This is a genomic window from Hydrotalea sp. GW822-HT8A01 (genome assembly GCF_058798575.1).
Map to the genome: position 1 here is coordinate 3,559,969 of NZ_CM179506.1, position 57,671 is coordinate 3,617,639.

41 protein-coding genes (2 of these 41 only partly in view) are annotated in these 57,671 nt (G+C 41.3%); 16 read left to right on the forward strand and 25 right to left on the reverse strand.

The features are described 5' to 3' along the window. The 5 genes from AC3QLY_RS15760 to AC3QLY_RS15780 form a co-directional block, all read right to left on the reverse strand. On the reverse strand, positions 1-1,802 hold the 5' portion of the coding sequence (locus AC3QLY_RS15760) for a protein-disulfide reductase DsbD family protein (RefSeq protein ID WP_081301333.1). 166 nt of this gene lie to the left of the window's left edge; 1,802 of the gene's 1,968 nt are visible here — the first part of the coding sequence; the start codon lies at positions 1,800-1,802; its stop codon lies beyond the left edge, outside the window. Between the two features lie 143 nt (positions 1,803-1,945). Next, entirely contained in the window at positions 1,946-2,395 is a 450-nt protein-coding gene (locus AC3QLY_RS15765) for a protein-disulfide reductase DsbD domain-containing protein (RefSeq protein ID WP_081300477.1), read from the reverse strand. Between the two features lie 71 nt (positions 2,396-2,466). Continuing rightward, on the reverse strand, positions 2,467-3,126 hold the full coding sequence (purQ, locus tag AC3QLY_RS15770) for a phosphoribosylformylglycinamidine synthase subunit PurQ (RefSeq protein WP_218330662.1): 660 nt from the start codon (positions 3,124-3,126) through the stop codon (positions 2,467-2,469). A gap of 122 nt (positions 3,127-3,248) precedes the next feature. Then, a complete protein-coding gene (locus AC3QLY_RS15775; RefSeq protein WP_288073307.1) occupies positions 3,249-4,232 on the reverse strand; it encodes a hypothetical protein in 984 nt (327 codons plus the stop codon). Positions 4,233-4,247: 15 nt separating this feature from the next. Then, positions 4,248-5,789, reverse strand: coding sequence for a hypothetical protein (locus AC3QLY_RS15780; protein ID WP_492990071.1), 1,542 nt, complete (start codon positions 5,787-5,789; stop codon positions 4,248-4,250). Positions 5,790-6,001: 212 nt separating this feature from the next. Between AC3QLY_RS15780 and AC3QLY_RS15785 the strand changes: the two genes are divergently transcribed. After that, entirely contained in the window at positions 6,002-7,972 is a 1,971-nt protein-coding gene (locus AC3QLY_RS15785; RefSeq protein ID WP_492990072.1) for a KUP/HAK/KT family potassium transporter, read from the forward strand. A 52-nt stretch (positions 7,973-8,024) separates the two neighbouring features. Here the strand turns inward: AC3QLY_RS15785 and AC3QLY_RS15790 are convergent, their stop codons facing one another. Together AC3QLY_RS15790 and AC3QLY_RS15795 are read right to left on the reverse strand one after the other, a co-directional pair. Beyond that, entirely contained in the window at positions 8,025-8,744 is a 720-nt protein-coding gene (locus tag AC3QLY_RS15790) for a TylF/MycF/NovP-related O-methyltransferase (RefSeq protein ID WP_492990074.1), read from the reverse strand. A gap of 119 nt (positions 8,745-8,863) precedes the next feature. Then, positions 8,864-9,799 (reverse strand): hydrogen peroxide-inducible genes activator, encoded by a 936-nt coding sequence (locus tag AC3QLY_RS15795; protein ID WP_074418489.1) that lies wholly within the window; start codon positions 9,797-9,799, stop codon positions 8,864-8,866. A 231-nt stretch (positions 9,800-10,030) separates the two neighbouring features. Here AC3QLY_RS15795 and AC3QLY_RS15800 point away from each other — a divergent pair, with 231 nt between their 5' ends. The 3 genes from AC3QLY_RS15800 to AC3QLY_RS15810 are packed head-to-tail and all read left to right on the forward strand — an operon-like array spanning position 10,031 to position 12,721. Then, positions 10,031-10,492 carry a RidA family protein gene (locus tag AC3QLY_RS15800; RefSeq protein ID WP_074420353.1) on the forward strand — a complete coding sequence of 154 codons (462 nt, stop codon included), beginning with the start codon at positions 10,031-10,033 and terminating at the stop codon, positions 10,490-10,492. A 28-nt stretch (positions 10,493-10,520) separates the two neighbouring features. Then, positions 10,521-11,624: a D-TA family PLP-dependent enzyme gene (locus AC3QLY_RS15805; protein ID WP_492990077.1), complete on the forward strand. Its 1,104-nt coding sequence runs from the start codon at positions 10,521-10,523 to the stop codon at positions 11,622-11,624. 20 nt (positions 11,625-11,644) lie between these two features. Further along, the gene (locus AC3QLY_RS15810; protein WP_492990078.1) at positions 11,645-12,721 is read left to right on the forward strand and encodes a dipeptidase; all 1,077 of its coding nucleotides are present in this window, start codon (positions 11,645-11,647) and stop codon (positions 12,719-12,721) included. Positions 12,722-12,791: 70 nt separating this feature from the next. Here AC3QLY_RS15810 and AC3QLY_RS15815 read toward each other — a convergent pair whose 3' ends face one another. The 6 genes from AC3QLY_RS15815 to AC3QLY_RS15840 all read right to left on the reverse strand — a co-directional run bounded on the left by AC3QLY_RS15815 (position 12,792) and on the right by AC3QLY_RS15840 (position 30,695). Beyond that, positions 12,792-13,472, reverse strand: a complete 681-nt coding sequence (locus tag AC3QLY_RS15815) for an ABC transporter ATP-binding protein (protein WP_492990080.1) — start codon at positions 13,470-13,472, stop codon at positions 12,792-12,794. Between the two features lies 1 nt (position 13,473). Continuing rightward, a complete protein-coding gene (locus AC3QLY_RS15820; RefSeq protein ID WP_492990082.1) occupies positions 13,474-14,691 on the reverse strand; it encodes an ABC transporter permease in 1,218 nt (405 codons plus the stop codon). Positions 14,692-14,802: 111 nt separating this feature from the next. Beyond that, positions 14,803-15,876: an efflux RND transporter periplasmic adaptor subunit gene (locus AC3QLY_RS15825; RefSeq protein ID WP_492990084.1), complete on the reverse strand. Its 1,074-nt coding sequence runs from the start codon at positions 15,874-15,876 to the stop codon at positions 14,803-14,805. A gap of 559 nt (positions 15,877-16,435) precedes the next feature. Further along, the gene (locus AC3QLY_RS15830) at positions 16,436-17,341 is read right to left on the reverse strand and encodes a S66 peptidase family protein (protein WP_218330669.1); all 906 of its coding nucleotides are present in this window, start codon (positions 17,339-17,341) and stop codon (positions 16,436-16,438) included. Positions 17,342-17,417: 76 nt separating this feature from the next. Next, on the reverse strand, positions 17,418-30,026 hold the full coding sequence (locus tag AC3QLY_RS15835; RefSeq protein ID WP_492990086.1) for a hypothetical protein: 12,609 nt from the start codon (positions 30,024-30,026) through the stop codon (positions 17,418-17,420). 150 nt (positions 30,027-30,176) lie between these two features. Further along, positions 30,177-30,695: a T9SS type A sorting domain-containing protein gene (locus AC3QLY_RS15840; RefSeq protein ID WP_074419689.1), complete on the reverse strand. Its 519-nt coding sequence runs from the start codon at positions 30,693-30,695 to the stop codon at positions 30,177-30,179. A 253-nt stretch (positions 30,696-30,948) separates the two neighbouring features. Here AC3QLY_RS15840 and AC3QLY_RS15845 point away from each other — a divergent pair, with 253 nt between their 5' ends. The 5 genes from AC3QLY_RS15845 to AC3QLY_RS15865 all read left to right on the forward strand — a co-directional run bounded on the left by AC3QLY_RS15845 (position 30,949) and on the right by AC3QLY_RS15865 (position 37,888). Continuing rightward, complete coding sequence (locus AC3QLY_RS15845; RefSeq protein ID WP_288072216.1) at positions 30,949-33,006, forward strand: tetratricopeptide repeat protein; 2,058 nt, start codon at positions 30,949-30,951, stop codon at positions 33,004-33,006. A 65-nt stretch (positions 33,007-33,071) separates the two neighbouring features. Then, positions 33,072-33,857 carry a tetratricopeptide repeat protein gene (locus tag AC3QLY_RS15850; RefSeq protein ID WP_492990089.1) on the forward strand — a complete coding sequence of 262 codons (786 nt, stop codon included), beginning with the start codon at positions 33,072-33,074 and terminating at the stop codon, positions 33,855-33,857. 77 nt (positions 33,858-33,934) lie between these two features. Beyond that, a complete protein-coding gene (locus AC3QLY_RS15855; RefSeq protein ID WP_074419683.1) occupies positions 33,935-35,653 on the forward strand; it encodes a hypothetical protein in 1,719 nt (572 codons plus the stop codon). A 412-nt stretch (positions 35,654-36,065) separates the two neighbouring features. Further along, on the forward strand, positions 36,066-37,559 hold the full coding sequence (locus AC3QLY_RS15860; protein WP_074419367.1) for an IS1634 family transposase: 1,494 nt from the start codon (positions 36,066-36,068) through the stop codon (positions 37,557-37,559). A gap of 83 nt (positions 37,560-37,642) precedes the next feature. Then, on the forward strand, positions 37,643-37,888 hold the full coding sequence (locus AC3QLY_RS15865; protein WP_492990091.1) for a hypothetical protein: 246 nt from the start codon (positions 37,643-37,645) through the stop codon (positions 37,886-37,888). A 102-nt stretch (positions 37,889-37,990) separates the two neighbouring features. On the opposite strand, the gene AC3QLY_RS15870 is transcribed toward AC3QLY_RS15865, so the two are convergent. From AC3QLY_RS15870 to AC3QLY_RS15895, 6 genes are all read right to left on the reverse strand, one after another. Further along, entirely contained in the window at positions 37,991-39,358 is a 1,368-nt protein-coding gene (locus tag AC3QLY_RS15870) for a hypothetical protein (protein ID WP_288072221.1), read from the reverse strand. Between the two features lie 87 nt (positions 39,359-39,445). Further along, entirely contained in the window at positions 39,446-40,447 is a 1,002-nt protein-coding gene (locus AC3QLY_RS15875; RefSeq protein WP_074419006.1) for an STELLO glycosyltransferase family protein, read from the reverse strand. A 3-nt stretch (positions 40,448-40,450) separates the two neighbouring features. After that, positions 40,451-41,188 carry a glycosyltransferase gene (locus AC3QLY_RS15880; protein WP_218836721.1) on the reverse strand — a complete coding sequence of 246 codons (738 nt, stop codon included), beginning with the start codon at positions 41,186-41,188 and terminating at the stop codon, positions 40,451-40,453. 31 nt (positions 41,189-41,219) lie between these two features. After that, positions 41,220-41,570, reverse strand: coding sequence for a DUF2304 domain-containing protein (locus AC3QLY_RS15885; protein WP_179853185.1), 351 nt, complete (start codon positions 41,568-41,570; stop codon positions 41,220-41,222). Positions 41,571-41,572: 2 nt separating this feature from the next. Further along, positions 41,573-42,292, reverse strand: coding sequence for a glycosyltransferase family 2 protein (locus tag AC3QLY_RS15890; protein WP_074419004.1), 720 nt, complete (start codon positions 42,290-42,292; stop codon positions 41,573-41,575). Between the two features lie 104 nt (positions 42,293-42,396). Beyond that, the gene (locus tag AC3QLY_RS15895) at positions 42,397-44,151 is read right to left on the reverse strand and encodes a glycoside hydrolase family 9 protein (protein ID WP_074419003.1); all 1,755 of its coding nucleotides are present in this window, start codon (positions 44,149-44,151) and stop codon (positions 42,397-42,399) included. A gap of 200 nt (positions 44,152-44,351) precedes the next feature. On the opposite strand from AC3QLY_RS15895, the gene metG reads away from it, so the two are divergent. Next, positions 44,352-46,439 carry a methionine--tRNA ligase gene (gene metG, locus AC3QLY_RS15900; protein ID WP_218330677.1) on the forward strand — a complete coding sequence of 696 codons (2,088 nt, stop codon included), beginning with the start codon at positions 44,352-44,354 and terminating at the stop codon, positions 46,437-46,439. 76 nt (positions 46,440-46,515) lie between these two features. On the opposite strand, the gene AC3QLY_RS15905 is transcribed toward metG, so the two are convergent. From AC3QLY_RS15905 to AC3QLY_RS15915, 3 genes are read right to left on the reverse strand one after another with little or no spacing between them, the layout of a single operon-like run. Then, positions 46,516-47,187 (reverse strand): gluconate 2-dehydrogenase subunit 3 family protein, encoded by a 672-nt coding sequence (locus tag AC3QLY_RS15905; protein ID WP_074419001.1) that lies wholly within the window; start codon positions 47,185-47,187, stop codon positions 46,516-46,518. Between the two features lie 6 nt (positions 47,188-47,193). Beyond that, positions 47,194-47,331, reverse strand: coding sequence for a hypothetical protein (locus AC3QLY_RS15910; protein WP_179853184.1), 138 nt, complete (start codon positions 47,329-47,331; stop codon positions 47,194-47,196). Next, positions 47,331-49,070 (reverse strand): GMC family oxidoreductase, encoded by a 1,740-nt coding sequence (locus AC3QLY_RS15915; protein WP_074419000.1) that lies wholly within the window; start codon positions 49,068-49,070, stop codon positions 47,331-47,333. The genes AC3QLY_RS15910 and AC3QLY_RS15915 overlap by 1 nt, the downstream gene beginning before the upstream one ends. A gap of 275 nt (positions 49,071-49,345) precedes the next feature. Between AC3QLY_RS15915 and AC3QLY_RS15920 the strand changes: the two genes are divergently transcribed. The 4 genes from AC3QLY_RS15920 to AC3QLY_RS15935 all read left to right on the forward strand — a co-directional run bounded on the left by AC3QLY_RS15920 (position 49,346) and on the right by AC3QLY_RS15935 (position 53,960). Then, positions 49,346-50,380 (forward strand): polysaccharide deacetylase family protein, encoded by a 1,035-nt coding sequence (locus tag AC3QLY_RS15920; protein ID WP_081298620.1) that lies wholly within the window; start codon positions 49,346-49,348, stop codon positions 50,378-50,380. A gap of 318 nt (positions 50,381-50,698) precedes the next feature. Beyond that, a complete protein-coding gene (locus tag AC3QLY_RS15925; RefSeq protein ID WP_074418999.1) occupies positions 50,699-53,074 on the forward strand; it encodes a 3-hydroxyacyl-CoA dehydrogenase/enoyl-CoA hydratase family protein in 2,376 nt (791 codons plus the stop codon). Positions 53,075-53,140: 66 nt separating this feature from the next. Next, positions 53,141-53,539, forward strand: a complete 399-nt coding sequence (locus AC3QLY_RS15930) for a VOC family protein (protein WP_074418998.1) — start codon at positions 53,141-53,143, stop codon at positions 53,537-53,539. Between the two features lie 10 nt (positions 53,540-53,549). Continuing rightward, entirely contained in the window at positions 53,550-53,960 is a 411-nt protein-coding gene (locus AC3QLY_RS15935; protein ID WP_228733119.1) for an acyl-CoA thioesterase, read from the forward strand. 14 nt (positions 53,961-53,974) lie between these two features. On the opposite strand, the gene AC3QLY_RS15940 is transcribed toward AC3QLY_RS15935, so the two are convergent. From AC3QLY_RS15940 to AC3QLY_RS15950, 3 genes are all read right to left on the reverse strand, one after another. Further along, on the reverse strand, positions 53,975-54,382 hold the full coding sequence (locus tag AC3QLY_RS15940; RefSeq protein WP_068242467.1) for an ExbD/TolR family protein: 408 nt from the start codon (positions 54,380-54,382) through the stop codon (positions 53,975-53,977). A gap of 105 nt (positions 54,383-54,487) precedes the next feature. Continuing rightward, positions 54,488-55,189 carry a MotA/TolQ/ExbB proton channel family protein gene (locus AC3QLY_RS15945; protein ID WP_068242464.1) on the reverse strand — a complete coding sequence of 234 codons (702 nt, stop codon included), beginning with the start codon at positions 55,187-55,189 and terminating at the stop codon, positions 54,488-54,490. A gap of 160 nt (positions 55,190-55,349) precedes the next feature. Further along, positions 55,350-56,279, reverse strand: coding sequence for an SPFH domain-containing protein (locus AC3QLY_RS15950; protein ID WP_075051488.1), 930 nt, complete (start codon positions 56,277-56,279; stop codon positions 55,350-55,352). Positions 56,280-56,590: 311 nt separating this feature from the next. On the opposite strand from AC3QLY_RS15950, the gene AC3QLY_RS15955 reads away from it, so the two are divergent. Both AC3QLY_RS15955 and AC3QLY_RS15960 read left to right on the forward strand, forming a co-directional pair. Further along, entirely contained in the window at positions 56,591-57,025 is a 435-nt protein-coding gene (locus AC3QLY_RS15955; protein WP_288072236.1) for a c-type cytochrome, read from the forward strand. 39 nt (positions 57,026-57,064) lie between these two features. Beyond that, on the forward strand, positions 57,065-57,671 hold the beginning of the coding sequence (locus tag AC3QLY_RS15960; RefSeq protein WP_288072238.1) for a porin family protein. The gene runs 614 nt beyond the window's last position; the window shows 607 of its 1,221 coding nt (coding positions 1-607); its start codon is at positions 57,065-57,067; its stop codon lies beyond the right edge, outside the window.

Here is a 57,671-nt window from a genome sequence, read left to right on the forward strand (position 1 = left end):
TTCAAATTCTTTTCTCCAACTGTTGTTAATTTATCGCCATTAGGCAACGTTATTTGTTCAGCAGCAGGGAGTTCGGTACTCTCATCCACATACAAACTCACCAGCACAAAATTGTTTTTAATCCTACGCAATACATCCGGATTTTTCCATACCTGTTCTTCCATTTTACGGCAATTGGGGCAGGAATGGCCGGTAAAATCAAGCATTATCGGTTTCTTTACAATTTTGGCAGCAGCCATGCCTTCTTCCAAATCAAAATAAGCGGTTAACCCAAATGGCACTTCTAACCTATCGGTATATTTTTTTGGAGGAAGTGGTTGTACACCATTATTTGTGGCAGAAGAAAAATGCCCATTCTTCAAGTCGTCAATTTTATAATTTAAATTTTCTAAGTTAAAATCCTGAGTGGTTGCGGGAGGTATAAATCCACTAAGTGGTTGCAGCGGTGCACCCCACAAACCCGGTATCAGATATAAGGCAAATGAAAAAGTAATAATGGCAAAAAACAAACGGGGTACCGTTAAGTAAGGCAAATCACTATCGTGAGAAAATTTTAACTTACCTAGCAAATACATGCCCATTAAGCCAAATACCACAATCCATAATACCAGAAACACATCACGATTTAATAAATGCCAGTGATAAATTAAATCAACATTCGACAGAAACTTCAAAGCCAAAGCCAATTCTATAAAGCCAAAAGTAACTTTTACCGAATTTAACCAACCGCCACTTTTGGGTAAGGCAGAAAGCATGGAAGGGAAAAAAGCAAATAATGAGAATGGTAATGCAAGGCCTACCCCAAAACCCAGCATTCCAATTACGGGTGCAATGCTAACACCTTTTGCACTGGTTTGTCCCAATAATGTTCCAACAATGGGTCCAGTGCAAGAAAAAGAAACAATAACAAGTGTTAATGCCATGAAGAAAATGCCGGATAACCCGCCTTTTCCTGCTTTTTGGTCGGCTTTATTGGCCCAACTACTTGGCAGATTTAGTTCAAAAGCACCGAAAAAAGAAATGGCAAAAACAATAAATATGGCAAAAAATAAAATATTGGTAATTGCTGAAGTAGAAATGGTGTATAATACTGTATCACCAAAAATTAAAGTAAGCAATAAAGTGGGTATGGTATAAATGGCAATAATTGAAATGGAATACCACACCGCATTGCGAATCCCTTCCGTTCTGGTTTTACTTCGTTTTAAGAAGAAACTAACGGTAACAGGAATTAATGGAAAAACGCAGGGTGTAATGATGGCCAATAATCCGGCACCAAAAGTGAGCAAAAAAACAGACCATAAAGATTGACCAGCTACTGCTGTATTGCCGGTACTATTTGCTGTATTTAAAACAGATGGCAACTGTACCAAAAACTTTTCCTCATTGCTGGGGTAATTCTCTCCCTTTTTGCCCAGCCACACAAATGTTCCTTTAATAGTTGTGCTGTCTTTGGTTAAATGTAGCGGATATTCAAAAGTTACACTATCGGGATAAAGGGTCAATGTATTTCCGCCATTATCTTTTTCAGTAATGGCCCTGCCTGTTGCTTTTACCCTATGTAATTCAACTATTGTACTACTGTCGGCATGTAATTGCGCCGTAAATGGATTATCGGCAGCCGACTGTTCAGCAGCAAAAAAAGCAGTACTATCTGAACTTTTTAATTGTATTTTTAAAACACCCGAAGTATCTGTTAACCTTTCTGCCTGGTAAGAAAATTTTACCGGATGTTGTGGCTGTGCTTGAAGTAGTATGGCAAAACTAAACAGCAACAGTAAGAATGAAAACAAATACTTCATGAATGGTTGATTTAGGTGTAGCCTATAGACTAAAATTTATAATAATCCTTACAATTCGAGTACAGTAATTTGGCAAATGATGCCCTTATTCAACACTTTAATGTATAAATGTATGTTTTCTAAAAAGTAAATGATTTTTAAAATTATAATTTAATATCAAATGATTTTTTAGTAGGAGGCAAACATTGCTGATCATCACAAACCATATATTCAACAGTGCCGGAAATATTGGTTTTAACATTGCCTCTCAATTTCACCATTTGTTTAAAAAATACCTGGCCGGAATAATACAGCACTTCGGTTTTAAAATTATTATCATATACTTTTTGCAATTTGCCTACTTCTATTGTTTTACCTCCAACAGTAACCAATGGATTTTTTTTAAATGTAATACTGGTAGGCACCGGCCCCCCTGCTCCTGTATTTTGCGAATAGATGTGCCAAGGTTTTTCAACTGTAGCAGTAATTACAATTTCATAAGTATCTGCACTTTTTTTAACTGCTTCATATTTCCATCTCACCGGATCTTTAATTTGTGCCTGTGATGCAGAAAAAAACATTCCCAATATTAAAATACCCAATAATTTTTTCATGTTGATTTTATTTTTGATTATTTATTACAATTTACAAGATGTAAAAGTTCTGTTAACCGTTGCCCCCCATTTTAAGAAGCCAACCCTAATAATGCAAATATTTTTTTGCCATCGGTATTGCCCAATAATGGTGAACTGGCCCGTTCCGGATGTGGCATCATACCATATACGTTTCCATTGGCATTTCTGATGCCGGCAATATTATACAGCGCACCATTCGGATTGGCATTGGCCACAATATTTCCTTCCGCATCGCAATAACGAAACAAAATTTGATTGTTCGTTTGAAGATTTTCTATCACTTCTTCTGATGCATAATACCTTCCATCGCCATGTGCAATCGGAATGGTAAAAACTTCTGCACCATTGGTAATAGTAACATTTTTGCATATATATTGCTGATGAATATTTTGCAATAATACCCCTGGCAAAAGGCCACTTTCACATAAAATTTGGAACCCATTACATACGCCCAATACTTTTCCTCCTTTATTGGCAAATTGTATCACACTTTCCATCATCGGACTAAAACGGGCAATGGCACCGCAACGCAGGTAATCACCATATGAAAAACCTCCAGGTAAAACAATACAATCATCGGTAGTAAACATACTCAGGTCTTTATCTTTGTGCCAGAGCATCACCACTTCCTTATTCAAATCTTGTTGCAATGCATCTTGCATGTCTCTATCGCAATTAGACCCGGGAAAAACAACAACGCCAAATTTCATACAATGGTTTTAATGAATTTCAATAGAAAAGCTTATTTAGGTTCAATGCAAAAAATTATTAAGCACCCTATCCATTACTTTTCAGTCAGTGCAAATTTACAATTGCCTGCGCTAAGATGCCGCTAAATTTTAGCTAATAACCAATTATTATGAAAAATCAACAGTAAAGCCAGCCAAAAAAAAATGTTTGGCAACAATGTTTTTTTGGAATATAAAAAATAATTGGCAAAAAATGCAGATAAAGGTATTATCCATACAAAAGCAGCCGTTCGACCTGCATAGGCAAAAATAAATGGTCCAAAAAGGCTAACCAATAGCAATACCAACACAATCAGCCAGTTTTTTCGGATTTGAATCACCATTCTGTTTACATGCAGTTGCCAGAAATAAAAAGAAAGAATGAATAACAGCAACACATAACCAATGGTAATACTTAACCAGTGTGCAGGCAATGCCAATGGCCAGGCTAATTGAAAATGGGGTAAAATGCCATAGATATTATTGTTTTGATTGGTAATAAACAGAAAAGCAGCCACCACATAATAGGGGAATATGGCTCCAATTAACAGAACCAACCATTCAGCTGCCCGGAAAGGCCTTACAACTGCCAACGCAAAAAATATCACCAATAATAAAGTAATGGTGGGATGATAAGATAAGATGGTGCAACCCGAAATAAGCCCGATATTAAACAATAGGGTTTTAGGCGCAGGGTTATTGTATAATCGTATTAATTTAATGAATACCCACACAATCAGCGTATTGGCCAGTAATGCCGCATTAATTTGGCTCCAACCGGGTAAAAAACCCGAAAGCAGTATATAGGCCATGCCGCTGGTATAACCCGGCTGCTGAAACATGTGTGCATTGTTCAAAGCAAAGTTGAAGTGAATGGCCTGCACTAATACCAATGCAGCATAAATCAGGAACAGCAAATACCCGGGTAAAGGTTGTATGTATTGCTGAATGAATACTTCAAAAAAACCGCTATGGGTGGGTGTGGTAATGATGGGAGCCTGCACAAAAAAATGTGAATGCACTACTAAAAACAGCAGCGCCAGAAAAATGATGCCACTATATGATTTGTTCCTGAATAAATTTACCACGCTGCCATTTTTATATTACAAAACAACTTTGGCAAAAGTAATATAACCGCGGTATTGACAAGGAATTATCATTTGCCTCAACCCGGTTTGTTTACCCTGCCTTGGCATAAACTGGTAACCTCTGTCTAAATTTTTGAATAACGGGTTTCTTATAATTTGCCCATCGGGTGTAATACTTTGGTCGGTTAGCAGCGATTGGCGCCTTTCAACAGTATTAAATAAAAAGTGTAATTGATCGCCGGAGTTTAATAATCCATATCCTATAAAAGCATCAGAGTTATCATCGTATTGTGATTTGTGAATTACATTACTCCATTCTAAAGAATCACCAGGGTTGAAAGAAAGAATCATGATATTATCGGCGTAAAACCGGTTCACACTGTTCATTGGGCCACCAAAAGACCAGGGATAAAAATAAGAACCCATCATACCTATACCGTAGCCATAACCATAACCATAATAATAATCATAAGGATTAAAGAAAGGTGATCCATACATATAATCCCAACGGTTGTAGGCATTACCTCTTGAGGTGGAATAAGCTGATTCTGCAGTAAGCAGGTATCCGCCATCTTTTCGCATAATAATGTTATGAATATAGTAGTTATTGAAGGCATTGCGCATACTGCTTTCACCCCTTGCATCATTTCTTAAATCATCATTAAATGTGAGAATCCCTGCATGCAATGGGGCTAGTTTGGTTTCATTCCAAATATAATTGTACAACCCTTCAACACTTCCCCTTCTTTGTTTGGCAAAAAAACCGGTAACCAAACAATGCTGATTTTCATTATCGAATTTTATATGTAAATCATCTAAAAACAAACCTTTTACGTTTAATGGAGTGGCTACTACGGTATTCTCCATAGCAGGCTTAAAGTAAAAATCCATTCCAATAATATTGTCATTTTGCGAGGTTCCCCAGGCACGCAAAAAAGCCAGATTGCCATGATTATCTACTTCAAATGCAGTGAGGTAATCATTTTTTTCGGGCATAGCAATATTTATTGTACTTCTGTGCAGTAAACTTAAATCAGCATTGAACAACAGTGTGGTAACTATATACTGTTTATCGCTTTTGGTGTTAATTTTAAAAAAGGTAATGCGTTGTTTATTCTCACTATAGGCAGATGAATAAATTTTATTACTGGCATTGAATGCCAATACGGTAGTGTCTAATTCCAGGGGATTGCCAATTTGTTTACCCATTGCATCTATTTTTTGTGCCATGCAATACACAATGTTTTTCTTTTGATATTGGTAAAACATGTAACAGTAATCAGGATAAGCAATAAAATCGGCATTGAATAATTTATCCGGCAGACCTTCAATTTTATTTTTGGTAACCAGCTTCATATCATCTCCATATACGCTAATGGTGTGAATATTTCTATAATTTTTGTATATCAGAAAATTACCCTTCAGTTTTCCCAAAATTTCATAGTTCATATTTCGTACATCTTCTCTGTCGGGTGCAGAATAAGTAATATCCTGTGCCATCACATACAGGGAAAATACAAGCAACAGACATAAAAAAGCCATTTTTTTCGTATACATATATTATTTTTTTGGGTATCAATCACTTCATTCAGTAACCATTGCAGGGCATTACAAATATTCCCTTCAAATTTATACGAACATTGCAAACAAAATTAAGTGAACCTTGCAAAGAAATCATTAAAAAAGATTTGCGTTTCCTGCTACAGATGCCGGCCGTCTAAATTTTTTTACTATACATTTGTTAATATTTTTTTACGCAATTGTTTACTGTGAACAAAACCATTAGTAAAGTTACACCGGCCAGTTTGTTAATTGCTTTGGGGATTATTTACGGAGATATTGGAACCTCACCGCTTTATGTGTTGAATTCTGTTATCAGAGACCGGCCTGTCAATGATCTTTTAATTATTGGAAGTTTATCCTGCATTATCTGGACACTCACGCTTCAAACCACCATTAAATATGTTATTTTAACCTTACAGGCCGATAACAAGGGCGAGGGTGGCATTTTCAGCCTATATGCATTGGTACGCAGAAGAAAAAAATGGCTGGTTTACCCTGCCATGCTTGGTGGTGCCGCTTTATTGGCCGATGGCATTATTACTCCTCCTATCTCTATTACCTCTGCCATTGAGGGATTACGACAATTACCGGGTTTAAACATTGTAGAAGGCGATCCCATTATTGTATACATTGTTATTGGTATTTTAACGCTTTTATTTTTTGTGCAGCAATTCGGCACCAATTTTATTGGCCGCTTTTTTGGCCCTATCATGTTTATCTGGTTTAGTATGCTTGCCGTTTTAGGTGCTACGCATTTGTTAGATGATATTGCCATTTTCAGAGCTTTTAGCCCACATTATGCCATTGAACTGTTAACGCAATATCCCAAAGGTTTTTGGATACTGGGTGCTATTTTTCTCTGCACCACAGGGGCTGAAGCATTGTACAGTGATCTTGGACATTGCGGCAAACAGAACATTCATATTTCCTGGATTTTTGTAAAATCCTGCCTCATCGTAAATTATTTGGGGCAGGGTGCCTGGTTATTGGCACAACACAACCATGGCATTATTACATCTGAAATGATTGATGGCGGATTTAATCCATTTTATGGTGTAATGCCGCAATGGTTTAAGTTGGTTGGAATTATCATTGCCACAGTTGCCGCTATTATTGCCAGCCAAGCTTTAATTTCAGGCTCTTTTACCTTAATTAGTGAGGCACTGCGTTTGAACTTATGGCCTAAAATGAAAATCAATTATCCCTCAGAAGAAAAAGGGCAATTGTATATTCCCGGCGTTAACCTGCTTTTATTTATTGGTTGTACGGGCATTGTGCTTATTTTTCAAAAATCATCTAATATGGAGGCGGCCTATGGGTTGGCTATTACCATGTGCATGATCAGTACTTCCATTTTATTTGCCAATTATTTGGTAAGCCACAGGGTTTTCTCGCTTTGGATATATTTATACTTGGCAGTGTACCTTACCATTGAAGTTTCTTTTCTAATTGCCAACTTAGAAAAATTCCCGCATGGTGGTTATGTTACTTTACTAGTAGGTGGTGGCTTATTCTCAGTAATGTATATTTGGTTTAGAAGCCGTAAAATTAAAAACCGCTATGTTGAATTTGTACGACTGCAACATTATATACCGCTATTGAAAGAATTAAGCCAGGATGACTCTATTCCTAAATATGCATCACATCTGGTATATATGACCAGCGCCAATAATCCCAAAGAAATAGAACATAAAATTATCTATTCCATCCTCAACAAAAAACCAAAAAGGGCCGATACTTACTGGTTAATACATGTGGATGTTTTGGATGATCCGTATACTTCTGAATACAGTGTAGATCACATTATGGCGGATGATATTATCAGGGTTGAGTTTCGCCTCGGCTTCAGGGTAGAGCAACGTATACACGTAATGTTTAAAAAAGTGGTACAGGATCTGGTTGCCAATAAAGAAGTAAATATTACCAGCCGATATGCCAGTTTAGAGAAGAATAATATTGCTGGTGATTTTCAGTTTATTGTATTGGAAAAATACCTGAGTTCAGATAATGAATTACCCTTTATGGAACGCATTATTATGAAACTATATTTTTGGCTGAAAGAAATTTCCCTGAGCGAAGAACGTGGATTTGGTTTAGATCCCGGCTTTGTTACAGTTGAAAAATTTCCGCTGATCGTTGCACCATATACCAGCCTGAATTTAAAACGAGTACAATAAAATTAAGCAGTTTTTTACTAAACTAAATGGATGCTTATTCTTTATTCTTGTTTTATTGCACTTTAAATGCCACAAAATAATAATTATTGGCAGCAGCGATTAATTGCAGGTTGCAGTAATAAGATTGAATAAAATCCTGATAGGCTTTAAATTCATGGGTAGGTACTACAAATTCATCAAAGAAAATAATATCTCCTTTTTTTAAATAAGGCGCCAGCGAAGTGAGCGCATATAAGGTGGCCGAAAACAAATCAGCATCCATCATCAACACATTTCTTCGGGTATTATCTAACTGCTGCACAAACACAGGTATGGTTTGTTGAAATAATCCTTTTAGAAACAGGCCTCTTGCATCCCCACTAATATCCGGCAATACCTGGTTACTGCTAAAAGCTCCTTTTTTAAATGGGCCCCAGTCTTCAGGTAATCCATCAAATGTATCAAAACCATAAAATGTACTTTGTGGATGCTTATTTTTCTGCAACCACCAGTTGAAGGATTCGCCCCAAGCCACACCAAATTCCAGATAATTGATGGCTTCCTGTTCAAGCCTTTCCTGCTCAATTACCCATTCATACATTTTTTTCCTGCGCTGATAATCCCACTTGCAGGGAAAATCATTATAAGCTACTTTTCTGTTCTGATAGGCCCATTTTGAAAACAACGTGAGATAGTACATATTGGCAAAAAAATTACCCATCCAACCAAAAATTCGGTGCAATTGCAACCAGATAAATAATAGTTTGGTATATCGTATAAAAAATAATTTCATGAGTGTTTTAATTTTATGGGTATTGCATTCATAATAAAACGTCAAGATTTATATACAAACGCAAAGCATGTTGCTGTTAAAATACGGCGCAATAATACGTTAAGTTAATGGCTGTTTACTTAAATGGGTACGACTTTTGTTTTTTTATTTTGCTTTATTTTGTCGGGAATAGCCATTTCTATTTGTTGCTTCAAAACTTCTACCAAACGGCGCTTTACATAATTGCGGTGGGTAACCATACTTACTTCGCGAACAGGTGCAGGACTTTTAAAATAACGGAGACAAGCTTGTTGTTTGCTGCTCATATCTAAAGTAGCCAGTTCAGGCAAAATGGTTACCCCATCGTATAAATCAACCATGCGGCGCAGGGTTTCTAAACTACCCGCTTCATATTCAAAATGGCCACCTTCTGCAGCGGGCTTTCTCAGTTCACACAAATTTAATATTTGAGAACGGAAGCAATGGCCTTCTTCCAAAAGCCAAAGTTTGCCGGGATCAATATCTTTAGGTAACACATACGTTTTTTTAAAAACTTCATTGTTTTTAGAAACATAAGCTAACATTTCTTCATAAAACAGCGGTTCTTCTTTTATCCCTTTCTCATGCAAAGGAGTAACTAAAATACCCACATCAATATTACCTTCTTTCAGTTTTTGAATAATTTGGTCGGTGGTATATTCACTTACCTGCAATTTTACTGCAGCAAATTTTTTGGTAAACGCATGAATGAATAAGGGCAATAAATAAGGCGCCAGTGTGGGTATAATACCAATTTTCAATTCCCCATGAATAATGCCTTTTTTGGCATCCACCATTTCCAGCAACACATCCCGATCTGCAAGAATTTTGCGGGCCTGCTGAATAATATCCATACCATATTCCGTAGGTAATACTGGTTGCTTACTCCTGTCAAAAATTTTTACGCCCAGTTCTTCCTCTAATTTCTGTATCTGCATACTGAGTGTAGGTTGCGTTACAAAACAGGCTGCTGCTGCTGTTGAAAAGTGCCGGTGTGTATCTAAAGCCACAATATATTCTAACTGAACCAATGTCATTTTTCAATCAATTTTGTTGATGAAAATATACAATTAATTGTTTCATCCTATTAAAAAAGACAGACTTTTATACATTCGAATACTTATAGCCCATTAAAATCCCGTTCACACCGGTATTTCGGCTGCCCAATACCGAATGAACAATACACACTACAAGTCTGATTTTCATTGCCGTATATTTTCAATCCACAATCATCCCAATCTGTTTAACTTTATTGCAAAAACAATACAATGACTCCGGAAGAAAATTTACAAAGATTGAACCTTGTTTTACCTCCGCCACCCGATCCTATTGGTGTATACAAGCCCTTCTTAATTGACAACAATTATGTATATGTATCAGGCCATGGCCCTTTAATTAGCAAAGGCAAATTTATGATTGGAAGAATTGGTGAAGCCATTTCGGCGGATGAAGGAAAAGCTGCTGCCCGACAGGTTGGGCTGGCCATTCTGGCAACATTGCGTGCCAATTTGGGAACACTCAACAAAATTGAAAGAGTGATTAAAGTATTGGGAATGGTGAATGCCACCACCGATTTTCACCAACACCCTTTCATTATTAACGGGTGCAGTGAATTGTTTGCTGAAATATGGGGTAACGATGCAGGCATTGGCGTAAGAAGTGCAGTAGGCATGGCAACGCTTCCGGATAATATACCTGTTGAAATTGAAGCGATGTTTAAACTGGCATAAGTTGCTTTCACAATAAAATTATTTTAGAATGGAATGGTATAGTATTCAAAATATTGATACGGTTGATTCGCCGGCTTTATTGGTGTATAAAGAAAAAATGCTGGCGAATATTCAGTCAGCATTAACAAGGATGCACCACCAAACTGAACGAATCAGACCGCATGTAAAAACCAATAAAACACCCGAAGTATGTAAAGCAATGATGGAGGCCGGCATCACTCAATTTAAATGTGCTACCATTGCTGAAGCCGAAATGCTGGCACAATTAAATGCACCGGATATTTTGCTGGCATACCAACCCGTTGGCCCTAAAATACAGAGATGGGTGGCATTGCAACAACAACACTCCCAATGTATTTTTGCCTGCTTAACCGACAATATTGTTACCGCAAAGGAAATTGCAGCAGCACATGCAAAAGCCAATATTTCTGCCCAATTATATATTGATGTAAACAATGGCATGAACAGAACTGGTGCACCCGTTGCTACAGTTCCGGAATTATTGCTGCAATTATTGCAAGTGAATAACCTAACGGTAATGGGTTTACATGTGTATGATGGCCATATCAGAAAACAAAGTTTTGAAGAAAGAAAGCAGGAAAGTGATGCAGCGTTTGCGCCTGTTGCAGCCATGCAGCGGGCATTGCAGGAACAATATCAAATACCATTACCCATTGTTGCAGGCGGGTCTACAACTTTTGCGGCACATGCACAAAGGAAGAATGTGGTATGCAGTCCGGGTACCTTTATATTTTGGGATGCCGGTTACCAACAACTGATGCCTGAAGAGCCTTTTCAATGGGCTGCCGTTTTAATAACAAGAGTCATCTCCATCATTGATGCACAAACCATTACCACCGATTTGGGTCATAAATCAGTAGCTGCTGAAAACCCTTTTCCAAGAGTGGTTTTTTTAAATGCCCCCGCTGCCAGGCCTGTTGCACAAAGTGAAGAACATTTGGTTTTAAAAGTGGCAGATGCAACTGCCTACACACCCGGACAGGTACTGTATGCCATACCCATACATATATGCCCTACCGTTGCTTTATACAATAGCTTGCAGGTAGTAGAAAATAGTGCAGTAACCACTTCGTGGAAAGTAATAGCAAGAGACAGATCCATTACCATTTAATATACTTTATAACAATTGCCATGTTTTTAATAGATGCCCATCTCGATTTAAGTATGAATGCCATGGAATGGAATCGCGATCTGCGTATGCCAGTGCATCATATTCGAGCAACTGAAACAGGATTAACCGATAAACCCGACCGTGGTAAAGGTACTGTTTCATTACCGGCATTAAGGTCAGGTAATATTGGTTTGGTAGTGGCTACTTTAATTGGCCGGGTTCAATTACCGGGCCAACCATTACCCGGATGGGCTTCTGCCGAACAGGCATGGGCACAAATACAAGGCCAGTTAGCCTGGTATCAAGCAATGGAAGCCGCCGGTGAATTAACCATTATTCGTAATCAACAACAACTTCAGGAACACCTAACTGTATGGGCAACTGATACAATCCCTAACCAACAGAAAGTCATTGGCGTTATCATCAGTTTAGAAGGTGCCGACGCATTAATTACTCCTGAACATGCGCTCCTGTTGCAACAACAGGGATTGATATCTATTGGGCCCGCCCATTATGGCCCGGGCAGATATGCCAATGGAACAGATGCCACCGGGCATCTCACGGAAAACGGTAAAGCTCTGCTGCAAATAATGCAGGATCATCACATTGTTTTAGATATTACACATTTGTGTGATGATGCTTTAAGTGATGCACTGACTTTATACAACGGAACATTGTGGGCATCGCATCACAACTGTCGTGTATTGGTGCCACATAACCGACAGATGAGTGATGCGGTGATACATGAAATGATAACCCGCAACTCCGTAATTGGCATGGCTTTCGATGCCTGGATGATGGTATCCGGCTGGCAACGCGGTATTAGCACATCACAACAAATGCATTGTAATATAGCAGCCATTATTCCACACATTGATCATATCTGCCAAATAGCAGGCAATAGCTTACATGTAGGCATTGGCAGCGATTTAGATGGTGCCTTCGGTACAGAACAATCGCCTTATGATCTGGATACCATTGCTGATTTGCAGCAATTAAGTTATTTGTTAGAACAGAAAGGGTACACCGCTAGTGATATCGAAAATATATTCCACAAAAACTGGTTAAGGATGTTTCAATTAGCATTGCCGAAATAGTTTCAATTATTGTCAACATTGGGAATAGCGATACAACTATTCTATGCATGAACAAGTACCTATCACCCAACTACCCATCCACAATTCTACCATCTTCCATACAGATAATACGATTGGTTTTAGCGGCAAAATCAGGGTCGTGGGTAACAATCAGCATAGTTTGATGCAATTCATACGACAATTGTTTAAATATATCGAACACTAATTCACTGTTTTTTTTATCTAAATTACCTGTAGGTTCATCGCCCATAATAATATCCGGATCATTGATCAATGCACGGGCAATGGCTACCCGTTGTTTTTCGCCGCCCGATAAACGGGCAGCATTCTTCAAAGCCAGCCCTGCAATACCCAATGTTTGCAATTTTTCATAGGCCCTTGCCTCTACCTCTTTTTCAGTATATTTCCGCAATTTTAAACCGGGCAACATCACATTCTTCAACACGGTAAATTCATTCAGCAAATAATGAAACTGAAAAACAAAACCAATTTTTTCATTTCGCACTTTGGCTAAATAAGCTTCTTTTTTTTGTTGCATGGAAATGCCATCTATTAACACATCGCCCTCATAATTGGTATCCATGGTAGAGAGTACATACAACAAAGAAGATTTGCCACAACCTGATTTTCCAACAATTGAAACAAAATCGCCACGATTAATGGCAAAGTTTACGCCATTCAACACCTTCACCTTTACGGGATCGTAAAAGTACTTCACAATATTCACGGCTTCCAGAATGGTGTTTTGCATGTTATTTTCCTCTGATAATGATGACCGGATCTATTTTACTGGCTTTGCGGGCCGGTAACCATCCGGCTAAATAAGTGGTAATCAACGAAAAACTTATCCCTATCAAATAAAACAATGGATTATAATTAATGGGATATGTTTTTACCGTAGGCAATGCGGCTGTATGAAAAGGAACATGATGAATGAGTACCGACAACCCAAACCCGGAAAGCAAACCGGTGAAGCCGCCAAACAAACCAATACCAATGGCAATGACTAAAAATATTGCTTTTACATCGCGCCCTGCAAAGCCGGTGGCTTTTAAAATGGCAATGGTATCCATCTTTTCATAAATCATCATGTTCAAAATATTGTAAATACCAAAGCCGGCTACAATTAACAAAGTAATGCCAACAGCATAGGATATTAGACTTCGCACAAAACTACCTGTTTCAAACTGCGAATTGGCTGTTTGAATATCTTCGCCATCAACCCCATAAATACGGGCAAAGGTTTTGGCCAAAGCCGGCGCTCGGTTAATATCGTATAATTTTATTCTTATATCGGTAATGTATAAGGACGATTTGCCAAGTATTTTTTGAACAGTCTGGATAGACGCGTAACTCTGTGCTTTATCAAAATCCTGCAAACCCGATTGAAAATAACCTACTACTTTTAACTGAAATATAGATCCGGTACTGGTAGTAATTTGTACCACATCGCCCACATTGGCTACTAATTTTTCGGCCAAAGCTTTGCCCAACACAATGCTGTTGGGTACGGTATTTAAATCGGCTGCTTTACCTGCTACGATATAATCATCAAAATGAAACAGTTTGGTTTCTGCAGCTACATCAATACCATTTATCGCCCCATTAATATCTACCGTACCATCATTAAAAAAAACTTGTGCCGTGATAGTGGGTGCAACACCCATTACCTGTTTATTTTGTTGCAATGCCTGAATAATGGGGCCGCTATTATATATCTCCTGCCGTATATTCCCCGATTTTAAAGAACTGATAAACGGATAACTATTTCGGTAAGCCGGCCAAAGGGTAACGGGCTGGTCTTTATGTGGCCTAATATCATTATACAACCGAATGTGTGGCGTACGGTTTACTACCAGCCCATCCAACAAATCGTTTAAACCACTCATAAAACTCAGCAGTGCAATAAACATGGTTATACCAAAGGTTACACCAACTGCAGCTACCAGTGTTTGCCGCCAGCGCGCCATGAGCAGGGATTGTGCAATATTGACAATTAATTTTAAGATCATGAATGATTAAAAAACAAATTAAATGATTTTTATAATTGCAGTAAAGAAGTATAAGCCTTTACGGGCATTTCATTCCATCAACTCATCCTTAGTTGTAATGCCCGATACGATTTCAATTTTTTGATAATCTTTTATCCCTACCACAACTTTTTGTTTTTTGCCATTGGCCAATAAAACAGAATCGCCGGGCAATAAATAATTGGCAGGAATGGTAATGGCATTTTGTTGTTGCCGAATTACAATATTAGCTTCTAAAGTAAGGTTGGGATACAATACCGGCGGCGATTGTACCAATGCAGCATCTACCTTAAAAGTGCGGGAATGTTCATCCATGGCCGGGTAAATTTTAACCACTTTTGCCTCAAATACTTTACCCTTATAACTATCCATGGTGTACAATACCTGCATGCCATTGTGTATGCGGGCTATATCATGTTCATCTATCTGCAATTCCAATAAAAACTGATGTGCAGCCCCTACCAATGCCAAGGCTGTTTGTGGACTCACCAATTCTCCTTTCTTTTTATTCAGTTGAAACACCATCCCATCTACATCGCTTTTAACGGTATAATCGTTTTTGGCTGTTCCGGCAATGGCTAAATTTTTCTGAGCCTGTTGGGCACTAAAATCTATTTGCTTTTTTAGATCATCGTATTGCAATTGTGCTGCCTGCCATGCATGCAGGGCATTGGTATAGGCCAGTTCGCGCTGGTCTAAATCGTTTTTTGTACCGATTTGTTGTGCCCACAAATTGCGTTGGCGTTGTAATAACGTAGTGGCATTGTCTAACTGTGCTTTGGCATTTGCAATGCTAATCTTTGCCTCATTTAAACGGGCAGCATTGGCTGCTACCGATGCATTGGCTGCCACTAAAGCTGCATTTTCGGTATTTAAACGGGTGGCCGTATTAACGATATGCAAGATGGGCTGCCCTTTTTTTACCAGTTCCCCTTCGGTTACATATATGGTATCAATTAATCCGGTAACGGTGGCAAATGCCTCGTATTGCCGGTCTGATTTTACCATTCCGGAAGCATATACTGCCTCTGTAATGTTTTCTTGTTGGGGATAGATACTGCCTTTTTTGGGCTGACAAGCCACTAATAATACAAAAGCAATACAAACGATTATTTTTGAATACATATTGGTATATATACCTTACAAAGCTATTGATTTATTGATGACGATGGTATGATATTGCTCAGCCGCTGTAGAGGGGCATGCACGGGTTTTTTGTAGGGTATTTCACGCAAAGTTCGCAAAGGCTTTTTTCTGATGTTGCCTGGCGTACTTAGCCGTTGATGATTCTTGAACCGCAAAGGCGCAAAGTTCGCGAAGGTTTCTCTTAGCGACCCTTAGCATATTTGGCGGTTTGTATTTAAATCGCTGAGACGCAAAGTTTGCAAAGGATTTTTCTTAGCATACTTTGGCATACTTAGCGGTTTTTATTTCTCTAACCTCAGAGGAGCAAAGTTCGCAAAAGGTTTATATAAAAAAGAGTGCTGACTAATTGCCAACAAAAATCAGGATATTCAAAAAAGCTGGCCTTTTGATACCTGTAACCACCATCCCAAAATCGCATCCTCGGAAGCCCTAAAAGTCATCTGCAACTTCCATTTAGGTTGAGGAGGATGTCAATATGGTTCATCAATAATTGTAAAGGCTTGGGACCTTACCCAATGTCTAAAAACCAAAAACCGAATCATTCCTCCCGCAACACCACTTCTTTTTCTGTAACCATTAGTTGATGCTTTACCCTCAATTTAACAGCCATGTTAGGTTCACCATGACTTACCGGAAAATGAAAAGCCACAGGATAGGTATATTCAGCCACATGTTCCCGTACAATTTCCTCCACTGTTTTGCCAAAAGGAATGGTGGTATCTTTCATCTCGGTAAAACCACCTACCAATAAACCGGCCAATCGCTGCAACATGCCGGCCCTTTTCAGTTGTACCAGCATACGGTCTATGTTATACAAATATTCACCCACATCTTCAATCAGCAAAATTTTATCGGCTGTTTGCAGTGCATCTTGACTGCCGATTAAATGTACAATGATTGACAGGTTGCCCCCCACCAGCTCCGCATTGGCTATCCCCTGACGGTTCAAAGGATGCACCGGCACGGTATAATGCACCGGCTTGCCAACCAAAATGGCTTTGAGCGAAGCCACTGATTCCCGCTCAGCTCCCCCCTCATTAAAAGCCCCGGCCATAGGTGCATGCAGGGCAGGTACGCCCAGCCGGTTTAAACGGGCATGTAATACCGAAATATCACTAAAGCCAATGATCCATTTGGGATATTGTAAAAAAGCGGTAAAATCCAGTTCATCTATGATTCTGCTTAACCCATAACCACCACGTGCACATAAAATGGCATCAATAGCCGGATTATTGAGCATGGCCTGCATGTCGGCCAGCCGTTCCACATCTGTACCGGCAAAATAATGGTATTGCAAACCCACTGTTTTACCCAACTGCACCCGGTAACCCCAGCCTTGCAGGGTATTTACACAGGTTTGCACTTTTTCGATAGGCATATAACCGGAGGGGCAGATAATGCCGATGGTAGCGACGGTTGGTAAATGAGACGGTAAAACAACCATGCTACAATATTACAAAAAGGATAATAAAAAAACTGCTGAAAAGTAATATTCCAGCAGGTTAAATAATTTTAGTGTTCTATTGAATTACTGTAACATCAAATAATATTTGTGCCCCTCCACCACCAGGCCCAATTCTATTACCATTTTGAGATGCAAAGCAAATCGTCAACACACCATTTGCACTTATTCTACACCAACTTATTATAACGTCATTCCGACCAGTATTTAAGTTATTTCTAGGATTTATCATAACAGTAGCCCCTGGAACGGCATTTGCTAAATTACCAGTTAAAGTAACAGTCACAATTAAATCACCACCAGGACCTCCTGGAATATTCTGATTAGGTATAGAAATTGTACCTTTTATTATCCCATTTAATACTGTACCTGTACCATTCACCCCAATTTTAGCGGTACCATTCACGTCTAAATTAGCTTGTGGGGTAGTAGTTTGTATGCCGACCTGTCCATTAGGATCCACTATACTTAAAGCCGTACCTGCTGAATTTTGCCATTCCTGCAAATTATTGGTTTGTGTGCCATTTGCTTGTATAATCAACCCTTTTCTATCGGTAGTATTCAATATTCTTGTATTGTAATTTCCAATACCACCCTGGAATGTTGGGAAAGTTGCAGTTCCTCGTCCACCTAAGAAATCCATACCCCAATAGGCACCTATTTGCAAGTTACGGCCTCCACCACCCTGCCATACAACATCACCGCCACTACTACCGATTCGAAAATCGCCGGTACCCGCAGAATTTGTAAACAATATTTGAGCAATATTGGTCTGGCTACTCTGTGCATCCACTTGTAAGATACTGGATGCACCAGGCTTAGATATATTAACCGTACCGGCCACATCTAATAAATTAGCCGTATTGGGTGTTCTACCAATACCTATTTGACCAGTAGACAATATTCTCAATCGTTCTAAAGAATTAGTTTTGGCAACAAAATCTACAGCATCTGTAGTACCAATAAAGTTGGTACCTGCGGTAGTACCGGTATTACCGGTTAAATACCAACCATTATTTGGGCCAGTTGGACCAGTAACTCCCGTAGCTCCTGTTTGGCCGGTTGCGCCTGTATTTCCTGTAGCACCCGTTTGACCAGTAGCACCTGTATTTCCTGTTGCACCTGTGTTACCAGTGGCTCCGGTTTGACCAGTGGCTCCTGTAGTTCCTGTTACACCTGTTTGGCCGGTGGCGCCGGTCTGTCCTGTGGTGCCTGTATTTCCGGTGGCGCCTGTATTTCCTGTTACTCCGGTTTGACCAGTCGCTCCTGTATTTCCTGTGGCACCTGTTTGGCCTGTGGCACCTGTTTGGCCTGTGGCTCCGGTTTGGCCTGTGGCTCCGGTCTGTCCAGTGGTGCCTGTTTGACCTGTTGAACCTGTGTTACCTGTTGCTCCAGTTTGGCCAGTGGTGCCTGTGTTACCAGTAGCACCTGTCTGTCCAGTGGTGCCTGTTTGACCTGTTGAACCTGTGTTACCTGTTGCTCCAGTTTGGCCAGTGGCGCCTGTATTTCCGGTGGCGCCTGTTTGGCCAGTGGTGCCTGTGTTACCAGTGGCTCCTGTTTGACCGGTTACTCCTGTGTTACCTGTTACTCCGGTATTTCCTGTGGCACCTGTCTGTCCAGTGGTGCCTGTTTGACCTGTTGAACCTGTGTTACCTGTTGCTCCAGTTTGGCCAGTGGCGCCTGTTTGACCGGTTACTCCTGTGTTACCAGTAGCACCTGTCTGTCCAGTGGCGCCTGTTTGACCGGTTACTCCTGTGTTACCAGTAGCACCTGTCTGTCCAGTGGTGCCTGTTTGGCCGGTGGCTCCGGTTTGACCGGTGGCTCCGGTTTGACCTGTTGAACCTGTGTTACCTGTGGCACCTGTCTGTCCAGTGGTGCCTGTTTGACCTGTTGAACCTGTGTTACCTGTGGCGCCTGTCTGTCCAGTGGTGCCTGTTTGACCTGTTGAACCTGTGTTACCTGTGGCGCCTGTCTGTCCAGTGGTGCCTGTTTGGCCGGTGGCTCCGGTTTGACCGGTTACTCCTGTGTTACCAGTAGCTCCGGTATTTCCGGTTGCGCCGGTTTGACCGGTAGCACCTGTTTGACCGGTGGCGCCGGTATTTCCTGTGGCACCGGTCTGTCCAGTGGTGCCTGTTTGACCTGTTGAACCTGTGTTACCTGTGGCTCCGGTATTTCCTGTGGCACCTGTTTGACCGGTAGCACCTGTATTTCCTGTTTGGCCGGTGGTGCCTGTATTTCCTGTTGTTCCTGTATTTCCTGTTGTTCCTGTGTTACCTGTTGTTCCTGTGTTACCAGTTACACCGGTATTTCCTGTTGCTCCTGTTTGGCCGGTAGCACCTGTTTGACCGGTGGCTCCGGTCTGTCCAGTGGTGCCTGTATTTCCGGTGGCGCCTGTTTGGCCAGTGGTGCCTGTGTTACCAGTGGCGCCTGTTTGGCCGGTAGCACCTGTTTGACCGGTTATTCCTGTATTTCCTGTTGCTCCGGTCTGTCCAGTGGTGCCTGTTTGACCTGTTGAACCTGTGTTACCTGTTGCTCCAGTTTGGCCAGTGGTGCCTGTGTTACCAGTAGCACCTGTCTGTCCAGTGGTGCCTGTTTGACCTGTTGAACCTGTGTTACCTGTTGCTCCAGTTTGGCCAGTGGCGCCTGTATTTCCGGTGGCGCCTGTTTGGCCAGTGGTGCCTGTGTTACCAGTGGCTCCTGTTTGACCGGTTACTCCTGTGTTACCTGTTACTCCGGTATTTCCTGTGGCACCTGTCTGTCCAGTGGTGCCTGTTTGACCTGTTGAACCTGTGTTACCTGTTGCTCCAGTTTGGCCAGTGGCGCCTGTTTGACCGGTTACTCCTGTGTTACCAGTAGCACCTGTCTGTCCAGTGGCGCCTGTTTGACCGGTTACTCCTGTGTTACCAGTAGCACCTGTCTGTCCAGTGGTGCCTGTTTGGCCGGTGGCTCCGGTTTGACCGGTGGCTCCGGTTTGACCTGTTGAACCTGTGTTACCTGTGGCACCTGTCTGTCCAGTGGTGCCTGTTTGACCTGTTGAACCTGTGTTACCTGTGGCGCCTGTCTGTCCAGTGGTGCCTGTTTGACCTGTTGAACCTGTGTTACCTGTGGCGCCTGTCTGTCCAGTGGTGCCTGTTTGGCCGGTGGCTCCGGTTTGACCGGTTACTCCTGTGTTACCAGTAGCTCCGGTATTTCCGGTTGCGCCGGTTTGACCGGTAGCACCTGTTTGACCGGTGGCGCCGGTATTTCCTGTGGCACCGGTCTGTCCAGTGGTGCCTGTTTGACCTGTTGAACCTGTGTTACCTGTGGCTCCGGTATTTCCTGTGGCACCTGTTTGACCGGTAGCACCTGTATTTCCTGTTTGGCCGGTGGTGCCTGTATTTCCTGTTGTTCCTGTATTTCCTGTTGTTCCTGTGTTACCTGTTGTTCCTGTGTTACCAGTTACACCGGTATTTCCTGTTGCTCCTGTTTGGCCGGTAGCACCTGTTTGACCGGTGGCTCCGGTCTGTCCAGTGGTGCCTGTATTTCCGGTGGCGCCTGTTTGGCCAGTGGTGCCTGTGTTACCAGTGGCGCCTGTTTGGCCGGTAGCACCTGTTTGACCGGTTATTCCTGTATTTCCTGTTGCTCCGGTCTGTCCAGTTACTCCGGTTTGGCCGGTGGCTCCTGTATTTCCGGTGGCGCCTGTTTGGCCAGTGGCTCCGGTTTGACCGGTGGCGCCTGTATTTCCTGTTACACCTGTTTGGCCAGTGGCGCCTGTTTGGCCGGTAGCGCCTGTTTGACCGGTTATTCCTGTATTTCCTGTTGCTCCGGTCTGTCCAGTTACTCCGGTTTGGCCGGTGGCGCCTGTATTTCCTGTTACACCTGTTTGGCCAGTTACTCCGGTTTGGCCAGTAGCTCCCGTTTGGCCGGTGGCTCCTGTGTTACCAGTTACACCGGTATTTCCGGTTGCGCCGGTTTGGCCGGTAGCACCTGTTTGACCGGTTATTCCTGTATTTCCTGTTGCTCCGGTCTGTCCAGTGGTGCCTGTTTGACCTGTTGAACCTGTGTTACCTGTTGCTCCTGTGTTACCGGTTATTCCTGTGTTACCTGTTGCTCCTGTGTTACCGGTTATTCCTGTGTTACCTGTTGCTCCTGTGTTACCGGTTATTCCTGTGTTACCTGTTGTTCCTGTGTTACCAGTTACACCGGTATTTCCGGTGGCACCTGTCTGTCCAGTGGTGCCTGTTTGACCTGTTGAACCTGTGTTACCTGTTGCTCCTGTTTGGCCAGTAGCTCCCGTTTGGCCGGTGGCTCCTGTGTTACCAGTGGTGCCTGTTTGGCCGGTGGTGCCTGTGTTACCAGTTGAACCTGTGTTACCAGTAGCTCCTGTATTTCCTGTTACACCTGTCTGTCCAGTGGTGCCTGTTTGACCTGTTGAACCTGTGTTACCTGTTGAACCTGTATTTCCTGTTGCTCCAGTTTGGCCAGTGGCTCCTGTTTGGCCAGTGGCTCCTGTGTTACCAGTCGCACCTGTTTGACCGGTGGCTCCTGTGTTACCTGTTATTCCTGTGTTACCTGTTGCTCCTGTGTTACCTGTTGCTCCTGTGTTACCAGTAGCACCTGTATTTCCTGTGGCTCCAGTTTGGCCTGTGGCTCCGGTTTGACCGGTGGCGCCTGTATTTCCGGTGGCGCCTGTGTTACCTGTTGTTCCTGTGTTACCTGTTGTTCCTGTGTTACCTGTTATTCCTGTGTTACCTGTGGCTCCGGTCTGTCCAGTGGTGCCTGTTATTCCTGTGTTACCAGTAGCTCCGGTTTGGCCTGTTACTCCGGTATTTCCTGTTGCACCTGTCTGTCCAGTGGTGCCTGTTTGACCGGTAGCACCTGTATTTCCTGTTTGGCCGGTGGTGCCTGTGTTACCGGTGGTGCCTGTGTTTCCTGTTACTCCGGTTTGACCGGTTACTCCTGTGTTACCAGTAGCTCCTGTATTTCCGGTGGTGCCTGTATTTCCTGTTTGGCCGGTGGTGCCTGTATTTCCTGTTGTTCCTGTATTTCCTGTTGTTCCTGTGTTACCGGTTACTCCTGTGTTACCAGTAGCTCCGGTTTGACCAGTGGTGCCTGTTTGACCTGTTGAACCTGTGTTACCTGTTGCTCCAGTTTGGCCAGTGGCGCCTGTTTGGCCAGTGGCGCCTGTTTGGCCAGTGGCGCCTGTTTGGCCAGTGGCGCCTGTATTTCCTGTGGCTCCGGTTTGGCCTGTTGCTCCTGTGTTACCAGTGGTGCCTGTTTGGCCGGTGGTGCCTGTGTTACCAGTTGAACCTGTGTTACCAGTTGAACCTGTGTTACCAGTTGAACCTGTGTTACCAGTTGAACCTGTGTTACCAGTAGCTCCTGTATTTCCTGTTACACCTGTCTGTCCAGTGGTGCCTGTTTGACCTGTTGAACCTGTGTTACCTGTTGTTCCTGTGTTACCTGTTACACCGGTATTTCCGGTTGCGCCGGTATTTCCTGTGGCACCTGTCTGGCCGGTGGTGCCTGTTGTTCCTGTGGCTCCAGTTTGGCCTGTTGCGCCGGTTTGACCGGTTATTCCTGTATTTCCTGTTGCTCCTGTCTGTCCAGTGGTGCCTGTTTGACCGGTTACACCGGTATTTCCTGTCGCTCCTGTAGTTCCTGTTACACCTGTTTGGCCAGTTACTCCGGTTTGGCCAGTAGCTCCCGTTTGGCCGGTGGCTCCTGTGTTACCAGTGGTGCCTGTTTGGCCGGTGGTGCCTGTGTTACCAGTTGAACCTGTGTTACCAGTTGAACCTGTATTTCCTGTTACACCTGTCTGTCCAGTGGTGCCTGTTTGACCTGTTGAACCTGTGTTACCTGTTGAACCTGTATTTCCTGTTGCTCCAGTTTGGCCAGTGGCGCCTGTTTGGCCAGTGGCTCCTGTTTGACCGGTTACTCCTGTGTTACCAGTCGCACCTGTTTGACCGGTGGCTCCTGTGTTACCAGTGGTGCCTGTTTGGCCGGTGGTGCCTGTGTTACCAGTTGAACCTGTATTTCCTGTTACTCCGGTTTGACCTGTTACTCCTGTGTTACCTGTTATTCCTGTGTTACCTGTTGCTCCTGTGTTACCTGTTGCTCCTGTGTTACCTGTTGCTCCTGTATTTCCTGTGGCTCCAGTTTGGCCTGTTGCTCCGGTTTGACCGGTCGCTCCTGTGTTACCTGTGGCGCCTGTGTTACCAGTGGCTCCAGTTTGGCCTGTTGCGCCGGTATTTCCTGTGGCACCTGTTTGACCGGTAGCACCTGTATTTCCTGTTACTCCGGTTTGACCAGTCGCTCCTGTATTTCCCGTTACTCCGGTATTTCCTGTGGCACCAGTTTGACCGGTTACTCCTGTGTTACCTGTGGCGCCTGTATTTCCTGTTGTTCCTGTGTTACCTGTTGTTCCTGTGTTACCTGTTGTTCCTGTGTTACCTGTTGTTCCTGTGTTACCTGTTGTTCCTGTGTTACCTGTTGTTCCTGTGTTACCTGTTGTTCCTGTGTTACCGGTTATTCCTGTGTTACCGGTTATTCCTGTGTTACCTGTTGCTCCTGTGTTACCGGTTATTCCTGTGTTACCGGTTGCTCCTGTGTTACCGGTTGCTCCGGTATTTCCTGTGGCTCCGGTTTGGCCTGTGGCGCCTGTTTGACCGGTGGCGCCGGTTTGACCTGTTACTCCGGTATTTCCTGTGGCACCTGTCTGTCCAGTGGTGCCTGTTTGGCCGGTGGCTCCGGTTTGACCGGTTACTCCTGTGTTACCAGTAGCTCCTGTATTTCCGGTGGTGCCTGTATTTCCTGTTTGGCCGGTGGTGCCTGTGTTACCAGTTGAACCTGTGTTACCAGTAGCTCCTGTGTTACCTGTTGCTCCTGTGTTACCTGTTGCTCCTGTGTTACCTGTTGCTCCTGTGTTACCTGTTGCTCCTGTGTTACCTGTTGCTCCGGTATTTCCGGTTGCGCCGGTATTTCCTGTGTTACCTGTTGCTCCGGTATTTCCTGTTGCACCTGTGTTACCGGTTACTCCTGTGTTACCAGTGGCTCCAGTTTGGCCTGTTGCGCCGGTATTTCCTGTGGCACCTGTTTGACCGGTAGCACCTGTATTTCCTGTTTGGCCGGTGGTGCCTGTGTTTCCTGTTACTCCGGTTTGACCAGTCGCTCCTGTATTTCCCGTTACTCCGGTATTTCCTGTGGCACCGGTTTGACCGGTTACTCCTGTGTTACCTGTGGCGCCTGTATTTCCTGTTGTTCCTGTGTTACCTGTTGTTCCTGTGTTACCTGTTGTTCCTGTGTTACCGGTTATTCCTGTGTTACCGGTTATTCCTGTGTTACCTGTTGCTCCTGTGTTACCGGTTATTCCTGTGTTACCTGTTGCTCCTGTGTTACCGGTTGCTCCGGTATTTCCTGTGGCACCTGTCTGTCCAGTGGTGCCTGTTTGACCTGTTGAACCTGTGTTACCTGTTGTTCCTGTGTTACCGGTTACACCGGTATTTCCGGTTGCGCCGGTATTTCCTGTGGCACCTGTCTGGCCGGTGGTGCCTGTTGTTCCTGTGGCTCCAGTTTGGCCTGTTGCGCCGGTTTGACCGGTTATTCCTGTATTTCCTGTTGCTCCTGTCTGTCCAGTGGTGCCTGTTTGACCGGTTACACCGGTATTTCCTGTCGCTCCTGTAGTTCCTGTTACACCTGTTTGGCCAGTTACTCCGGTTTGGCCAGTAGCTCCCGTTTGGCCGGTGGCTCCTGTGTTACCAGTGGTGCCTGTTTGGCCGGTGGTGCCTGTGTTACCAGTTGAACCTGTGTTACCAGTTGAACCTGTATTTCCTGTTACACCTGTCTGTCCAGTGGTGCCTGTTTGACCTGTTGAACCTGTGTTACCAGTGGTGCCTGTTTGGCCGGTGGCTCCGGTTTGACCGGTGGCGCCTGTATTTCCGGTGGTGCCTGTATTTCCTGTTACACCTGTTTGACCAGTGGTGCCTGTTTGACCAGTGGCTCCTGTAGTTCCTGTTGCTCCGGTTTGACCGGTCACTCCTGTATTTCCTGTTACTCCGGTTTGGCCAGTTACTCCGGTTTGACCTGTTACACCGGTATTTCCTGTCGCTCCGGTTTGTCCAGTAGCGCCTGTATTTCCTGTGGCACCAGTTTGGCCGGTGGCTCCGGTTTGACCGGTCGCTCCTGTGTTACCAGTAGCACCTGTCTGTCCAGTGGTGCCTGTTTGACCAGTGGCTCCTGTAGTTCCTGTTACACCTGTTTGGCCGGTGGCGCCGGTCTGTCCAGTGGTGCCTGTTTGACCTGTTGAACCTGTGTTACCTGTTGCTCCAGTTTGGCCAGTGGCACCTGTTTGACCGGTTACTCCTGTGTTACCTGTTATTCCTGTGTTACCTGTTGCTCCGGTATTTCCGGTGGCGCCGGTTTGGCCTGTGGCTCCTGTTTGACCTGTTACTCCTGTGTTACCTGTTGCTCCGGTTTGACCGGTGGATCCGGTATTTCCTGTTTGGCCGGTGGTGCCTGTTGTTCCTGTGGCACCAGTTTGGCCGGTGGCTCCTGTTTGACCTGTTACTCCGGTTTGGCCGGTGGCTCCGGTTTGGCCTGTGGCGCCGGTCTGTCCAGTGGTGCCTGTTTGACCTGTTACACCGGTATTTCCTGTCGCTCCGGTTTGTCCAGTAGCGCCTGTATTTCCTGTTGTTCCGGTTTGGCCTGTTACTCCTGTTTGACCTGTTACTCCGGTATTTCCGGTGGCGCCTGTCTGACCGGTAGCACCTGTATTTCCTGTTTGGCCGGTGGTGCCTGTGTTACCGGTTGTTCCTGTATTTCCGGTTGTTCCTGTGTTACCTGTTATTCCTGTGTTACCTGTTGCTCCTGTGTTACCTGTGGCTCCGGTATTTCCTGTGGCTCCGGTTTGACCGGTTACTCCTGTGTTACCTGTTATTCCTGTGTTACCTGTTGCTCCTGTGTTACCTGTGGCTCCGGTATTTCCTGTGGCTCCGGTTTGACCGGTTACTCCTGTGTTACCTGTTATTCCTGTGTTACCTGTTGCTCCGGTATTTCCTGTGGCTCCGGTTTGACCGGTAGCACCTGTATTTCCTGTTTGGCCGGTGGTGCCTGTGTTACCGGTGGTGCCTGTATTTCCTGTGGCTCCGGTTTGACCGGTTACTCCTGTGTTACCAGTGGCTCCGGTTTGACCGGTTACTCCTGTGTTACCAGTGGCTCCAGTTTGGCCGGTTACTCCTGTGTTACCTGTGGCTCCAGTTTGGCCAGTGGCACCTGTTTGACCGGTTACTCCTGTGTTACCTGTGGCTCCCGTATTTCCTGTAGCACCCGTTTGACCAGTCGCTCCTGTATTTCCTGTGGCTCCAGTTTGACCTGTTACTCCGGTTTGGCCAGTGGTGCCTGTAGTTCCTGTTGCTCCGGTTTGACCGGTCACTCCTGTATTTCCTGTTACTCCTGTGTTACCAGTAGCACCTGTCTGTCCAGTGGTGCCTGTTTGACCGGTTACTCCTGTGTTACCTGTGGCACCTGTCTGTCCAGTGGTGCCTGTTTGACCTGTTGAACCTGTGTTACCTGTTGCTCCAGTTTGGCCTGTAGCGCCTGTATTTCCTGTTACTCCGGTTTGGCCTGTTACTCCGGTTTGACCGGTTACTCCTGTGTTACCAGTAGCACCTGTCTGTCCAGTAGCACCTGTCTGTCCAGTAGCACCTGTCTGTCCAGTGGCTCCGGTTTGACCAGTCGCTCCTGTATTTCCTGTGGCACCTGTGTTACCGGTTACTCCTGTGTTACCTGTTATTCCTGTGTTACCTGTTGCTCCTGTATTTCCGGTGGCTCCTGTGTTACCGGTTGTTCCTGTGTTACCGGTTGTTCCTGTGTTACCGGTTGTTCCGGTTTGACCTGTTGCTCCGGTTTGACCAGTCGCTCCTGTATTTCCTGTGGCGCCTGTCTGTCCTGTGGCACCAGTTTGGCCGGTGGCTCCTGTCTGTCCAGTGGTGCCTGTATTTCCGGTGGCTCCGGTTTGACCTGTTACTCCTGTGTTACCTGTTACTCCTGTGTTACCTGTTACTCCGGTATTTCCTGTTGCTCCGGTTTGACCTGTTATTCCTGTGTTACCAGTAGCTCCTGTATTTCCGGTGGTGCCTGTGTTACCTGTTGAACCTGTGTTACCAGTAGCTCCTGTATTTCCTGTCGCTCCGGTCTGACCTGTTGCTCCGGTATTTCCGGTGGTGCCTGTGTTACCTGTTGAACCTGTGTTACCAGTAGCTCCTGTATTTCCTGTCGCTCCGGTCTGACCTGTTGCTCCGGTATTTCCGGTGGTGCCTGTGTTACCTGTTGAACCTGTGTTACCAGTAGCTCCTGTATTTCCTGTCGCTCCAGTCTGACCTGTTGCTCCGGTATTTCCTGTTGCTCCGGTTTGACCAGTCGCTCCTGTATTTCCTGTGGCACCTGTGTTACCGGTTACTCCTGTGTTACCTGTTATTCCTGTGTTACCTGTTGCTCCTGTGTTACCGGTTACTCCTGTGTTACCAGTAGCTCCGGTTTGACCAGTGGTGCCTGTTTGGCCAGTGGTGCCTGTTTGACCAGTGGCTCCTGTAGTTCCTGTTACACCTGTTTGGCCGGTGGCGCCGGTCTGTCCAGTGGTGCCTGTATTTCCGGTGGTGCCTGTATTTCCTGTAGCACCGGTTTGACCAGTCGCTCCTGTATTTCCTGTTGCACCTGTGTTACCGGTTACTCCTGTGTTACCTGTTATTCCTGTGTTACCTGTTGCTCCTGTGTTACCTGTTACTCCGGTATTTCCGGTGGCTCCGGTATTTCCGGTGGCTCCGGTTTGACCGGTCACTCCTGTATTTCCTGTTACTCCTGTGTTACCGGTTGTTCCGGTTTGACCTGTTGCTCCGGTTTGACCAGTCGCTCCTGTATTTCCTGTGGCGCCTGTCTGTCCTGTGGCTCCGGTTTGACCGGTTACTCCTGTGTTACCTGTTATTCCTGTGTTACCAGTAGCTCCGGTTTGACCAGTGGTGCCTGTTTGACCAGTGGCTCCGGTTTGACCGGTTACTCCTGTGTTACCTGTGGCTCCGGTTTGACCGGTTACTCCTGTGTTACCAGTAGCTCCGGTTTGACCAGTGGTGCCTGTTTGACCAGTGGCTCCTGTAGTTCCTGTTGCTCCGGTATTTCCTGTTACACCTGTTTGGCCGGTGGCTCCTGTTTGGCCAGTGGCGCCTGTGTTACCTGTGGCGCCTGTTTGGCCGGTGGCGCCTGTTTGGCCGGTGGCGCCGGTTTGGCCAGTAGCGCCGGTTTGACCAGTGGTGCCTGTTTGACCAGTGGCTCCGGTTTGACCTGTTACTCCTGTGTTACCTGTGGCTCCGGTTTGACCGGTTACTCCTGTGTTACCAGTAGCGCCGGTTTGACCGGTTACTCCTGTGTTACCTGTGGCTCCGGTTTGACCGGTTACTCCTGTGTTACCAGTAGCTCCGGTTTGACCAGTGGTGCCTGTTTGACCAGTGGCTCCGGTTTGACCGGTTACTCCTGTGTTACCTGTTGCTCCGGTTTGACCGGTTACTCCTGTGTTACCTGTTATTCCTGTGTTACCTGTTGCGCCGGTATTTCCGGTTGCGCCGGTTTGACCTGTTACTCCGGTATTTCCTGTTGCTCCAGTATTTCCTGTTGCTCCGGTTTGACCAGTGGTGCCTGTTTGACCAGTGGCTCCTGTAGTTCCTGTTGCTCCGGTATTTCCTGTTGCGCCGGTTTGACCTGTTACTCCTGTGTTACCTGTTATTCCTGTGTTACCTGTTATTCCGGTATTTCCTGTGGCACCTGTCTGTCCAGTGGTGCCTGTCTGTCCAGTGGTGCCTGTTTGGCCGGTGGTACCTGTTTGGCCGGTGGCTCCGGTTTGACCGGTTACTCCGGTATTTCCTGTGGCTCCGGTTTGACCTGTTATTCCTGTGTTACCTGTTGCTCCGGTATTTCCTGTTACACCTGTTTGGCCGGTGGCTCCGGTTTGGCCAGTGGCGCCTGTGTTACCTGTGGCGCCTGTTTGGCCGGTGGCTCCGGTTTGGCCAGTAGCGCCGGTTTGACCAGTGGGCCCGCTAGATCCTTTTAAAGATGCCCCAGAATTTATCCAGGCACCTGCATTTTTGGTATAAACATTTCCATTGGTTATATCTACATAACTATCCCCATTAAACCCCAATGAAGGAACAGGCATTCCTGAACCGGTTAACACATTCGCACCTGGTGTACCGGTGGTTCCTGTAGCACCGGTGGCCCCGGTTGCACCAGTAGGCCCTTTGGGAGAGTTTAAGGCATACAAGGCATAAGGCACACTCAGCATTTCTGAGGCGCCCATATTCACATAACCTTGTCCTAAATCTATTTCTGTTTGGATGTATTGTTGTAATGGATTGGCCCAATTGATGTCCGCAAATTTGGCACTGGTGGTCGGTGTTCCCCTTCCAATGTCTAAATAAAACAGGCCATATTGATTGGTAGTAACAGTTTGTGTTTCCTGGTATTCCAAGGTACGGTTGGGACTGGTTCCCAACAATATACTGATACGTACATTGATTTGCTGGTTACTAAGCAAAGCACCATTTAAACCCCGGGCAACAGCTTGGTATTTAAAGGATTGGGGTTGTGCATAGGATACAGATACAAAGCCTGCCAATAAGAATAAGGTTAGTAAAGTCCATTTCACACAATCAAGATATTATTGTAGGTTGTATGCGCAATCTACGGTTAAATTCCTATTAACAATTTACTTCACGAAAATAATCATATTAAAAAGTTAAACGTTCAAGTAGGAATAAAATTACATGGTCGAAAAAATTCACCCGAATGGCTTATTTTACAGACGCATTAACTTCAATTCCCCACGGAAATTTTTATCGCTTCTTATTCTGATAAAATAAAAAGCCCTTACTAAATTAGTTACATCCAAATCAACATAAAAGAAATTATGATTAAAATACTCTACAGTAGTGGTTTGTAACACCCTTCCTAAGGCATCAATAATATCAATTGTATAAATTCCATTAGGTACATCCCTAAAACCTAATTTGACTTTCCCATCAATGGTTGGATTGGGAAATAAAACAAAATAGTTACTAAAATCACGATATATATTCTCTTGTATTTCAGGATCGGGTTGCTGAAAACCGGCTGTTATGGCTTTTCCCTGAAATAGATTGGGAAATAAATCAGCTACCGGCTCGCCTACGGTAAAGGAGATAGAAACGCTGCCCTGATCGGTATATCCACCGGCGGTAGCAACTACCTGACGTTGAATAGATTGCGCAGATACAGTAGTAGAAACAGCCAAAATAACTGCGATTATTGCTACAAAATAGTGTAGATTTATATACATTCATGTAGTTATTTAACTACAAAAATAATAATAATTTTGTAAGTACAAAAAAGTTACAGTAACTACACTAAATTTATTTTAATTGTTAGGTAAGATTGTTAACGCTATGAGCTGATATTTTTGAATATCGTTACAAAAGCTGTTAAAAATTTTGAAAAGAATATTGAAATTTACCATGAATAAAATTGAATCATTATATATATTTACATATTATCCATTCAAATGGCAGCAACCCTGTAAACTATTTATTTATATGAAGGAACACAAGCATGTATACCTGCTTTTATCCATTGTAATGCTCACAACGCTGGTGTATTGGAATCATTTTCAGAATGATTTCCATTTTGATGATTCACACACTATTTTAAACAATGTTTACGTCCGCAGTTTAAAAAACGCCCCCTCTTTTTTTACGGATGGTACTACATTTAGTTCCCTGCCACAAAATCAGTCGTACCGCCCATTGGTAAGTTTATCGTTAGCCATTGATTATTGGTTAGCCGATGGCTACCATCCCTTTTGGTTTCAGATGGATGATTTTATTGTTTTTCTGCTGCAGGGCATACTAATGTTTTATTTTATCTGGCAGTTATTTGAATTAGTGCAGCCCAATCCACAAAAAAATTACTGGCTGGCGGCTTTTGGTATAGCCTGGTATATGCTTCATCCCGCTAATGCAGAAACCATTAATTATATTATTGCCCGCAGCGATTTACAATCTACCTTATTTGTGGTATTGGCCTTTGTAGTGTACCAGTATTTTCCAAAATACAGAAAAAAATACCTGTACCTGCTGCCGGTTATTCTGGGTTCATTGGCAAAACCAACAACCATAATGTTTGCACCAATTTTTTTTATTTATCTTCTTTATTTCGAATACCGGTTAAGTATAGGGCAATTATTTCAAAAAAAATACAGTAGTGAAATCAGGCAACTTACCAAACAGGTAATTCCGGCATTTTTTGTATGTGGATTCATGTATGGGTTCATTGATTGGATGACGCCCCCCACCTGGGTACCCGGAGGCACTTCTGCCATACAATACCTGCTTACACAACCCTATATTATTGCCCATTATTTCGGAATATTTTTTGTGCCCGTACATTTAAGTGCAGATACCGACTGGGGATTATTATCCGGTATTACTGACCCCCGTTTTTTTGCAGGATTGCTATTTGTATTGGCATTGGTACTCATTGCCATGATTACCTCTATGTACAAAAACTGGCGGCCGGTTAGTTTTGGTATTATCTGGTTTTTTCTGGCATTAATTCCAACATCCAGTATTTTTCCTTTGGCAGAAGTATTGAACTACCATCGTATTTTCTTTCCTTATATTGGTTTAATGATTAGCGTGGTATGGACCCTGGGCAGGGTATTAACCCCAGTAAAAATCTGGTTCCAACAAAAAGCATTACCCTATACAGCAACATTAGCTATTCTTGCAATGCTTTTTTTATCTGTATATGCTTATGGCACCATACAACGCAATGCAGTTTGGCATACAGAAGAAAGCCTTTGGAAAAATGTAACAGAAAACAGTTCCGCAAATGGCCGCGGCCTCATGAATTATGGCTTAACCCAAATGGCAAAAGGCGATTATGCAACGGCAGAGCAATATTTTATAGAAGCCCTGCATTTATTACCCAATTACCATGCTTTGCAAATTAATTTGGGTATTATAAATGACATAAAGGGTGATACAACCGCAGCAGCCGTTTATTTTAAAAGAGCATTGGCTTTAGGCCCTGCCTATCCGGAGAGCTGGTTTTTTTATGGCAGGTTTTTAATAAATCATCAACAATATGCAGCAGCCATTCCCTATTTTGTTAAAACAATTGAATTGTCGCCGGCACATATGGACGCCCGAACACTGCTGATGAAAGCCTACAGTGAAACTGCCCAATGGACATTGCTGAAAGATTTGGCCAATAATACCTTAACTATTTTACCCGATAATGCAACGGCAAAAGAATATTTGGTAATGGCATTAGCGCAAAAAAGTGGCTTGGCCATGCAGGAAGCACAAATAGACCAACAACCAGATGCGGGTAAATATTTAGACCTTAGCTTGGGCTATTACCAAAAAGGAGATTATATAAGCTGTATCAGAGCCGCAGAAAAGGCATTACAGTTAAAACCCAATTATCCGGAAGCGCTCAATAACATTGGCTCGGCTTATATTGGGCTGCACCAATATAATAAGGCCATTGAACCACTTCAAAAAGCAATTGCTTTAAAGCCCAACTTTCAACTGGCAATTAATAATTTGCAATTAGCCAACAAATTTATTCAATCACCAAAAAAATAGCCACCCACTCAATACTTTTATATATTAGATCAAATGCATCACATAACTTATAAAAAACTTAAATTATGACAGAAAATACATCCAATTTACAACCAGAGGAGAAAGAATTGAAACCTGCAGTAAAAAAATTATTAATCATTGCAGGCGTTGTTATTGTATTAAGTATTCCATTGGTTATTCTATTTTCCAGTGCACCCAAAAATAAAAACAATATAGCAGTTGAAAAAAAAGATACTGATATAGCTGCATTAGAACAATTAGCAAACAGCAATCCAACCTCTGCCAATGTTATTGCATTATCTGTGGCTTACATAAACAATAATATGCCCGGAAAAGCTGTAAAACCTTTAACCGATTTAATTAAAAAAGATCCTAAAAATGCTACCGCCTACAACAATTTAGGTGTGGCCAACATTCTATTAAAAAATTATCAAACCGGTATTGAGGCCTGTACAAAAGCCATTCAGATTGATACCAGTTTTCAATTGGCAAAAAACAATTTAAAATGGGGTTTAGATGAAAAGAACAAAGCCCTGAATTCCATTGAGGCCATGCAGGCTATTACGCTTGAAAAAAGAGATGCAGGTTATTTTGTACAATTAGGTTTATTGTATTTACAGGTAGGAAATTATGAAAAAAGTATGGCCACCTGGCAGTTAGGCATAGATAAATTTCCGGAAAATAAAGCTGTTTATTACAACAATATTGGTACCGCAATGGTATTAAAAAAAGATTATGATAAAGCAATTGAAATGTTTAATAAAGCATTAGCTGCCGACCCATCCAATCAATTAGTAAAAAACAACATTAACTGGGCACAACAGGAAAAAAAAGATAATGCACCACAATAGCAGTTCAATAATAAGTGTATATCATGTATATCATTTAAAGTACCAATATTCCCGGTATTTTTTTCATTTTTATCACCATGCCATACATCAAAAACAATTTAGTAATCATACTGCTCACTTTTGTATGCATCGCAGCGGGCAGCTATCTGTCATTTGAATACATTAATCAGCCTTTGGCAGGAACAGATGATGCAAATATCTTGTTTGTATATGCCAGAAATTTTACTACTGGTGCCGGTATTGTTTACAATGTGGGGGGCGAACATGTAGAAGGTTTTACCTGTTTGTTATATTTTTTTATTTGCAGTGCATGTTATTTGTTTAGCCCCAATCCCGAAGCATATATTTTTCTTGTTAACCTGTTTTTAGCTTTTGGGAGCATTGTGTTGTTAATGCAATCGATAGCAACAATTGCCATAAAGCTAAGTTTTAAAAAAATCAATACCTTGTTTTTGCAGGCAGGTTTGTTACTCTGGCTTTTCAGTAACCCGCTGTATTTTACATGGAATATTGTATCGCTGATGGATAGTGGCTTATATAGTTTTATAATTATAGCAGCGTTCAGTTATTTGATTCATTTAGCATTAACTGATGCCATTGATGAAAAGAAGATGGCCATTTGGTTAGCCCTGCTCATTGTTGCAATTATTTTAACCAGGCCGGAAGGCATTGTTTGGTGTATTTTGTTTATTGTATTGTATGCATTTATTTATTACCAAAAGAATAAATCTTTTTATCAGTTAACAGCATTATTAACCTGGCCTGTTATGGCATATTTTGGCAGTTTTCTATTATTAACCCTGTTTAGGATACTTTATTTTGGTTATCCACTACCCAATACCTTTTATGCAAAAGTTTCTGCTTCTATTACACAAACCATTGGTGATGGCGCTCAATATTTTTGGAACTTTTTACACTTATATGGCTTTCAATTGATTCCATTTTTAGTAATTGATATGGTATGGATAGGCTATCAATTTATTCGAGGAAGTAAAAATAATAAATTTTTAACATGTATAATTATCTTTATATTTAGTATAACCGGTCTGCTTATTCCCATTTTAGAAGGCGCCGATCATTTTAGAGGATTTAGGATGTACCAACCCATTTATCCATTATTATATTTCATTTATATTAGTCCTGTATTTATTTTATCGCAGTTATCCTCCTTTAAAAAAATAGCTGCATACATGGGGGTATTGGGAGTAGCAATTTTTATTTTTGCAATATATGATTGGAATAAGTTTAAAAATAGCCAGCAATTTTCAAATTCATACAACAATTACCAATTCTCTATTTTTAATGAATTTTATATAGCCGCTAATGAGCGAGAGAATGGCCGGCATTTATCTGTTATTTTTGAAAATCGTTTACCAAGCATTGGTTACGGCTCTGCCGGAGGCATTGCCTATGGATACAAAGGCAATGTGTATGATATGATGGGTTTGAATAATACACTTATGGCACATGCAGATGCCATAAAGGAAGGTCCTAAAGGACATGAATCTTTTAATAAAAATGTATTCTATGATTTATCGCCTGACATATTGATGGCACAAACACCCAAGCCAACAAATGTAAATTTGCAGGCAGTTGACAATTATTATACCGACAGAAAGAGTTGGGATAATTTAATTTTTAAAGATCTATTCAATGATATGATGTTTAGAGACAAATATCAGTTGGCGGCTGTTATCAACCTGCAATATCCTGAATATTGTTGTGTGGGTTATTACAGAAAAGATTATTTGCAACAACTGATGATGCATCCAAATTTTAAAATAATGATTCATTAACCCATCCTATAAAAAGAATGAATAGATAAAAATAAATGAATGAATGGATGACAGTTATATTCAGATCAGAACAATAGGAGTACAGAAAAAATACACACCAACTTATTTATTTTTCTTGAAAAATGATTGTATAATGAGGCTTATCATCACAATAAACATAACAACAACAGGTATTACCCTGTTGAATCGGATTAATAATAGCAAATTATTTGTAATTAATTTGCCATGCAATAAGAAATAGAGATTGGGTAAATCAATAATCACCGCTGAAACAAATAGCAAAGGAATCCATTTTTTATAAAAAACATTTCTTTCCTGACTTGTCCGCCTTTCCATAATCCAAACAAATAGTTTCTGATAATCAACTACTTATGATACTTTTTATCTATTTTGACCGCACTAACCAGGTCAAATGCTACACATTAGAATTGTAAAAACAAAGGGAAATTCTCGTTCTGTACAAGTTTATCATTATCAAAACAGTAAACGGGTTATCATCAAACATATTGGTTCAGGAACTACTAACGAAGAAATATTTGCCCTGGAAGAAATGGCCAGGCTATTTATTGCTGATTATACCAAACAATTATATCTATTTGAAGATTCCAAACCTGGCGAGGAGGCAGTATTGGTTAGTCAATGTGAATTCATAGGGATTTACCTTACTTATTTGTACGATGTATTGAGAGCCGTGCAGCACCAAATTGGTTATACTTTAGAAGCGGATGCTTTGTTGAATGATTTTGTAGTGATTCGAATCGTTGAGCCTGGTTCCAAACTTCGTTCTATTGAGTTAATAGAATCTTATTTTGGCATTAAACACCGCAGGCAACAGTTTTATGAATCAGCACATAAATGGCTTGTTTTAAAGGAAAGAATAGAGAAAAAAACGCTTGATTTTGCCAGAAAACAATATGGATTTGATTTTTCTTTATTGTTCTATGATGTTACGACCCTGTATTTCGAAACATTTACGGAGGACGAACTTCGCAAGAATGGATTTTCTAAAGACAACAAGTCGCAACAACCACAAATTGTGGTGGCACTCATGGTTACACCCGAAGGCTTTCCTGTAAGTTATGAGGTGTTTTCAGGTAATACATTTGAGGGTCATACGTTGATTCCTGTCATTAAATCTTTTATCAAAAAACATAAAGTAGAAAACTTTACGGTCGTTGCTGATGCAGCCATGATAAGTACCGAAAATGTGGAGGCATTGAGAGTAGAAAAAATCAACTATATAGTAGGTGCAAGGCTAGGTAATGTGTCGGCCCACTTGTTGGAAACAATAGATGCGAAACTTCCAAAAATAGATGGGAGCGTGATTCGGCTTAAAACAGAAAATGGCTATCTAATTTGTAGCTTCTCTAAAAAGCGCTATAATAAAGATAAATTTGAGATGAACAGGCAAATAGAGAGAGCAAAATTGATGCTGACTCAACCCTCAAAAATGAAGAGGGTAAAATACCTCAAATCAGGCGATAGTAATATGATGCTGAACGAAAAGCTTATTGAAAAAACCACAAAGCTACTGGGGATTAAAGGATATTATACAGACATTAAAGAAGCTGTTGCCGATAATGCAACCATAATAAGTCGCTATCATGATTTATATAAAGTAGAACAAGCATTTAGGGTCTCAAAAAACGATTTACAAACTCGCCCAATTTTCCATTTTAAAGAAGAGCCCATACAATTACATATACTTATTTGCTTTATGGCATTAGCTATATCAAAACATATTGAAATAACAGCAACATTGTCCATAAGAGCATTTTTAACCCATTGTAAAAAGATCACAGATGCCCGATTAATAAATAAAATAACCAAAAAAGAAATAAGAATGAGAGCTCATGTGCCGAATCATCTACAAGAAATTATCACAAAAATTCTTAGACCGCACTAAATCGGACAAGTCAGGAGGAAGGTCCTAAAGGACATGAATCTTTTAATAAAAATGTATTCTATGATTTATCGCCTGACATATTGATGGCACAAACACCCAAGCCAACAAATGTAAATTTGCAGGCAGTTGACAATTATTATACCGACAGAAAGAGTTGGGATAATTTAATTTTTAAAGATCTATTCAATGATATGATGTTTAGAGACAAATATCAGTTGGCGGCTGTTATCAACCTGCAATATCCTGAATATTGTTGTGTGGGTTATTACAGAAAAGATTATTTGCAACAACTGATGATGCATCCAAATTTTAAAATAATGATTCATTAACCCATCCTATAAAAAGAATGAATAGATAAAAATAAATGAATGAATGGATGACAGTTATATTCAGATCAGAACAATAGGAGTACAGAAAAAATACACACCAACTTATTTATTTTTCTTGAAAAATGATTGTATAATGAGGCTTATCATCACAATAAACATAACAACAACAGGTATTACCCTGTTGAATCGGATTAATAATAGCAAATTATTTGTAATTAATTTGCCATGCAATAAGAAATAGAGATTGGGTAAATCAATAATCACCGCTGAAACAAATAGCAAAGGAATCCATTTTTTATAAAAAACATTTCTTTCATATAAAACAGGAAATAACGCCAAAACGGGTGCAACAGAAGCATATTGATACTCCCACACTGTATTATAACTCAGAAAAAAAGTGAATGTAATGGCCATTAATAACAATAAGGCAGTTTGAAATTTCATTTGTCTGTTTGATATAAATGGGACCAAAAAGGATAACAATATAGTAAGATATATAGGCAATTTATACCAAGCTGCATTCAATGGGTAGCCCAATAAAGTATCTATAAATACGGGAAAAGAAAATACATCTACATGCATTAACCTGTAATCGCTTTGTGCAATCAAATTCAGCCAGTGAATACTGTTGTCCTTCATGTATGCATTCAACACAAAATGATTTTGGTAAATGTTCATGTTGTTTTTTATGAATCCAAAATCAGTTGCCACTTTCAGCAGTTTTTCCAAACCAATTCCTTCCGGATTTAATACGGGAACAACGATAAATAGAAAAGAAACCACAGCATAAATACCTAAGCAAACAAGCGTAGTTTTTTGGGTTTGTTTCAGCAACAATAACAATGGGAGCATTAGTAAAACAATGGGTTTTGTAAAAAAAGAAATCAATAAACCCGCCATCAGATAACGATTCGCCTGTTGAATATTTGTATCAGTTAGTTCTGTAAAAGAAAAAGTATCTATTGCCAAAAAAATAAATGTTAATGCCAATATTAATGGCGCATGCATATTTCCTACATAAAACATCCAGAAAGTAGGAAAACCAAATAACATGAGCAACCAGGCCAATCTTTTTGACAAAAAGGAAGCCGCTCTTTCAGCTACTAACCAAGCAGCAAACAGCATCAGTAAAAAAGAAAAACCAACAAACAACCAGTAACTTGTCCAGGGTGCAAAAAATGCAAACCAACTACACACCAATACCCCAAAAGCAGGATGCCCCAAATACCAGGTTGCATAAGGGCCATAAGGTACTCCACCCCAAGTATCGAACATACTGATTCCTGCTTTTAAATTTAAAAAAGTTTTGGGCAAAGCAAAATAGTCAATACCCTGTACCTGCAGATTCGCAGCATCATAAAAGAATGCATTGAGCCAACCGGTTTTTAATGAAGCCAGCATTATTATACACCATACAATGGTAATAACAGGTAAATAAAGAACCAAAGTATTTTTTAACTTAGTATTCATGTATGGGTTATTTTACAATCTTTGCTTTACAAAATTGATACGTCCTGCTGTATCCTAAAATTGCTTTTAATAAGCATCAAGCTAATTTCACCGCAATGCCTGCAACCAGGCCTCCAATAATGGCATTTCCTGTTCACCAACCAATTGCAGTTGAATCAAAGCATCATAACATTTTTTCAAGTTATCGCCTAAATGAGCTTTGCTGCTTTTTAATTGTAACCCATCTAATGTTTGCTTTATTTGTTCATTGTGCAGGTAACCGGGTATTTCCTCTTCAAAGTCGCGCATTAAGTTATGTACATTACGTTTCTGCCACACCGTTGGTGAATAAAACAGCAGGTGCCAGTTGTTTTCCCAGGCAATGCGCTGGGCAATAAAACTGCGCCATATATCTGTCATTCTAAAACTGCAATAAGAAGGTAAATACAATAACGGGAAAGCTTCTGCATACCAAACCGTATTCTGGCTGTTAAAAGGACACCAGGAATGTTTACCCAATGCAATTTGTTTATTGGCATCAAAGGTAATCCGCACATCACTCACCAACCGGTATACCGCATCTACATCGGGATTATCGTTGACCAAACCCTGTTGAATGGGTGCTGTAATGGTTTGCGGAACAGCTTGCTGGAAGCCGGCAGGTGTATCTAAAATACGATCTAACGGCAGCCCTCGTGGCCATATCTTTTTATCGGTAAAATGTTGATATACATTTACCCAATTACCCGTAGCCTCATAAACGGGCTGTGTGGTTTGCAGCGGAAAAAAATTGAAAAAATGTTCCGTACCAAAATTATCATCATCTGTTTCTATGATAACGGTACTGCCCTGCTGCATGGCCAGTAAATAACCAATATTTTTTCGGGCATAATGTTTTACAGGTAACAATGCAGCAAAGAGTTCATTTACCTGCTTTTGTTGTTCTATAGATAAAAATTGGCAGTCTTCAATAAAAAAATCATTGGGCGATTTGGTATCACCAATTACAATATAGTCTACATTATGTTGTTTACATAATACAGCATAGCTTTTCAGCACTTCATTGGGGGCTGCTATTGAGGTAATGACCAGACTAATTTTTTGTTGCATGATTTATAATTGATTGGGAGAACGTTTTGAAAAACGATTGACAAAATAATGCCACAACACTTCAATTGAATTTTTAATTGCTTTTTTAGAAACACTGGGCGAAGGCGCCTGATAGTGAATAGGAATTTCAGCATATTTTGAATGGCGCAATAAATACCTGATTTCCGTTTGATAAAAGTGCGCTTTTGATAACAAAGGATACTCAATGATTTTTTTAACAATGGAAGCATGAAACCCCTGGTAACCGGAAGTCATATCATACATTTTTGTACCCAACAGCAGGTTCGATAAAAAAGTGCCGGTACGCGATAAAAATACCCGGGATGGCGGTGATTTTACCATAGAACCTCCATTAATAAACCGACTGCCGAAAGCACATTCATTTCCTTCATTCAATACCCGCAAAAACATGGGGATGGCTTTGGGGTCGTGGCTCATGCCTGCATCCATTTCAATGATAATATCGTGACCTTTATGGTACGCTTCTTTATATCCACGGATATAGGCATCTACCACATTTTTATTTTCAGGAGCAAATACCGTAATAAATCTTGCATCTTTTTTCGATAATGCACGGCAAAGTTCTAAAGTGCGGTCTTTTGAAACGGTATCTACCACCAAATAAACGGTACCGGTTTGCAGTCGGTTTAATACGGCTGTCAATTCCTGTATAAACTCATCAAAATCTGTTTCCTCATTGGCCATGGGTATAATGGCTGCCCAGTTATTATCGTAGTACATCAGTTGTTGTTAGTGTAATGAATGAGTGTTGTTAATGGTTGGCATCGGTGTGCTCTAATTTTGTTTTCATCAGGGCAATTTCCTGTGATAACTGTTTAATATCGTTTTGCAATTTGGAAGCCACAATACTTAAATGTAACAGGTAAATTAATATGGCAAAAATAGCACCGGTAAATACCAGATTCGGGGCTTCATATACACCCAGCAAATGTGCCATTATATCTAATCCCTTCCGCCAAAAAGAAAATACCATGATAAATAAAGTACAGATAATCCATACAATGGCATATTCCTCCCTTAATTTCCCTTTTACAATTAAGCGGGCAATATAAGCTAAGAATAAAATATTGGTAACAATAGTGAGGATTTGAATGCGTATCATAATCATGAATTTGAATGACGAATAAAGGTAAAAAACATACTCAGTGTAACTTTTAAGCTATAATAAACAGAGGCGGTTTTTCCAATAGAAGATGCTCCGCCCTGCCGTTCACGCATCAATACCGGCACTTCAACAATGGTACAACCGGCTTTAGAAAACAAGATTAATGATTCAGGTTCAGGATATTCATCGGGATAATAGGCAGCCGCAAGTGCAATAGCTTTTTGGTTGAGGAGCCGAAAGCCCGAAGTACTGTCGAATATTCTATTACCGGTAAACAAACGGTTGAGCCAGTGAAAATAGCGAATGCCCATTCGGCGAATCAATGACGACTGAAACCCACCACCGTTACCCACAAAACGCGAACCAATAACCACATCGGCCTGTTGTTCTTTTTGTGCCGCTAATAAAACCTGTACCTGATTAGGTGGATGCTGACCATCGCCATCTAACTGAATGGCCATATCATAGCCATTGCGGTACGCATATTTAATACCTGTTTGAACGGCACCGCCAATACCCAGATTCATGGGTAAATCAACCAATGTTACCTGAAAACGGCGGGCCACTTGTGCTGTTCCATCTTTCGAACAATCATTGACCACCAGCACATCTACCTGATAATTTTCCGGGAAACAGGTAGCTGCCAACTCGGATAACAGACCTGGCAAAGCTGTTTCTTCATTGTAACAAGGTAAAATCAGCAGTACTTTTTGTTGCATAGCAAATGGTTGGCAGCAGAGCTTTACTGCCTTTTACTTTCAATAATAAGCATTTTATGAAATATAATTTTCATTCAGCAAAAATATTCATACACCGTACTGCTTTACTTTCCCCATACCCCCAGTGTTGCCAGGTAAGATAATCCATTGAATAAATATACTGCCGGTGCATTCCAGTTGATAGCAATTTCGTTGCAGGCATAGGCTTTATCATTATCAGTATAAGCAGTTTCAGGAAAAGTATTGGGATAGATTTGCCCATCTTGTTTACCGGGGTTAGGACCACCCACCAATAATCCGGGAACAGGAGGTTCAATTCCATCGGCAATAGAAGGCCGATGGTGCGGATGCATGGGACTTTTTGAACCGAAGCCGGTAACATAACAATATCCTGTGACATTGCGGCCCAATAAATAATCGGCATTGGATAGCGCCCCGTTGATGTAGCGTCGTTGGCCGGTGAGCATAAAAGCATGCAATAACCAAATACCCTGATTGGCTGCAACAGCATTGCTGCCCCAGATAAAATCGTTGGCCGATTGTCCCATTACCGTATGCATGGCCCCATTGGCATGTTGCAACAAGTCATCTGCCTTTTTTATGAATACAGCATAAAGCGAATCGGTTAACGGCAACAATTTTTGAGGCAATGCTTTGCGGTGTTCCAACAAACTATACATACCCAGCGCTGTTACCTGGCTCCAGGAAGGAATGGTAACGGGAGGCACTTTATATTGCAACAGCCAATTGGCATACACGGCCTCTTTAGTGGTAACTGCCAGTTCGGCTGCTGCCCAAAACCATTCATCTAACAGTTGGGTATCGCCATAAGCGCCCGTTGTAATAGCGGGTTTAAATTTTGTATTCATTTGCTCTTGCCGGTAATCGATATTGGGATGCAGTTCGGCCCATTGCCAGGCATGTACAGCGGCCTGTTTGCAGGAATCTGACAAGCCCGGTAATTCCTGATTCCATTTGGCAAATAATCTGGCTGCCTGAGCCATTACTGCAGCAAAATCTAAGGTAGCAGCAGTAGATTTTTGTACTATATAACGGGGTTGCGTTGCTACATTGGGCATTACCATACCATCAAAAACAGCATTGGTGCATTTGTGGTATACACCGCCATCGGTATCCTGCATGGTGAGCATCCAACGCAGGTTGTACAAAACTTCATCAATAAGATCGGGTAACCAATTGTTACTTTCCGGAATATTGAGTGCAAGGCTATCGAAATATGGTGCAAAATCGGAATAAGCGCTCAGCAAAGTGGCTACCGTTATGCCAGAATTTACGATGTATTTGTTGTAATCGCCTGCATCGTACCAGCCGCCGGGCACTGAAACAGTGCTACCTGCCGGGCGTTGTGGTGTTGCAGCGGATGGATGAATCATTACCAAAGTATCGGGATGCCCTTCGGCCCTTTGCCAGATGCCTGCATATTGTTGCAATAAGGGCATTGAGGCGCGCTGATAATAAAAGCCTTTGATGAGTGCCTTACCAACCATATAAAAAGGCTGTGCGTTAATGTTGATAACAGGTTGGTTTTGTACCCCGGTCACTAATAGCCGATAACTACCCGGTTGCTGAAAGGCACTAAAATCGGCCAATTGCACCGGCATTTGGTTGGCATACTGATCTAACCTGGCAGGTAACAATTGCCCGGTATAAACCGTATCACCTGTTGGCAATGCGGTAAGATAAAAGCGGCTACCTTGTGCCATATTGCATACAGCGGCAATTTTGGGGGCAAGAGTACCATAGCCCAACTGATTAACTTGTATTTGCTGTGCCTTGCCGGATACTGCGCATACCATTCCTGTTACAAACAGGGCAATGGAAATTTTATAAAGTTGCATGGTTGCAATTATAAAAGATGAAAGAATTAAAAGAGCAAGTTAAAACAAAAGCGTGAGCAACATCATATATTAAAAAAAGAACCATTCATTGATAAATGCCGCATACTTGCGGGTAATGCTTATTTTTGCGGGCTCAATTGCCGCATAGCGCATTACAGTACAGGTGTGCGACGCAACGGAAGTTGATTAAAGTGATATAGATGACTACAAAAAACTATCAAAGATTATTGGTAACCGCCGCCCTTCCCTATGCAAATGGCCCGGTGCATATTGGCCATTTGGCGGGTTGTTATTTACCGGCAGATATTTATGTGCGCTACCAGAAAGCACAAAAAAGGGATGTACAATTTGTGTGTGGAAGTGATGAACATGGGGTACCTATTACGATACGTGCTATGAAAGAAGGCATAACACCGCAGGAAGTAGTAGATAAATACCATGCTTTGATCAAAGAAAGCTTTGCACAAATGGGCATTGCATTTGATATTTTTTCCCGTACCTCTAATCCAGTGCATCATGAAACTGCTGCCGCTTTTTTTAAAAAATTGTATAATGAAGGTTTATTTGAAGAAAAAGAAACCGAACAATATTTTGATGAAACCACCCAAACATTTCTGGCTGACCGGTATATTACCGGCACCTGCCCGGTGTGCGGCAGTCTGTCTGCGTATGGCGATCAGTGTGAAAAATGCGGCACTTCATTAAGTCCGGAGCAACTGATCCATCCACGCAGTACTTTAAGCGATGCCATACCTGTTAAAAAGAAAACCAAACACTGGTATTTTCCGTTACAAAACTATGAGCCCTGGTTAAAAGAATGGATTATTGAAGGGCACAAAGAATGGAAGAACAATGTATATGGGCAATGCAAAAGCTGGTTAGACAATGGTTTGCAGCCACGTGCCATGACGAGAGACAGCAACTGGGGCGTAAAAGTACCATTACCCGATGCGGCAGGAAAAGTATTGTATGTTTGGTTTGATGCCCCTATCGGATATATTTCTGCCACCAAAGAACTTACCCCGCAATGGAAAGATTACTGGTGTAAAGAAGATACTAAATTGGTACACTTTATTGGCAAGGATAATATTGTATTTCATTGTATTATATTTCCGGCCATGTTGAAAGCACACGGTAATTTTGTGTTACCGGATAATGTGCCGGCCAATGAATTTTTAAATATTGAAGGCGAAAAAGTATCTACCTCACGCAACTGGGCTGTTTGGGTACATGAATATGTAAAAGACTTTCCTGAACAACAGGATGTGCTGCGGTATGTGTTATGTGCCAATGCCCCCGAAACAAAAGACAATGATTTTACCTGGAAAGATTTTCAAGACAGGAACAACAGCGAACTGGTGGCCATATTTGGAAATTTTGTGAACAGAACTTTTGTGCTGATGCATAAATTATGCAACGGAAAGGTGCCACAGTTACACAATGTACATTTAGATGAAACAGACCACGCTTTAATTGCCGATATTCAAAAGGCAAAAACAAAAGTGGAAGAAAATTTAGAACAATATAAATTCAGAGATGCATTATTTGAAGTGATTGACCTGTCAAGAAAAGGTAATCAGTATTTACAGAAAAAAGAACCCTGGAAGAAAGCAGGAAATGTTGCAGAAGATCCTATTAGTCAGCAACTGATTGACAATTGTTTGCACTTAAGCTTACAACTAACCGCCAATCTGGCTATTTTAATCAACCCCTTTCTGCCGCATACTGCCGGCAAAATGTTGCACATGATGAAAGTAGTAGAGAAAATGTTAGAATGGCAAAATGCCGGTAGTTTAAATTTATTGCGAGTTGGCTATTCATTAAGAGCACCGCAATTGTTGTTCAGAAAAATAGAAGATGAAGAAATTGCCGCACAAGTACAAAAACTACAAACACAAAGTAAACCTTTAAACAACACAGCCGCTATGGAAACTACAGCACCTGAATACAAGCCCCTAAAACCGGAAATTGTATATGATGATTTTGCAAAATTAGACTTTAGAGTAGGGACAATTGTTGCAGCCGAAAAAGTGGTCAAGGCCGATAAATTATTGCAATTAACAATAGATATGGGCTTTGAAACACGCACCATTGTATCGGGCATTGCAGAACATTTTACACCGGAAGCCATTGTTGGTAAACAGGTAACCGTTGTGGCCAATTTAGCACCGAGAAAAATGAGGGGTATTGAAAGTAATGGCATGATATTAATGGCTGAAGACAGTAAAGGCAAATTACATTTTATACATCCCGAAGATGTAACTGAAAATGGAAGTGAAGTAAGATAAAGGCTGATAGAATACATCATAAAAATGCCGCTCTGAAATATAAATGGAGCGGCATTTGTGTATTTAAAAATAGTAATTACGCTTTATCGTAATGGGCACATTCTTTCATTTCTTTTTCTGAATAAGCCAGCCCATATTGTTTTAACACATCATCGGGTACACCATTCCATTGGTTGGGCACATTACCCATATAGCCAATATCTTTCACACCCATTTCTGAGGTATAAAAACCGGTTACCACCAAATCACGCATTTTATTAAAAAAAGAAACCCCTTGCGACATTTCGGGTTTTGCTTTATTAGGATAAGCAATAGCATCTACCATTTCTAATTGTTGTTGTGCCGTGCAATCTTTAAAAGCATGGCCATATTTATTGAGGCAATGCATATCTAACCAACGCAAGCCACCCCTTAAGGGTAATTGGTGTTCGGGCATATCATTGACAATAAACGCAATAAATTCAGGCACTTTTGCTTCAGTTGCGCTTCCACTTACTTCATCTTTCGGAATAATAATATCTGAAAGAATGGCAATGGTGGCCATTTCATGCTCATCAAAAAACTTTTCTGCTGCTACTTTTTCATAGTGTTTTTTTTCTTCCGCCATTCTGTCGGGACCAAGGAAAGGGTTGGCACTTAATGTAGAAGCATCGGTAACTTTTTTATCTGCATTTTTACAGGCTTCTACCAACACGCCTGCAGAGGCAGTAGTAATGAATAATGCTTTAATAGATTTTCTTCTGTCCATAAAATATTATTTTGTATGAATTGTAGATTGTTGAGTGGCAAGAATCAGTATCAGTAAGCTGTTGGTGCCATAAAATTGCACAGCAGCATTACAATACTGCCTGAAATGCACATTTGCATCCATATCATTTCTGCTTTTTCCCATTAAATATTTTGTTTTTTCATTTGGTCAATAATATATTCACTGGCACGCATAGATAAAGCAAGAATAGTCCAGGTAATATTTTTATCTGCCTGTGATACAAATTGTCCGCCATCTACACAAAATACGTTTTTACAATCGTGCGCCTGACTCCATTTATTCAGCGCAGATGTTTTAGGATCATTACCCATTCTAACGGTGCCGGCTTCATGTATAATATTACCTGGATTTGCAAGACCCCAGTTATTGTGCGGACCATTATCTGCACCCCAGGTTATAACGGCACCCATTTGGTGCATAATTTCCTGAAAGGTTTCGTGCATGTGTTTGGCTTGTTTAATTTCATAATCGGTATAAGTAGTATTGAAACGCAGTACAGGAATACCGAATTTATCTACCACACTCGGGTCAATTTCACAATAACTGTCGGCTCTTGCTATGGCTTCGCCCCTGCCGGCCATTCCAAAACTGGCGCCATAAAAAAAGCGGATATCCTCTTTTAATGAAGCACCATAACCGCCGGCTTCTTTGGTTTTACCATGTACTGCAAATTTTCCGTTTAAAGATTGTATGCCCATGCCAATGCCATAGGCAGGTTGTTGCATGCCTCCCCAATATTCAATGTGATAGCCACGGGGGAAATCTAATTTTTTATTATCTAACCACCAGGGCGTATACACATGCATACCGCCAACACCGTCTTCATTGTATCGTTTTCTGTCAAATAATTGTGGCAATACCCCACCCATACCTGCGCCTGTAGAATCGTGTAAATATTTTCCTACCACATTGCTGCTATTGGCCAGCCCATTGGGATGCCGGCTCGATTTAGAATTGAGTAATAAGCGAGCACTTTCACAGGCACTGGCCCCTAAAATAACCACTCTGCCCATTACCTGATATTCCAGCATATCCGTTTTATTAACATAGGAAACGCCTGTAGCCAGTCCGTCGCTACCGGTCAGTACTTCTCTTGCCATAGCATTGGTAATTAAATCAACATTACCGGTAGCCATTGCAGGTTTTACCAATACAGAAGAAGAAGAAAAATCGCCATATACTTTGCAGCTTCTGTTGCATTGAGCGCAGAAGAAACAGGCACCACGGTCTTTATTAATGGGTTTGGTTAAAATAGATAAACGAGAGGGAATTACCGGAATATTAATACCTGCTGCTGATTTCTGCAGCATCAATTCATGCAGCCTTGGTTTGGGGGGTGGTAAAAAAACACCATCCGGATCGTTGGGCAAACCTTCATTGGTACCAAATACGCCAATTAAGCGGTCAATTTTATCATAGTAAGGTTTCACATCCTCATAGCCAATTGGCCAGTCATCACCCAGGCCGTCAATACTTTTTCTTTTAAAATCTTTAGGGCCAAAACGTAGCGAAATTCTTCCCCAGTGGTTGGTGCGGCCACCTACCATTCTAGCACGCCACCAATCCCATTTGGTACCATTGGCATGGGTATAAGGTTCACCATCAATTTCCCAGCCCCAGTAGCAACCGTCAAAATCGCCAAAAGGACGAAACTTGGTGCTGGCGCCACGCCGGGGTGACTCCCATGGATTTTTTAACTGATCAGAATTAATAGCCGGATCGTAATTGGGTCCGGCTTCTAATAAACATACTTTTAAGCCTGCATTGGCCAGCACATAAGCAGCCATACCGCCACCGGCACCGGAGCCAATAATAATGGCATCGTACTTTTTTGCTGCTTTTTTAATTTGTAATACACCCATAATATGGTAGGATTTTAATGTTTGATTCGGATGTTTGAAAGTAATGATTTTTGCAGCAATTCAAGTGAAAGATGGCCATTTTATTTTGCAGGTTAAAGCAGGATTAAAATTGTATGACAAGCAGTAAAAATAGTACCATATTTTGATGGTTAAGTATAAGCCACAACTTCAATTATCCTATAACTTTTTTCATTGAAATAAAAAACAGCAAAAAACAGTGCAGGAATCTGAAACTTACTTAACTTAATTGCATCATTAAAAAAATAAAAACAACCATGCAAGCCATTCTATTCACACATGTGTACAAGCATACCCGAAAAAAAATGTTGCTATTGGCCGTATGCATCAGTTTAATTGTTACAGCAAAGGCAACAGACAGTACTTATGCAGAAAAATTAGGCTTTCCAAAAGGAGCAAAAGTAGTGATATTACATGTAGATGATGCCGGCATGAGCTATGAATCGAATGAAGGTGCCATATTAGCATTAACCAAAGGGGTGGCCACTTCAACCAGTGTAATGATGCCCTGCTCATGGGTGCCCGGATTTGTACAATTTTTAAAAGAACATCCACAGATAGATGCCGGGTTGCATTTAACCTTAACCGCTGAATGGAAAAATTATCGTTGGGGACCGCTCAGCGGCAAACCTGCTACACAGGGACTGGTAGATCAGCAGGGCTGTTTATGGCCCAATGTGGCCGATGTAGTACAGCATGCCAGTGCCGCGGAAGTAGCTACTGAAATCAATGCACAACTGCAAAGAGCTTTAACAATGGGCTTTACACCCACCCATGTAGATACACACATGGGCACCTTATTGGCTACACCTGCTTTTGCAGAACAATATATTCAATTGGGTATAAAGAACCATATTCCGGTGATGTTGCCCAGCGGACACGCTACCCTGATTGCCCTGCAAATGCATGCATCGCAACAATTGATGGCACAAATGCATTTCATGGGTAATTTATTATGGAAAGCCGGCTTACCCGTTTTAGATGATTTGTACAATGAAAGCTATGATTGGGTAAACCCAACAAATACATTACAAAACGATAGCCTTTTGCAAGCCTACAGAACCAATCGTTATATAGCTGCATTAGATAGCCTGCAACCCGGCATTACCATGGTAATTATGCATTGCACAGCTACTACCCCACAATTCAAATATATATCTGACAGCGGCCCCACACGCCGCGGCGATTTATTAGCCATGCTCGATCCACGATTAAAAGCTTATATTCAAGAAAAAGGGATTATTTTAACTACCTGGCGGGAATTAATGCAACGAAGAAGTAAACTACCCTAACACTCCCTATCCTTACTTTTGTAAAAGCCTGTATTTTCCTATAAAATTAGTTGCATAGCTAACTATTTTTTATTTAGCTTTGGAGGAAAGTTTTGTTTTTAATCAAGTTACATGGTCATAATGTGTAAAACGCATGTTTACATAAATGAAGTTACAACAACGCTTTATTGGTGGTAAACATGTATTTAAAAATATACTATCACAGGATGGTTTCAAACAATTAAAACTATCGTATAAAAAAATACATTAGCATAGTAATCACCAACTTTCGGTATTACTGTTGCTTGAACAGGAAATAAAAAAGAAAATTACAAACACATGAAACGTATTATTAAAAAGGTAGCTGTTTTAGGAAGCGGCATCATGGGTTCACGCATTGCCTGTCATTTTGCAGGAACAGGTGTAGAAGTATTGTTATTAGACATGATTGGCAAAGATGCAGTAGAAAGTACCAAAACTGCATTAAGAAACAAATTGGTAAATGATGCTTTACAAACGGCATTAAAAAGTAATCCCTCGCCGGTATATACCCCTGATGTGGCTAAGAGAATTACAACCGGCAACTTTACCGATAATATGAAAGATATAGCTACCGCCGACTGGATTATAGAAGTTGTAGTAGAGCGTTTAGATATAAAACAACAAATATTTGCAGAGGTAGAAAAATACAGAAAGCCGGGTACGTTAATTACTTCTAATACTTCCGGCATTCCCATACATTTAATGGCTGCCGGAAGAAGTGAAGATTTTCAACAACATTTTTGCGGCACGCATTTTTTTAATCCGCCCCGCTACTTAAAATTACTGGAAATTATTCCAACTGCACATACCAAACAAGAGGTGATTGATTTTCTTTTACAGTATGGCGATTTGTATTTAGGAAAAACAACCGTATTGTGTAAAGATACTCCCGCATTTATTGCCAATCGCATTGGGGTTTTCAGCATCATGAGTATTTTCCACATCATGGAACAGCAAGGTTTAAGCATTGATACAATAGATGCATTAACCGGCCCTATTATTGGCAGGCCTAAATCAGCTACCTTTAGAACAGCCGATGTAGTGGGTATTGATACATTAGTGAAAGTTGCGAAAGGGGTAGCCGAGAATTGCGCCAATGATGAAGCCAAACATATATTTCAAATACCTGCCTGGCTCGAAAGTATGGTGCAGGAAAACAGATTAGGTGATAAAACCGGACAAGGCTTTTTCAAAAAAATAAAAAGCGCCGGAGGAAAAGATATACAGGTTATTAACCTGCAAACATTAGCGTACGAAGCCCGTCAAAAACCAAAATTTGTCTCTATAGATGCAGCCAAACCCATTGAAGATGTAAAAGAAAGAATAAAGCTATTGCAACAATCGAAGGACAAAGCAGGTGATTTTTACAGAAGTTTCCACTATGCTTTGTTTTCCTATATATCCTTCCGCATACCGGAAATATCAGATGAGCTGTACCGCATTGACGATGCCATGAAAGCCGGTTTTGGATGGGAAATAGGCGCATTTGAAACCTGGGATTTATTGGGCGTAGCCAAAACGGTTCATGAAATGAAAACAGCGGGTTATACTGTTGCAAACTGGGTAGATGAAATGTTAGCAGCAGGCAAAACTTCATTTTATGCGTTGGAAAAAGGCAAAAAGAAATATTATGATATACCCGGTAAGGCATATCGTTTTATGCCTGGCGAAGACAGCTTTATTGTATTGGGCAATTTTACCGACGGACTTATATGGAAAAACAGCGGATGTAAATTATATGATATTGGCCATGATGTCGCAGCATTAGAATGGAGTACCAAAATGAATAGCATTGGCAGCGAAGTATTAGAAGGCATACAGAAAGGCATTACCGTTGCAGAAGAAAAATACAAGGGATTGGTGATAGCAAACCCAGGTCCTAATTTTAGTGCCGGGGCTAATGTAGGCATGATTTTTATGTTGGCTATTGAGCAGGAATATGATGAATTAGATATGGCTATCCGATTGTTTCAAAATACCATGATGCGGGTACGGCATTCTGCCATTCCCGTAGTGGCAGCACCGCATGGATTGGCTTTGGGTGGTGGTTGCGAGTTAAACCTGCATGCCGATAAAGTATGCGCTGCAGCTGAAACATATATTGGGTTGGTTGAATTAGGTGTTGGATTGATACCCGGAGGTGGCGGCACCAAAGAATTTGTATTGCGTGCCTCAGATGAACTACACAAAGATGAACCGGAATTAAATCCATTAAAAGAACGTTTTTTAACTATTGCAACTGCTAAAGTAGCTACCAGTGCTTTTGAAGCCTATAAAATGGGCATACTCAGAAAAGACAGAGATGCCATACTATTAAACCCCGACAGAAGAATTGCAGCCGCTAAAAAAGCAGTGATTGATTTATATGATGCCGGCTATACCATGCCTACCCAACGAAAAGACATTACCGTTTTAGGTCGTTCAGCTTTGGGTGCCCTGTTGGTAGGTATCAATGCCATGAAGCGTGGCGGTTATGCAACCGATCATGATGCCCTGGTAGCCACCAAATTGGCACATGTAATGTGTGGTGGCGATTTAAGTGCCCCCACCCAGGTATCTGAACAATATTTATTAGACTTAGAACGCGAAGCATTTTTAAGTTTATGTGGTGAAAAGAAAACATTAGAGCGTATACAAAGTGTATTAAAAACAGGAAAACCCTTTCGTAATTAGGCTTGATGCAATTTTTAATATGATTGGAAGATTTAGAATAAATGAGCAGGATTAAATGAGAAAGGAATGAAACAGGAAATAGTACAAATGGCTTTGCTGGTGCGTGATTATGATGAAGCCATTGCCTTTTATACCCAAAAATTACAGTTTACTTTAATAGAAGATACAGTTTTAACAGAATCTAAAAGATGGGTGGTGATAGCGCCACCCGGCAGTAAAGGATGCAGGTTATTGCTGGCCAAAGCCGCAAACGAACAACAGGAAAATATGATTGGAAACCAAACCGGAGGAAGAGTATTTCTGTTTCTGCATACAGATAATTTGCAGCGTGATTATGAAAATTTGCAACAGCACAAAATCCGCATTATTCGGGAACCGGAAGCTCAACCTTACGGTACCGTATTGGTATTTGAAGACCTGTATGGCAATAAATGGGATTTGATAGAACCTGCTTTAAAAAATTAATACATGCAATATGGCATCAGAAGAAATGAATTTCCATACCCGAAAATGGGTAAAACCGGAAGATTTAAATCCGAATCATACTTTGTTTGGCGGCAGACTGTTACAATGGATTGATGAAGAAGCCGTGATATATGCCATTATACAACTAGAAAACACAAAAGTAGTTACAAAGTATATTTCAGAAATTAATTTTGTAAATGCACCTAAACAAGGCGATATTATTGAGATTGGCATTATTGCAACCGAATTTGGCAAAACCTCTATCACCATGCGCTGCGAGGTACGCAATAAATTAACCCGTGAACAAATATTGACGATTGATAAATTAGTATTTGTGAACTTAGGAGAAGATGGTAAGCCGAAGGCACATGGCAAAACGCAAATAACTTATGTAAAAGACAGGGTAGTTCCTAAAAGTTGATGCGCTTTGATAATCTATTGAACACCATTATTATCAACTGCCACAACCGGTGTAGCACCTAACTTTTTGATTACCTGCATTACCTTTATGGCAGTACCTAAATGTGAAGTACTATCGCCATTAATTACTACCGAAGGTTTATCAGTTTCTTTGGCTAAAAAGGCCTGTAATTGCGATTCTAACTGATCAAATGGCACTAATTTTTGTCCAATGTAGATATTCTGATCTTTATCCACTGTAATTACAACAGTTTGTTTGGCTTTGGTATCGCTTTTTGCTTTGGGGTTGGCTACTTTTATTACATTGGGATTGGCCAAAGTAGAAACAATTAAAAAAAACAGTAACAGAATAAACAATATATCGTTTAAAGCACCGGTGTGCACTTCTGCATGTCGTTTTCTGATTCCCTGACGTATGTTCATGAGTATAAAAACGGTTATTTATGATTGAAAAGCTGATTCTTATACTGCAGTTGCAGTGTGCGACGCCCAAAGTTCTGCAGCCGGTAACAAAATCTTTCTCAACTTTTATTTGGTTGGTTCCTGCAATATATCAATAAACTCTGCACTAGCCACTTCCATTTTATTGGCGGTTTTATCTATTTGTGTACTTAAATAATTGTATGCTACATAAGCCATTAAACCAATAATTAATCCTGTAGCACTGGTTACCATTTTAGTATAAATACCCCCGGCAATGGTATTCAGCGTATATTCTCCGGTTGAGGCAATGCCATAAAACAATTGTACCATTCCTACAATGGTTCCTAAAAATCCAAACATGGGGGCAATACCTGCTATCAGCGATAAAACAGATAAGTTGCGTTCCATATTGTACATTTCTAATTTACCTACATTTTCCATACTTTTTTCAATGGCATCAATGGGTTTACCAATGCGTTGCAAACCTTTATCGATCATTTTAGCTACCGGATTGGGCGTATTTTTTGCCAGACTACGGGCAGCACTAATGTTGCCGGTAAGAATATTGTCGCGTATAATACTCATAAAATTAGGTTCAATTTTAGAGGCTTTACGAATGGCAATAAGTCGTTCAAAGAAGAAAAAAAGCGCTAACACCAACAGAAAATACAACGGATACATAATGAACCCGCCTTTTTGCAGCATATCCCACATAGAAATTTTTTCTTCTACCGGTGGAATGGCTGTAGCGGCTTTATGTAATGTATCTGCAATGGGTGTTGCAGCAACCTGAAGCAAATGAAACATGCTGGTAATTTTTTATGGTAACACTAAAGTAAATGCTAAACAAACTTAACAGGATACTTGTGCATAAAATTGTGCAGCCTTTGCGTTTTAGCAAAGCTTTTACACATTTGGGAACCTGAGCTTACAGCAAGTTCAGTGCCAGATACGATGATGGCAACATTTAGGACTTATTGGTATTCATTTGCAGCATGGCTTTAATTTGTTGCATATTTTTATCCATACCCTCGGGGCTGCCATCTAAAAAAATAACATTGCCATTGCTTACCTCAGCAAAGTTTTTAATGGCTTCTGTCCACATACTGAATAAAATAACATTGGTATCTAAATTGGCTTGTTTCATTTGTTCTGCGGCCTGGCTCATTCCTTTTGCTACTTCTTCCCTAAATAATGCAACCCCCTGCCCTCTTAAACGAGCAGCTTCTTTCTCGGCCTCTGCAGAAATTTTAATGGCATTGCCCTCGGCTTCTGCCGCTTTGGTTTTGGTAATGAGTAAAGCCTGACCTTCATTTTCGGCAGCGGCTTTTAAATTATTGCTGGCCACTACCTTGCTCATACTTTCCATAACGGCTTTATCAAAAGTAATATCGTTGATTTGCAAGTCTTGTAAATGATAGCCCCATTCTTCTAACGAATGGTCAATTTGTTGTTTTACATATTCTACAATTTCTCTGCGCAGCAATAAAATTTCGGCCTGCTTTTTTGTAGCTACATAAGCGCGGATAGAGCCTTCAACAGTGCGGATAAGCGCCTGCATCAAATCTTTATCACTGATAAATTTAAACGCTACTTTTTTAATGGTTTCTTCATCTGCATTAATTACAGAATACAGCAGCATACTCTTAAAATATACATTGGCCTGATCAACCGTAACTGCTTGAAACTCCAGTTCAACAGAGCGATTTTGTATACTAATCACTTTATATATCTGTTCGAAAACAGGAATCTTAAAATTTAATCCCGGCCTTAAGATTCTTCTGTATTTCCCAAACATTGTTAACACAGTGATATTACCCTGTGTAACTGAAACCATTCCGGTGAAAAGAATGATGAGCAGTACAATTAACCACCAAAAAGAAATAAAAGTTTCCATAGAAATTTTTTTTGAAAGATAATTTTTTTTAATTGAAAAAACCAGTGTTTAAAAAAAGATATTTTGCCAGATAACATTTCCATTCAAATTCATGTTCATGCTTTTTGGTAACAGGCCGAACGATTGCACAAAAAAATATAATGATACCATAATCAGTAAAATTTTAAAACAATTAGAAAACAAGCAGCAGAAAAAACGAAAAATCAAATCTTCCCATTACATTAAAATTTCCTTATAATTTAAAAAGCTAACAAATATCATATTCGCCGGGTACCAGATAGCAAACCTTTGTGGAAACAAAACAGTTTATCATGAAACAGCAAGCTTCAACAAAACGGACAAAGAAAAATATAATTACAGTTTTCTGCATCGTATCTGCAGCACTGTTATTTCCAGCCATATCGCAGGCACAAACCAGTACCTGGAATGCACCTGCATCTGCCAATCAACTCAAAAATCCATTAGCGGGCAATACGGCGGTATTAAAGGAAGCCAGGCAATTATATATTGCCAATTGCGGACCCTGCCATGGCAATAATGGAAAAGGAGATGGCATAGCAGCCGCTGCTTTAAAACCCAAACCAGCAGACCACACTTCAGCCGCAGTTCAAAAAGAAACAGATGGTGCTATTTACTGGAAAATGACTGAAGGGCATACCCCCATGCCCTCTTACAAACAAGTTTTAACGGATACACAACGGTGGGAGTTGGTGAATTACATCCGCTCTCTGGCTAAAAAAAGATAATGATAAAAAGCAATTGAATCACTTTCAAATATATACAATATGAAAAATAGATATTCTAAACTTTTGGGATTATTTGCCCTTTCAATGGGCTGTGTATTTCCCCATTTGTTTGCACAAACTACCAATGGCTTTGACTCTACTGTATTAGACAGATTGAATGCATTGGAACAACAAGCCAATTATCAAAAACCGGGCAATGATCATTTTATGGTGGCCGGATTAACAACCTTTGGATTTATAGCCAGCAAAAGTACCAATACACTGGGTGGAGTTAGCTCCATATCTAAAACCAACAGTTTAGCAGATGCAGATCACTACGAATTCAGCCCTATGTTTTTGTGGCGTCACGGAAAAAAGTTTTTGTTAGAGTTTGAACCTTCTTTTAGCAATAATGGCTTGGGCGTTAACTGGGCAGATGTATCTTATTTTGCGGCACCCAATGTTATTATAAGAGCAGGATATTTGGTATTGCCTTTTGGTACCTATGCCAAAAGAGAAGCTGCCGGATGGATTGACAAATTAGCTACCGACCCCATGGGTATTGCAGATATGACGCCTACTGATTATGGTGTGGAAATAGAAGGAGGGTTACCTTTAGGCAGCATGAAACTGAACTATGATGTAGCATTAAGCAATGGCAGTCAGT

Coding starts and splice junctions, on each gene's coding strand:
- AC3QLY_RS15845 (WP_288072216.1), top strand. CDS start 30,949: ATGAAGGAACACAAGCATGTATACCTGCTTTTATCCATTGTAATGCTC.
- AC3QLY_RS15870 (WP_288072221.1), bottom strand. CDS start 39,358: ATGAATACTAAGTTAAAAAATACTTTGGTTCTTTATTTACCTGTTATT.
- AC3QLY_RS15810 (WP_492990078.1), top strand. CDS start 11,645: ATGTTTTTAATAGATGCCCATCTCGATTTAAGTATGAATGCCATGGAA.
- AC3QLY_RS15860 (WP_074419367.1), top strand. CDS start 36,066: ATGCTACACATTAGAATTGTAAAAACAAAGGGAAATTCTCGTTCTGTA.
- AC3QLY_RS15795 (WP_074418489.1), bottom strand. CDS start 9,799: ATGACATTGGTTCAGTTAGAATATATTGTGGCTTTAGATACACACCGG.
- AC3QLY_RS15865 (WP_492990091.1), top strand. CDS start 37,643: ATGGCACAAACACCCAAGCCAACAAATGTAAATTTGCAGGCAGTTGAC.
- AC3QLY_RS15780 (WP_492990071.1), bottom strand. CDS start 5,789: ATGTATACGAAAAAAATGGCTTTTTTATGTCTGTTGCTTGTATTTTCC.
- AC3QLY_RS15905 (WP_074419001.1), bottom strand. CDS start 47,187: ATGGACAGAAGAAAATCTATTAAAGCATTATTCATTACTACTGCCTCT.
- AC3QLY_RS15885 (WP_179853185.1), bottom strand. CDS start 41,570: ATGATACGCATTCAAATCCTCACTATTGTTACCAATATTTTATTCTTA.
- AC3QLY_RS15940 (WP_068242467.1), bottom strand. CDS start 54,382: ATGAACATACGTCAGGGAATCAGAAAACGACATGCAGAAGTGCACACC.
- AC3QLY_RS15805 (WP_492990077.1), top strand. CDS start 10,521: ATGGAATGGTATAGTATTCAAAATATTGATACGGTTGATTCGCCGGCT.
- AC3QLY_RS15830 (WP_218330669.1), bottom strand. CDS start 17,341: ATGGTTGTTTTACCGTCTCATTTACCAACCGTCGCTACCATCGGCATT.
- AC3QLY_RS15815 (WP_492990080.1), bottom strand. CDS start 13,472: ATGCAAAACACCATTCTGGAAGCCGTGAATATTGTGAAGTACTTTTAC.
- AC3QLY_RS15890 (WP_074419004.1), bottom strand. CDS start 42,292: ATGCAACAAAAAGTACTGCTGATTTTACCTTGTTACAATGAAGAAACA.
- AC3QLY_RS15945 (WP_068242464.1), bottom strand. CDS start 55,189: ATGTTTCATTTGCTTCAGGTTGCTGCAACACCCATTGCAGATACATTA.
- AC3QLY_RS15935 (WP_228733119.1), top strand. CDS start 53,550: ATGGCATCAGAAGAAATGAATTTCCATACCCGAAAATGGGTAAAACCG.
- AC3QLY_RS15820 (WP_492990082.1), bottom strand. CDS start 14,691: ATGGCGCGCTGGCGGCAAACACTGGTAGCTGCAGTTGGTGTAACCTTT.
- metG (WP_218330677.1), top strand. CDS start 44,352: ATGACTACAAAAAACTATCAAAGATTATTGGTAACCGCCGCCCTTCCC.
- AC3QLY_RS15925 (WP_074418999.1), top strand. CDS start 50,699: ATGAAACGTATTATTAAAAAGGTAGCTGTTTTAGGAAGCGGCATCATG.
- AC3QLY_RS15910 (WP_179853184.1), bottom strand. CDS start 47,331: ATGGGAAAAAGCAGAAATGATATGGATGCAAATGTGCATTTCAGGCAG.
- AC3QLY_RS15840 (WP_074419689.1), bottom strand. CDS start 30,695: ATGTATATAAATCTACACTATTTTGTAGCAATAATCGCAGTTATTTTG.
- AC3QLY_RS15930 (WP_074418998.1), top strand. CDS start 53,141: ATGAAACAGGAAATAGTACAAATGGCTTTGCTGGTGCGTGATTATGAT.
- AC3QLY_RS15895 (WP_074419003.1), bottom strand. CDS start 44,151: ATGCAACTTTATAAAATTTCCATTGCCCTGTTTGTAACAGGAATGGTA.
- AC3QLY_RS15920 (WP_081298620.1), top strand. CDS start 49,346: ATGCAAGCCATTCTATTCACACATGTGTACAAGCATACCCGAAAAAAA.
- AC3QLY_RS15790 (WP_492990074.1), bottom strand. CDS start 8,744: ATGAAATTATTTTTTATACGATATACCAAACTATTATTTATCTGGTTG.
- AC3QLY_RS15825 (WP_492990084.1), bottom strand. CDS start 15,876: ATGTATTCAAAAATAATCGTTTGTATTGCTTTTGTATTATTAGTGGCT.
- AC3QLY_RS15915 (WP_074419000.1), bottom strand. CDS start 49,070: ATGGGTGTATTACAAATTAAAAAAGCAGCAAAAAAGTACGATGCCATT.
- purQ (WP_218330662.1), bottom strand. CDS start 3,126: ATGAAATTTGGCGTTGTTGTTTTTCCCGGGTCTAATTGCGATAGAGAC.
- AC3QLY_RS15855 (WP_074419683.1), top strand. CDS start 33,935: ATGCCATACATCAAAAACAATTTAGTAATCATACTGCTCACTTTTGTA.
- AC3QLY_RS15950 (WP_075051488.1), bottom strand. CDS start 56,279: ATGGAAACTTTTATTTCTTTTTGGTGGTTAATTGTACTGCTCATCATT.
- AC3QLY_RS15800 (WP_074420353.1), top strand. CDS start 10,031: ATGACTCCGGAAGAAAATTTACAAAGATTGAACCTTGTTTTACCTCCG.
- AC3QLY_RS15880 (WP_218836721.1), bottom strand. CDS start 41,188: ATGTACTACGATAATAACTGGGCAGCCATTATACCCATGGCCAATGAG.
- AC3QLY_RS15850 (WP_492990089.1), top strand. CDS start 33,072: ATGACAGAAAATACATCCAATTTACAACCAGAGGAGAAAGAATTGAAA.
- AC3QLY_RS15875 (WP_074419006.1), bottom strand. CDS start 40,447: ATGCAACAAAAAATTAGTCTGGTCATTACCTCAATAGCAGCCCCCAAT.
- AC3QLY_RS15765 (WP_081300477.1), bottom strand. CDS start 2,395: ATGAAAAAATTATTGGGTATTTTAATATTGGGAATGTTTTTTTCTGCA.
- AC3QLY_RS15955 (WP_288072236.1), top strand. CDS start 56,591: ATGAAACAGCAAGCTTCAACAAAACGGACAAAGAAAAATATAATTACA.